Below are 57009 nucleotides of genomic sequence, written 5' to 3'. Positions count from 1 at the left end.
CGAGCGCAGTTTCGCCGCGATCGTCGTGCCGTACGTGTACGCCTTGTCCTTGTGCACGATCGCGCTGAACGCGTCGACCGGCTCGCCGTGCAGCAGGATGTCGACCTTGACCAGGTCGGACGCCTGCTCGCCGGAGGGCTCGTAGTCCAGCGAGGCGTAACCCTTGGTGCGGCTCTTGAGCTGGTCGAAGAAGTCGAAGATGATCTCGGCCAGCGGCAGCGTGTAGCGCAGCTCCACCCGGTCGGCGGAGAGGTAGTCCATGCCGAGCAGGCTGCCCCGGCGGCCCTGGCACAGCTCCATCACCGCGCCGACGTAGTCGTTCGGGGTCAGCACCGTCGCCCGCACGGTCGGCTCGTACACCTCGGCGATCTTGCCGGTCGGGTACTCGCTCGGGTTGGTGACCACGATCTCCTCGCCGTCCTCCTGGATGGCCCGGTAGACCACGTTCGGAGCGGTGGAGATCAGGTCGAGGTTGAACTCCCGCTCCAGCCGCTCCCGGATGATCTCCAAATGCAGCAGGCCGAGGAAGCCGCAGCGGAAGCCGAAGCCCAGCGCGCCGGAGGTCTCCGGCTCGTACGTGAGCGCCGCGTCGTTGAGCTTGAGCTTGTCCAGCGCCTCGCGCAGGTTCGGGTAGTCCGAGCCGTCGATCGGATAGAGACCCGAGTAGACCATCGGCTTCGGGTCCTTGTAGCCGCCGAGCGCCTCCTTGGCCGGGTTGTTGTTGATGGTGACGGTGTCACCCACCCGGGACTGGCGCACGTCCTTCACACCGGTGATCAGGTAACCCACCTCGCCGACGCCGAGCGCGTCGGCCTTCACCATCTCCGGCGAGATGACGCCGATCTCCAGCAGCTCGTGGACCGCGCCGGTGGACATCATCTTGATCCGGTCCCGGGCCGAGATCCGGCCGTCGATCACCCGGACGTACGTGACCACGCCCCGGTAGACGTCGTACACCGAGTCGAAGATCATCGCGCGGGCCGGAGCCTCGGCGTCGCCCACCGGCGGCACGAACTGGCGGACGATCTCGTCCAGCAGGTAGGGCACGCCCTCGCCGGTCTTGCCGGAGACCTTGATGCAGTCCGCCGGGTCGCCGCCGATCAGGTGGGCCAGCTCCTCGGCGTACTTCTCCGGCTGGGCCGCCGGCAGATCGATCTTGTTGAGCACCGGGATGATGTGCAGGTCGTTCTCGAGCGCCAGGTAGAGGTTGGCCAGCGTCTGCGCCTCGATGCCCTGCGCGGCGTCGACGAGCAGGATCGCGCCCTCGCAGGCGGCCAGCGAACGGGACACCTCGTAGGTGAAGTCCACGTGGCCCGGGGTGTCGATCATGTTGAGCACAGCGGTCTCGCCGGCCCGGTCGCCCTCGCGGATCGTCCACGGCATCCGCACGGCCTGGCTCTTGATGGTGATGCCGCGCTCGCGCTCGATGTCCATCCGGTCCAGGTACTGCGCGCGCATCTGCCGCGGGTCGACCACACCGGTGAGCTGCAACATCCGGTCGGCCAGGGTCGACTTCCCGTGGTCGATGTGGGCGATGATGCAGAAGTTCCGGATGCGCGCCGGGTCGGTGGCACCAGGAGCGTTCGCGCCGGGATCGAGCGTCGGTGGCACAGCGGTCCGTTCTGGTCGGCTGACGTGAGCGGCCGGCGCGCCGCCGGCCCCCTCCATGGTCCCACGTCGCCCGGGGCGCGCCCGGACTCCCCCTTCACTCCACCGCTATTCCACGGGTGGCTCCGCTATTCCACGGGTGGCTCGACGAACAGGGCGGCCAGCCTCGGCAGGCGGCGGCGGGCCTCCTCCTCGTCGTCGAAGTCCCAGAAGTCGTTCAGGTCGGGCACCGGAACCGGGTCACGCTCGGCCGGCAGGTCGGACGCGGTGGCCTTCCGGTACGCGTCCCACGGCACCGCCAGCATCTCCTCGCACTCGAACTCCTCGCCGCTGAGCGCCGCGGCACGCACCTGCGGCAGCTCGGCCAGCGCGTCGGGGTCGCCGACCGCCCGCGCGAACACCGCCCGCCCCTGGGTCATCAGCCAGCCCCGGAAGTATTCGAAGCCGTCGTCCGAGGCGCCCCCGTTGATCAGGTAGGCCGCGCCCCAGAGGTCGACCTTGTAGGAGGCGGCGAGCACCCGCCGCTGGTGGTGGGCGTACCCGACGATCTCCTCCGGGTCGCGCTCGGCCAGCAGCGCGACCGCCCGGGCGGCCACCGCGTCGGGCTCTCCCCCGGCACCCGCGCGGGCGTCGTCGATCAACTGCCAGAACTCCTCGGTCCTCATGACGGGCAGTCTGGCAGAGCCCACCGACGCGCCGGTTCGCCGCGCGCCGCCGGTGCGGCAGCATGGAGCGGTGCGCTCGATCTCCCTACCGCCGGTTCCGTACGGGTCGACAGCCGTCCGGCCCGGCTGGGCCGACCTGCCGGCCGGGCTGCGGGACGCGCTGGCCGCCCGGATCGGCGGCGAACCGGCGGCGGTCCGGGTGACGGCCGGCGGGTTCACCAGCGGCTTCGCCGCCGTGCTGACCGGCCTTACCGGCGAGCGCGTGTTCGTCAAGGCGGCGGCACTGCACGGGCAACGGCACCTGGTCGACTGGTACGCCCACGAGGCGGCGATCCTTTCCCGGCTCCCGGCGGGCCTGCCGGTGCCCCGGCCGCGCTGGGCGCTCACCGAGTCCGGCTGGTACGCGCTCGCGCTCGACGCGATCGACGGGCACACCCCCCGGCTGCCCTGGGAGCCGGCCGAGCTGCACGCCGCCCTCGCCACGTACGCCGATGTCGCCGCCGCGCTCGCCGAACCGCCCGCGGAGCTGGCCGCGCTCCGGCTTCCCCGCCTCGCGGACCTGGCCCGCGACGACATCCTCTGGTGGGGCGAGGTTGCCGCCGGACGCGAGCCGCTGCCCGAGCCGGCGGCCGGTGCGCCGCTGGCCGAGCTGGTCGCGCTGGAGTCGCGCCTGCCCACGTACGCCGACGCCGCACCCGGGCTGGCCCACGGCGACCTGCGGATGGACAACCTCCTGATCGACTCCGGCGGACGGGCCTGGCTGTGCGACTGGCCCTGGCTCTGCCACGGGCCGGCTTGGTTCGACCTGGCCGGGCTGCTGCTCACCGCGTACGCCGGCGGCCTGGACGCGGACGCCGCGTTCGCCGCCCACCCGGCGGCGGCCGGGGCGCCCGCCGACGCGCTGGACGTGACGCTCGCCGCGCTGGCCGGGTACTTCCTGACCGGCGCCGAGGCCGGGCCGTCCAACGCCTCCCCGCACCTGCGCGCCCACCAGCGCTGGAGCGGGGAGCAGGCACTCGGCTGGCTGGCCGAGCGCCAGGGCTGGTCCTGGGCACGCCCCACCCCTTCCTCTTGTTCCCCTTGATCCACACCAGTTCGGCGAGATGGCGGCATCCCACGGGCCCTGACCCCGCCACCTCCCCGAAGTGGCGCGCCGCTCGGGGAGGTGGTGGGGTCAGACGGGCCGGGCGGAGGCGTTTTGGCTCGTACGGGGCCGACCTGGTAGCCTGGCTTTTCGCGCGGCGATGACGCATGCTCGTCGTGCGCGAAAGCAGACCAACCCGAGCTATCAAGACGAGGCTGTCGCGTGGCGAACATCAAGTCCCAGATCAAGCGCAACCGGCAGAACGAGAAGCGCCGGCTGCGTAACAAGTCGGTCAAGTCGTCGCTGAAGACCGCCATCCGGAAGTTCCACGAGGCTGCCGAGGCGGGCGACACCGAGAAGGCCACCGTGCTCATGCGTGAGGCCACCCGCAAGCTGGACAAGGCTGCCAGCAAGGGTGTCATCCACTCGAACCAGGCGGCCAACCGGAAGTCGGCGATCGCCAAGCGCGTCGCCTCGTTCTCTGCCTGACCAGCGCTACAGATCCCACCGGAAGCCCCGGGGCCATTGTGCCCGCGGGGCTTCCGCCTGTCCGCACTCCCCCGCAGCGCGGCGCGCTGAGGGACGCTTGAAGATCCCGGAGGGTTCTGGCCCGATGGGGCCATACCCGACCCACGGCGCCGCGCAGGCGCGGGATGCCGCGCGGCCTCGGAGGCAGCGCGCGGAGATCTTGGAGGATTTCGGCCCCTATAAGGGCCCTTTCGTACCAAGATCTGCGGCGTGATCGGTGCCGCCGATGACCGCTGCAGCCCGGACTCGGTGCAGGTGCGGTCGACGGGCCGGTGATCACGTCGGCGGGAGGATGCGGACCTCGGGAGGCGCTGCGAGCGGCTCCGGTGTGCGGCTGCCCGCCGCGGCCGAGGTGAGCCGGGGGGCGGCGCACACCGGGGACGCCGTGGTCACCGCTCGCCGGGGCGGTCGAACGTCGAGCGTCGCGGATGGTGGTAGCGGATGCCCCGGGGGTCGGCGACCGCCGTCGGACCGTCCGGAAACGACCGCCCGCTCGCCGGCGTCGCGCCGCCTGACAACGCGCGGGCGCTCGCCGATGTCGGTGCGCCCGGCAGTGCGCGGGCGCCGGTGGGCACCCGGGCCCGCCCGATCACCGGCTCCATCTGCCGACGGAAGCGGTCCCGCTCCTGCTCGGGCACCTGCGCGGCGGTGCGGACGACCATCTCGGCCACCACGTCGTTGAGCTTGACCATCGCGGCCACCGCGACCGGCAGCACGAGCACCGCCCACCAGCTCACCAGTTCGGCGAGCGCGAGCAGCACGGCCAGCGCCACCGCGCCCTCGAAGAAGAGGAAGCAGAGCACCCCACCCGGGTTGACGAAGCGCAGTCCCAGCACCCGGGCGTAGAGCGGGCGGTACCGCTCCTCGTCCGTGGCCACCGTCGACCACGCTCGGGTCACCGGGCGCCGCCCTGCCGGGCCGCTGCCACCGAGAACACGGCCCGCTCCAGCGCGTACGCCCGGTCGTCGGCGCCGCCCTTGACGGCCGCGTTGCACTCGGCGGCCACCCGCATCGCCTCGACCAGGCCCTCGGGCGTCCAGCCCCGGGCACGCACCTGGGCCTTCTCGATCTTCCAGGCCGGCATGCCGAGCGTCTTGGCCAGCTGGAACGCGCTGCCCCGGCCGGCGGCGGCGACCCGGGCCACGGTCCGTACGCCGTCGGCCAGCGCGTCGGCGATCGGCACCGGGTCGACGCCGACGTGCAGCGCCCACCGCAGCGCCTCCAGCGCGCCGGGCACGTCACCGACCATCGTCGCGTCGGCGACGGTGAAGCCGGTCACCTCGGCCCGTCCCCGGTAGTACCGGGCGACCGTGTCCGCGCCGATCCGCCCGTCCGTGTCGGCGACCAGCTGCGAGCAGGCGGCGGCCAGCTCACGCATGTCGTTGCCGACGGCCGCGACCAGGGCGTCGGCCGCGTCGGGCGTGCACTTGCCGCCGATGCGGCGGATCTCGTCCCGCACGAACGCGGCCCGCTCCCGGTCGCCCTTGAGCTTCACCGCCGGCACCACAGTGGCGCCGGCCGCCCGCAGGCCGTCGGCGAACGCCTTGCCCTTGGCCCCGCCCAGGTGCAGCACGACGAGCTGCACGTCCGGGTCGGGATTCTTCGCGTACGCGAGCAGCGCGGTCGACAGGTCCTTACGGGCGTCCTGACCGGAGCGGAGCACGAGCACCCGGCGACCGCCGAACAGCGACGGGCTCAGCATCTCGGCGATCTCGCCGACGGTGAGCGTGCCGGCCTGGTATTCCCGCACGTCCACGTCGGGGTCGACCTCGCGGGCCCGGGCGACGGCTTCGGTGACCGCTCGCGTGGCGAGCAGCTCCTCGTCGCCGAGGACGAGCACAATAGGAGGCAGGTCGGCGGGGGTCACGTCGCCCATACTCGCACGCCCTCCGACCCGGCCGGGCCTGCTCATCGGGGACTGTGACGGCGCAGCCCGCACACAGCGCAAATCCAGACATTTGCCTTGATCCCCCATCTACTGCGACGAGATCCCCCAGTTATCGAGCCGGCCCCGACTCGGCCCCACGTCTCACCACCGCGAGACCGGCGCCCGCCCGGACCGCCGCCACGTCCCCGTCGGTGTCGGTACGCAGCACCCGCGCACCGCCCCGGGTCAGCCGGTCCAGCAGCCCGGCGTTGGGATGCCCGTAGTCGTTGTCGACCCCCACGCACACCAGCGCCACCGCCGGGCGCACCGCGGCCAGGAACTCCGGCGCCTGATACGCCGACCCGTGGTGGGCCACCTTCAGCACGTCGGCCCGGATCTGGGCGGCCGGCGTCGTCTCCAGCATCGTCCGCTGCTCCTCCGTCTCGGCGTCCCCGGTGAGCAGGATCCGTACCCCGCCCACAGTGGCGGCCAGCACCAGCGAGTTGTTGTTCGGATCGGACCGGCTGCCCCGCAGCGGGTACGGCGGCCCGACGGCGACCAGGTCCACCGCGCCCGCCCGCCACCGCCACCCCGCCTGCACCGGAGCGACCGGCGCACCGGCCCGGCGGGCCGCATCGCGTACCTGGGCTGCGCCGTAGGGCGGCTCGGACCAGGACGGACCCACCACCGCACCCACCCGACGGCCGCGGAACACCCCGGCCACGCCGCCGACGTGGTCGACGTGAAAGTGGCTGACCACCAGCAACGGCACCTCGCGTACGCGAAGACGGCGCAGGCAGGCGTCCACGCCGGACGGCTCCGGGCCGGCGTCGACCACCACGGCCCGGCCGGCGGCGACCGGCAGCACCACCGCGTCCCCCTGCCCCACCGCGCACGCCACCACCACCCAGCCGCGCGGCGGCCAGCCGGAGGCGAGCAGCCGGACCGGCACCGCGCCCAGCACCACCGCCACCGCGACGACAGCGATCAGCCGGCGCGCCCGGCGTCGGCGGAACGCGAGCAGCAGCGCCACGCTCACCGCCGCCAGCAGGAGGGCGCCGGCCACCCCGCCCGCCCAGGGCAGGTTCCCGGCAGGCAGGTCCGCCCCGTACGCGGCCACCGCCACCAGCCAGCGCGCCGGCCAACTCGCCAGCCAGGCCAGGAACTCCGCGCCGCCCGGCCACACCGGCGACAGCACCGCCGCCAGCACTCCGAGCACAGTGGCGGGCGCGACGGCCGGCACCGCCAGCAGGTTCGCCGGCACGGCCACCAGGCTGACCGTGGCGGACAGTCCGGCGATCACCGGGCCGCAGGCCAGCTGCGCGGCGGCCGGCACCGCCAGCGCCTCGGCCAGCCCGCTTGGTACGCCCCGCCGCCGCAGCGCGTCCCGCCAGCCCGGCGCGAGCAGCAGCAGTCCCCCGGTGGCACACACCGACAACGCGAAACCCGGGTCGCCCGCGAGGTCCGGGTCGTACAGGACCAGTCCGGTGACCGCCGCGGCGAGCGCGGGCAGCGCCGATCGGGACCGCCCGGCGGCGAGCGCGGCGAGCCCGATCGCGCCCATCGCCGCGGCGCGCACCACGCTCGGCGAAGGCCGGACCAGGATGACGAACCCGACGAGCGCGAGTACGCAGAGCGTGGCGGCGGTACGCGGACCGGCGCGCGCCCAGCGGGCCAGCAGCAGCACCGCCCCGACGACGATCGCCACGTTGGAGCCGGACACCGCGTTGAGGTGCGTCATCCCGGTGGCCCGGAAGTCCTCCTCCACCTCCGGAAGCAGCCGGCTGGTGTCACCCACCACGAGCCCCGGCAGCAGCCCGCCCGGCGCGTCGGGCAGCGGCTCGCAGGCCCGTTGCAGCCCGGCGCGCAGCACGCCTGCCGCCCGTTGCGGCCACGACGCGTCGCCGCGCAGCGTGGGCGGGTCGGCGGTGGAGAGCACGGCGGCGGTGAGGTCGCCGCCACGCGGGGCGGACAGCCGTCCCCGGCTGGTGACCCGCTGCCCGGGCAGCAGTGGACGCCAGGCCGGATCGGTGGCGAGCACAAGCGCGCGGACGGGACCGGTGACGCGAGCGCCGTCGGGTCCGGTGAGCCGGATCAGATCCACGCGGACCAGCAGCATCGGTGGACGGCCGGGCGCACCGCGTACCGGACGGGGGTCGTCGCGGAGCACCAGCTCGGCGGTGACCGGGACACGATCGGTGACGAGCGCGCGGACCGGGGCGGCGTCGCGGACCGCGACCCGGGCGCCGGTGGCGGCCGCGCCGCAGAGCACGCCGAGCAGTACGGCGACCGCGATCCAGCCGTAGCGGCGGACCGTTGCACCCGGCCGGCCCAGCACGCCGCACAGGTACAGGCCCGTGACCAGGGCGAGAGCGGCGGCGACGGCGGCCATCCACACCGTCACCCGGACCGTGAGGTGCAGCCCGGCCAGCGCGGCGAGCCAGGCCGCAACCGCCAACCCGGCCAGCCGCAGATCGGGCACGTCGCGGTCGGCCGCGTCACCATCGAGGGGGCGTCGGCCATTCACACCGTCACCAGTTCCTTGAGCTGCTCGTACCGGGCGTCGCCGATGCCGTCGACCTGGCGCAGATCGGACACGGACCGGAACCCGCCGTTGCGGTCCCGGTGGTCGAGGATCCGCTGGGCGAGGACCGGCCCGACGCCCGGCAGCGCGTCGAGCTGGGCCAGCGTCGCGGTGTTGAGGTTGACCGGGCCGGCGGGCGCCGCCGAGCCGCCCGGCGCACCGCCGCCCGCTGCGGCGGGTCCGGCCTGCCCCGGCGGGGCGGTGACGCCGATCAGGATCAGCTCCCCGTCGGTGACCTTGCGAGCCGGGTTGAGCAGCGCCACGTCGACGCCGGGCAGCGCGCCGCCCGCCGCCTCGATCGCGTCGGCCACCCGCGCGCCGGCCGGGAGGCGGACGAGGCCGGGACGCCGGACCTTGCCGGCCAGCGCGACGACCACCTGACCGGGTGAGCCGGCCGGCGCGGGCACCCCGGGAACGGCTTCGGTCGCCGCGCTCACCGGCGCCTCGGCGGACGCCGCTGCCGGCTGGACGGGCTCGGCGCTGGGACGTGAGCGCCACGCCCAGACGGCGGCCACCACGACCACCACTGCCGCCACCGCCGCGAGCGCCCGCACACCCCGCCGGCCGGGGTCGAACGCCCCGGGACCGGGCAGCCGGGACACCAGACCGCGCACAGACGCCGACGGACGGTCCATCTCGGCGTCCGTCGCAACGGACGGCGGATCCCCGAATGGCTGCTCCCACACGCCGTCACGCTCCGGGAGAGCTGGTCGCGGCCCGTAGCCCGGCTCGCCCGCACCTGTCACACGCCCGGAACCCGAACCGGGCCGATCCTCCGAGCCCAGCCCACCGCCGGATCCCGAACCAGGCCGAGCCCTGGATTCCGGCCCGGCCCCAACAGGCCCGCGCGCAGAGCCGGACCGCTCCTCGGAGTCCGGCCCGAACGCACCAGGGCCCCGCCCAGAGGCCGGATCCAGCCCGGTCCCACCTGACCCAGGTTCGAGACCCGGCTCGAAGGACCGCCAGGGCTCGGGCGGAGACAGCGCCTGCGGCATCATCGCGCCGATGGGCCGGCGCGGACGACCGACAAGAGCCGGCGGGGCGGCACCTGCCGCATCAGCGCCCCCGAACAGCCGGGCGAGCCGCCGCCGTACCGTCGTCTCGTCGTCGTCTGGCACGGCTCGGGACGCTACGGCGACGGCTCGTCAACCGTCGGCCGGGGAGCTCTCACCTGTGGACGACGGGAGCACTGTGGACAGTAACCCGATCAAACCCTGACTGTGCTAGCGCGGCCGGGAGGCGAAGCTCAGCGCGACTCCGGGTCCAGGCCCAGCGCGGCCCGTCCCCCGTCGACCGGCACCGTCGCGCCGTTGACGAACGAGGCGCGTTCGGAGAGCAGGAACGCGACCACCTCGGCCACCTCGTCGGTACGCCCGATCCGGCCGAGCGGGTGCAGCCGGGCCATCTCCGCGTCGACGTGCGCCACCCCGGCCGGGTCGAGTCCGGCCAGGTAGGCGGCGTGCCGTTCGGTGTGGATCGAGCCGAGCGCGACGGCGTTGGCGCGGATGCCGCGCGGACCGTAGTCGACGGCGAGCGCCCGGGTCAGCCCCTCCAACGCGGCCTTCGCGGTGGCGTACGGCAGCGCACCGGGCACCGCCCGGCGGGCCTGGTGGGAGGAGACGTTGACGATCGCGCCGCCGGTGCGCGCGGCCAGGAACCGGCGTACGGCGGTGCCGGCTCCCGCGACGGCGGGGCGCAGGTTGAGCGCGATCAGGTCGACGACCTCGCTCGCGGGCGCGCGGTGCAGGTCGGCGTCGCGGAAGACGGCGGCGTTGTTGACCCAGCCGGCCAGCGGCGCGTACGCCTCGGCGCGGTCGGCGGCCCGGCCGGTGACCGCCTCGTCACCGGCGTCGCCGGTCACAGCGTGCAGCCGGCCGGCGAGTGGATGCCGGGCCAGCCAGTCCAGCGCACCGGTGTCCCGCTCGACCACGACCACGGTGCCACCATCGGCGGCCAGCCGTTCGACGATGGCCCGTCCGACGCCGCGCCCGCCGCCGGTGACGACGTACGACAGTGGGCTCATCCGGCCACCCTAGGGTGTGCGGCGGTGCACCACCACGCATGCCAGCCCGGGTCCGGCGTGCGCGGCGACCACCGCTCCGGCCTCGGTGACGTACGTGTCGTGCAGGCGGTCGCCCAGCCGCTCGGTCAGCGCCGCCAGCAGTTGCTCGGCCCGTTGCGGCGCGGCGAGGTGGTGCACGGCCAGGTCCACCTCGGCGTCGTCCGCTGCCTCGACTGCCAGGTCGATCAGGCGTGCCACGCCCCGGCTGGCGGTACGGACCTTGTCCTTGACCACGATCGCGCCGTCCGGCATGTGCATGATCGGCTTGACCGAGAGGGCGGTGCCGAGCAGCGCCTCGGCCGCGTTGATCCGGCCGCCCCGGCGCAGGAACTCCAGCGTGTCGACGTAGAAGTAGATGGTGGTACGGGCGACCGCGTCCAGCGCCGCGTCGCGTACCCCGGTCAGGTCTGCTCCCTGCGCGGCGGCCGCGGCGGCGGCGAGCGCCGGGAAGCCGAGGCCCATGCCGGTGGATCGGCTGTCGACCACCGTGACCCGGTCGTCGCCGACCTCGGCGGCGGCCAGCCGGGCGGCCTCGACGGTGCCGGACAGTTCGGCGGACAGGTGCACCGACACGACCCCGTCGGCGCCCTCGGCGAGCAGCGCGCGGTAGACCTGCGCGAACTGTTCCGGCGCGGGCCGGGACGTGCTCACCGATACCCGCCGGCCGCTCAGCGCGCGGGTGGCGTCGGCCGGGGAGGTCTCGACGCCCTCCAGCCCTTCCGCGCCGTTGAGGACGACTGTGAGCGGGACGACTGTGAGTCCGCGTGCGCGGACCAGGTCGGGCGGCAGGTAGGCGGTGGAGTCGGTGACGACCGCGACGGGCATGACCGGCACGCTAGCCGATGGCGCTGTGACGTGCCGGGGCCGGAGGTGTCAGACCGCGTCGGTGAGCGCCGGCTGGGTGATCAGGCCGACGTTGTGCGCGCGCAGGTGCCAGCCCCGGACGTCGTCGTGGCGCAGTTCGGTCCAGTGGCAGTTGGCCAGCGAGCCGAGGCTGCGCAGCACCGTGTGGTCCCAGCCGAGCAGGTGGCCGACGCCCTGCCGGGCGCCACCGCCGTGGGTGGTCACCACGACGGTGCCACCGACGGCCAGGTCGGCCGCGTCCTGGAACCCGGCGCCGAGCCGGGCGCCCAGGTCGCCCAGGGGCTCGATGCCGGCGCCGGGGTCGGGGTCACCGGCTCGCCAGCGGGCGTACTCGTCGGGGTAGCGCTCGGCCACCTCGGTGAGGGTGAGGCCCTGCCAGGTGCCGAAGTGCCGTTCGCGCAGCCGGGCGTCGGAGCGTACCGGCAGCCCGGTCAGCGCCGCGAGCGCGGCAGCGGTGTCGGCGGCCCGGCGCAGGTCACTGGCGACGATCGCGTCCGGGCGCAGCGCGGCCAGCACCGGCGCGGCGGCGCGGGCCTGCTCCCGGCCGAGGTCGTTGAGCGGCACGTCGGTCTGGCCCTGGACCCGGCTCGCGGCGTTCCAGTCGGTGTTGCCGTGCCGCCAGACGATCAGGCGGGTCATTCGGCGGTGGCGGTGCCGGCGGCCGAGTCGGCCAGGTCGCGATCGGTGAACGGGATCTGCGGGCAGTCCTTCCAGAGCCGGTCGAGCGCGTAGAACTCGCGCTCCTCGGTGTGCTGGACGTGGACCACGATGTCGACGTAGTCGAGCAGCACCCAGCGGCCGCCCCGCTCGCCCTCGCGGCGCACCGGCTTGGCCTTCTCCGGCAGTTCCAGCAGGCGCTCCTCGATGGCGTCGACGATGGCGAGCACCTGACGCTCGTTCGGAGCGGCGGCCAGCAGGAACGCGTCGGTGATCGCGAGCTGGTCGCCCACGTCGATGATGACGATGTCCTGTGCCTTCTTGTCGGCCGCGGCCTGGGCGGCGGCCATCGCCAGCTCGTGCGCGCGTTCGGAAACTGTCACCGTTCTCCTTCGATCAACCGTGCGACCCTCCAAGCCTCTCACACCCGGCGGTGTGCCGACTTGTCAGTTCTGGTCGATTTCAGGCATGAACCGGGACGTACGGGGGCGAATCACCGCTGGTAGAGGCGCCGTTTCGCGATGTACTGCACCACACCGTCGGGCACCAGGTACCACACCGGCTCCCCGCGGGCGACGCGCGCGCGGCAGTCCGTCGAGGAGATGGCCATCGCGGGCACCTGCACCAGGCTCACCGAGTCGGCCGGGAGGTGCTTGTCGGTGAGTTCGAAACCGGGCCGGGTCACGCCGATGAAGTGGGCCAGTTCGAGCGCCTCGTCCAGGTCCTTCCAGGAGAGGATGCGCTCCAGGGCGTCCGCGCCGGTGATGAAGAACAGCTGCGCCTTCGGGCCGTACTCGGCGTGCAGGTCGCGCAGCGTGTCGACGGTGTAGGTGGGACCGCCCCGGTCGATGTCGACCCGGCTCACCTGGAAACGCGGGTTGGAGGCGGTGGCGATCACCGTCATGAGGTAGCGGTCCTCGGCCGGGGTGACCGCTTCCTCCGCCTTCTGCCACGGTTGCCCGGTCGGCACGAACACGACCTCGTCCAGACCGAACCGGTCGGCCACCTCGCTCGCCGCCACCAGGTGCCCGTGGTGGATCGGGTCGAACGTGCCGCCCATGATGCCGACCCGCCGGATGTCTTCCTCCACCCAGCGATCGTAGGCCGCGCCCCGCACGGGCCCGGGCGGGGTCGGCCACGCCGGGCGGATGAGCCCGCCCGGCGTGGCTCCGGTCAGGCCGACGCGGCGGCCACCGCCGTCCGGGCCACGAGCGCCCGGCGCATGTCGTCGTCCAGGTCGGTCACCCACCGCCGCAGGCCGGGCGTCAGGTCGTCGCGGGCCAGCAGCGCCGCGGCCGTCTCCCGGGTGGTCTGCGCCACGGCGTAGCGGGGGTACGCGGCGACGGTGACCGCGTCGGCCACCCACGCGGTACGCAGACGCGCCGCCGCCGGCATGTCCGCGAAGTAGCGCTCCACGTAGCCGGCGGTCAGCTCGGCCTGCTCGGGCTGCCAGAAGCCCTCTGCGGTCGCCTCGACCAGGCGGTTGGACAGCTCGGTGCTGCGGGTGACGATCTCCCAGGCGGCGCGCTTCGCGTCGGCGTCGGGCAGCGCGGCCCGGCACGCGGCGGCCTGCTCGGCGCCGGTGGCGCTGCGGTCGGCGTCGGCCTCGGCGTCGATCTCCGGCGTCCCGGCCGCGCCGAGCACCACGAGCCGGCGCAGCACCGCCCAGCGCAGGTCGGCGTCGATCGCCAGCCCCGGTGGAACGCCCTCCCCGGCCAGCCAGCCGGTCAGCATTGCGGTGTCGGTGGTGGCGCCGATCAGACCGCGCGCGGCGGCGAGCTGCAACGAGCCGCCCCCGGGTGCCGAGTCGAGCAGCGCCGCGCAGGCGTTCGCCACCCGCAGCAGCGCCGCGTCACGGGCGAGCGGATCGAGGTAGCGGTCGATCAGCCGGCGGCTGAGCAGCAGCACGTCCTCGACGATCGTCACCTCGGTCTCGGCCGGAAGCGCCGCCCCGATCAGCTCGGCGAGCGCGCCGGCCGGCCGTTCCCCGTCGGTGACCGCGTCCAGCGTCTCGGCCCAGAGCAGCGCCCGGGCCAGCGAATCGTCGATCGCGGGAAGCAGCAGCGGCACCGCGTCCGCCGAGGCCGGATCGAGCCGGATCTTCGCGAACGTCAGGTCACCGGCGTTCGGCAGCACGAGCCCGGTGGCGGGCCGCCCGACCAGCTCGGGCAGGGGCGTACGGCCGCCGTCGGCGTCCGGGTCGAGGTCGACCTCGAACCGGTACGCCGGGCCGTCGGCGGTGTGGTGGGCCACGCCGATGCGGTGCGGCCGCAGCACCGGGTGGCTCGCCGGGGCGGTCTGCACGATCGCCAAGTCGGTCCACCGGCCGTCGGCGTCCACAGCGGTGTCGACCCGCAGCGTGTTCACCTGGGCACGACGCAGCCAGCGTTCCGCCCAGCCGTCCAGGTCGCGACCGCTCGCCGCGCCCAGAGCGGCCAGCAGGTCGGCGAGCGTCGCGTTGCCGAACCGGTGCGCGGCGAAGTGCGCGTTCAGCCCGGCCAGGAACGCCTCGTCGCCGAGCCAGGCGACGAGCTGGCGCAGCACGCTGGCGCCCTTGGCGTACGAGATGCCGTCGAAGTTCAGCAGCGCCTGCGCGGCGTCGGCGACCTCCTCCGGTGCCACCGGATGGGTGGACGGGCGCTGGTCGGCGGTGTAGCCCCACGCCTTGCGACGGCTCGCGAACGTGGTCCACGCCCGGTCGAACCGGGTCGCCTCGGCGGTGACCCGGGTGCCGAGGTATTCGGCGAAGGACTCGTTGAGCCAGAGGTCGTCCCACCAGCTCATGGTGACCAGGTCACCGAACCACATGTGCGCCATCTCGTGGGCGATGGTGGTGGCGCGCAGCTCCCGCTGGGTGTCGGTGACGGCGGAGCGGAAGACGTAGTCGTCGCGGATCGTGACCAGGCCCGGGTTCTCCATCGCGCCGGCGTTGAACTCGGGCACGAACGCCTGGTCGTACTTGCCGAACGGGTAGCGCTCGGCGAAGAGCTGGTGGAAGCGGTCGAGGCACTGCCGGGTGACGGTGAAGATCTCTTCGGCGTCGGCGTCCAGGTGGGCGGCGAGCGAACGCCGGCAGTAGAGGCCGAGCGGGATGCCGTCGTGCTCGGCGCGCAGCACGTGCCAGGGGCCGGCGATCAGCGAGACGAAGTACGTGGCCAGCGGCTCGGTGGGGGCGAACTCCCAGCGCCCGGGTGCGGGCCGGTCGGCGAGTGGCCCGTTGGCGGCGACAGTCCACTCCGGCGGCGCGGTGACGGTCAGCGTCACCGGTGCCTTCAGGTCGGGCTGGTCGAACGCGGCGAAGATGCGCGGCCCGTCGTCCAGGAAGGACATCGCGTAGAGGTACGTCTCGCCGTCGGCCGGGTCGACGAAGCGGTGCAGGCCTTCGCCGGTGTTGGAGTAGGCCATCTCGGCCTCGACGGTGAGCGTGTTGGTCGCGGCCAGGCCGGTCAGCGGGAGCCGGTCGCCGGCCAGCAGGGCCGGGTCGAGGTCGCGGTCGTTGAGGCGGGCGGCGAGGAGTCGGCGCGGCTTGACGTCGACGAAGGTCTCGGCGCCTGGGGTGGCCCGGAACCGGATGGTGACGGCGGAGCGGAACCGCTCGGCGTCGCCGGTCAGGTCGAGGTCCACATCGTAGGACTCGACAGCGATCGACGCGCGGCGCGCGGTCGCCTCTGCACGGGTGAGGCTCGGCATCCGCTTATCCTGCCCGATGAGGTCCGCTCGGGCCTTCTCGTTACGCATGGCGATGGAGGAGCAGCGATGGGTCAGCACCCCAAGGGCGATTTCGACCTCTCCCGGGCGGTTTGGCAGCGGGCAGAGGGCGACACCTCCGAGGGAGCGGTCGAAGTGGCATTCGTCGACGACCTGATCGGCATGCGCAACTCCGCCGAGCCGGACGGGCCGGTGCTGGTCTTCACGCAGGCCGAGTGGGACGCGTTCGTCGCGGGCGCCCAGGACGGCGAGTTCGACCTGGACTGAGCGCGCCTCAGTCACCGTCGCCCCAGCCGAGGCCGCCCGGACCGGGCGCGTGGTGGAAGCCGGGGTGACCGGCCACGTCGGCGCAGCGCTCGCCGTCGGGCCCGACGGCGTCGCAGAACAGCCGCTCGGCGCGGTGCCAGGCGTCCGCCGGGGACAGCGCCGCCGCCCCTAGCGCCAGCTCCGGGCGGAGCAGGCCGAGCGCTTCGGCGTACGCCACGGCGTGCTCCCGCGCGACGGCGGGATCGGCGGCGGCGAAGCCCAGGTGCACGGTGAAGTGGCGCGGCGGGCGGGGTGCGGAGCGCCGGAGCGCCCCGATCAGCGGCCCGTCGCGGCCGTCGCCGCGCAGCCGGGCCGACGCCTCGAAGTGCCGTCGTGCCGCCCTGTCGTCACGCATCCGTGCCCTCCCCCGTCGCCGGTGACGCCCGCCGGACGTCGCGCCGGCGGGTGGCGGACCGGTCGCCGCCGGCCCGCGAACCCGAGCCAACCAGCTTTTCCGCGCCCGGGGAGGGGCCAGCACCCGCCGGCGCGGCCGGCCCCTCCCCCGAAGGGCCGGAGCTGCTGGAATGGAGGGTTCGGCCGCGTCGGCCCGGGTAGGTAGGCAGGGTCGCCGAACCGCGTCAGGAGCAGCCCAGATGAGCACCATGCCGAGCGACCGGAGCCCGGACAGCACGATTGCGTTCCTGCGGGAGGGCTACCGCTTCGTCGGCGACCGCTGCGACCGCCTCGGCACCGACGTCTTCCAGACCCGGCTGCTGCTGGAGCCGACGATCTGCCTGCGCGGCCGGGAGGCCGCCGAGCTGTTCTACGACGAGGAGCGGTTCGTCCGGCGCGGCGCCATGCCGATGCGCGGGCAGCGCACGCTCACCGGCGTCGGCGGCGTGCAGGGCCTCGACGGGCAGGCCCACCTGGTCCGCAAGGCGATGTTCATGTCGATCATGACGCCGGCCGCGATCCGCCGTCTCGGGGAGATCTTCGACGAGCAGTGGCGGGCCCGGATCCCCGACTGGGCCGAGGGCGGCCCGGTGGTGCTCTACGACGAGGTGGGAAAGATCCTGACCCGTACGGTCTGGGCCTGGGCCGGGGTGCCGCTGGCCGAGGCCGACGTGCCGCGCCGCACCGCCGAGATGCACGCGATGATCGAGGCGCCGGCCGCGCTGGGCCCCCGGCACTGGCGCGGACGGCTCGGCCGCCGGCACGCGCAACGCTGGGCCGGCGAGCTGATCGAGCGGGTACGCGCGGGCGCGGTGCCCGCCCCGGAGGGCAGCGCGCTGGCGGTCGTGGCCGGGCACCGGGACGAACGGGGCCTGCCGCTGCCGCGCCGGATCGCCGCCGTGGAACTGCTGAACGTGCTGCGCCCCACCGTCGCCGTGGACCGGTACGTGGTCTTCGCCGCGCTGGCGCTGCACGACCACCCGCACTGGCGGGACCGGCTACCCGGCGACGACGCCGCGACCGAGCAGTTCGTGCAGGAGGTACGCCGCTACTACCCGTTCTTCCCGGTCGCCGCGGCCCGGGTCCGCCGCTCGTTCCAGTGGCGGGGGTACGCGTTCCCGCAGGGCCGGCGCGTGCTGCTCGACCTGTACGGCACGAACCACCACCCCGACGTGTGGCCCGAGCCGGAACGGTTCCGCCCGGAGCGCTTCGCCGGGTGGCGCGACGACCCGTTCGGACTGGTCCCGCAGGGCGGCGGCGACCACTACACCGGCCACCGCTGCGCCGGTGAGTGGATCACGATCGAGCTGATGAAGCGGGCGGTGACGAACCTGACCGGCGCGATGACCTACCGCGTACCGCCGCAGAACCTGGCGCTCGACCTCGGCGCCATGCCGGCGTTGCCGCCCGGCGGGCTGGTGCTCGACGGGGTGCGCCCGGCCGAGGGGGCACGCCGGGCCGCCTGATCAGGACGCGACCACGAGCGCCTGCGGCGCGGCCTGCTTCATCCGGGTGCGCAGCCACTTGAGCTGGATCGCGGTCTCCTGCTCGCACGAGCGCACCACGGCGAGCAGTTCGGTGTCCCGGGCGCCGTACGCCGCCTGGCCCACCACGGTCCAGCAGATGTCGCACTCGGCGGCCATCAGGTAGAGGTCCTGGAGGTCGCGCAGCAGCCCGATCGGCCCGGTACGGGTGCCGGAGAACAGCTCGGAGTGCAGCCGGTCCGGCTCGGCCGGCGCGTCCTCGGCGTACCGGCGGGCGAACGGGGCGAGCGCCGCCGCGTGCGCATGACACCGTTCGGCCAGCCGCTCACAGGTGTGGAAGACGTCCGGCTCGTCCCGGTGCGCGGCGCCGACCTCGGTGAACGCGTCGCCGAGGCGGTCCTGTGCCCGGTGCAGCAACCCCAGGTAGTGCGCGAGCTGCATGTCACTCCTCCCTCGACGACGCCTCGGCGGCGGGACCGCCGACGGTGGCCGGGATGCCGGATCCGGCGGGTGGCGCGGCCGCGCCGACGGTGGGCGCGGGCGCCGGCCGCCCGTCGGAGCCGGCCTCCTTGACCACGCGGACCGCTGCGACCTTGAAGATCGGCTGCTTGGAGACCGCGTCCCACGCGGTGACAGTCAGCTCGTTGGCCGCCCGGTCGTGCCGCCCCTCGCCGGGCGCGGCGCCGTCGCCGGTGTCCCAGTAGCCGTAGTGGAACGGCAGGAACACCACGCCGGGGCGGACCCCGCAGAGCCGGGCGCGGGCACGGACCACGCCGCGCGGCGACTCGATCCGGCACAGGTCGCCCTCGCCGACGCCGAGCCGCTCCGCGTCGGACGGGTTCAGCTCCAGCCACGACTCCGGCGCGGCGTGGTCGAGCTGGGTGGACCGGCCGGTCTTGGTACGGGTGTGGAACTGGTAGACGGTCCGGCCGGTGGTGAGCAGCAGCGGATAGTCGTCGCTGGGCACCTCCGGCGACGGCTGGTACGGCGCGGCGTGCAGGAACGCCCGGCCGTGCGGCTCCTTCGCCCGGTACTCGTCGGCCAGCAGCTCCGCGCCGGTCGTCAGGTCGTGGCCGTACGTCTCGCAGTCGTCCGGGTCGGTGTGGAAGACGCCGTCGGTGTAGAGACGTTCGGTGCCGTCCGGGTGCGCCTCGTCGCACGGCCACTGGATGCCGCCGCCGCGCAGCCGCTCGTACGTGATGCCCGTGTAGTCGCAGGGCCGGCCCCGGCTGCACTCCTTCCACGCCTCGAACACCTCCTCCGGCCCGGTCCACCGGATCAGCGGGTTGCCGTCGCGGTCCCGGAAGTCCATCCGGCGCGCGTAGTCGAGGAAGATGTCCAGGTCGGCGCGCGCCTCGCCGGGCGGCTCGACGGCCTTCTCGGAGATGTGCACGGTGCGGTCCACGCTGGTGAACGTGCCGGTCTTCTCGCCCCAGGTGGCGGCCGGCAGCACCACGTCGGCCAGCTCGGCGGTCTCGGTGCGGAAGATGTCCTGCACCACCACGAACAGGTCCGGCTTGCTCAGGATGCGGCGGATCCGGGCCAGGTCGGGCAGGGACACCGCCGGGTTGGTGGCGGAGATCCAGAGCAGCTTGATCGAGCCCTGCTCGGCGTACCGGAAGATCTGCATGGCGTGTGTCGGCGGCGACCAGTGCGGGATGGTGTCCACGTCGACGTTCCAGAGCCGGGCCAGCTCGGCGATGTGCGCGGGGTTCTCCCAGTTGCGCAGCCCCGGCAGGTCTCCGTCGGCGCCGGTCTCCCGGGTGTTCTGCGCGGTGGGCTGGCCGTTCATCTGGTAGATCCCGGCGCCGGGGCGGCCCAGCATGCCCCGGATCAGGTGCAGGTTGTTCACCTGGCAGGCCGCCGCGGTGGCCTGGTTGGACTGGTAGAAGCCCTGCAGCACGGTGGACACCAGCCGCTCGGACTCCCCGAGCAGCTCGGCGGCCCGCTCGATGTCGGCGGGCCGCAGGTCGCAGAGTTCGGCCACCTTTGCGACCGGGTAGTCCTCGACCACCCGGCACAGCTCGTCGAAGCCGAGCGTGTGCGCGCCGACGTACGCCTCGTCGTACCGGCCGCGGTGGATCAGCTCGCGGAGCAGACCGTTGAGCAGCGCCACGTTCGTGCCGTTGCGCGGGGCCAGGTGCACGTCGGCCTCCCGGGCCACCGGCGTGGCGCGCGGGTCGACCGCGAGCACGGCCGGCGGGTTCGGCCCGCACCGCCGGTCCAGCATCCGCATCCAGAGCACGGTCTGGGTCTCCGCGACGTTGTGTCCCCAGAGCGCGATGGCGTCGCAGTGGTCGACGTCGGTGTACGAGCCGGGCTGCCCGTCGGCGCCGAAGGACGCCTTCAGCGCCGCCGCGGCGGTCGCCGTGCACAGCCGGGTGTTGCCGTCCATGTGCGGCGTGCCGAGCCCGGCCTTGCCAATCACGCCGAGCGCGTAGTACTCCTCCAGGAACAGCTGGCCGCTGGTGTAGAAGCCGAAGTGCCCCCAGCCGCCCGGCCCCTCCCACAGCTCCTTCGACCGGGCCACGACGCGCCCCATCGCGGTGTCCCAGTCCGTCTCGACCAGCCGGTCGCCCTCACGGACCAGCGGCCGGCGCAGCCGGTCCGGGCTGTGGTTGGCCTGCCAGCCGTACAGGTCCTTCGGGTCGACCCGGCCGTGGTTGACCCGGTCCCCGGCGCGCCCGCGTACGCCGACGATCCGGTCGTCGACCACCGCGATGTCGAGCGCGTCGCCGTTGGAGTGCAGGATCGAGGCGCTCGGCACCCAGCGCTGCACGTCCGCCTCGGTGTGCCCGTCGGCGAGGAACGTGTCGACCCGCACCGGCCAGCGCTCCCCCGGCCCGTACGGCGTACGCGGCCCCCACGGGTCGGCTATCCGGTCCACCATCGCTCACTCCATCCCCCGCCGACGGGCGGGCGGTCAGGCGGCCTGCGGGTGCAGCACCGTACGCAGGCAGCCGTCCTCCTTCTTCTCGAAGATCTCGTAGCCCCGGGCGCCCTGCTCCAGCGACATCGGGTGGGTGGCCAGGTAGCCCGGGTCGATCTCGCCGGCCGCGACCCGGTCCAGCAGCATCGGGATGTAGCGCTGGGCGTGCATCTGCCCCATCCGCAGCACCAGGGCCTTGTTCATGGCCGCGCCGAGCGGGAACTTGTCCACCAGGCCGCCGTACACGCCGACGATGCTCACCGTGCCGCCCTTGCGAGCCGCCATGATCGCCTGCCGGACCGAGGTGGGGCGGTCGGTCTGCGCGCGTACCGTCTGCTTGGCCTTGTCGTACGCGTACGCCGGGCCGACGTCGTGCGACTCCATGCCGACGGCCTCGATGCAGGCGTCCGGGCCGCGCCCGGCGGTCATCTCCCGCAGCGCCTCCAGCACGTCGGTCTCGGCGTAGTTGATCGTCTCCACGCCGAGACGCTGCGAAGCGGTGGCGAGCCGCTCCGGCAGCCGGTCGATGACCACGACCCGCTCGGCACCGAGGATCTGCGCGGACCGGGCCGCCATCTGGCCGACACCGCCAGCGCCCCAGACCGCCACCACCTCGCCGCCCTTGAGGTCGCAGAAGTCGGCGGCCATCCAGCCGGTCGGCATGGCGTCGGAGGCGAACACGACCGAGTCGTCCGGCACCCCGTCCGGCACGGTGAACGCGCCGACGTCGCCGAACGGCACCCGGATGTACTCGGCGTGGCTGCCCGAGTAGCCGCCGGCCGCGTGCGAGTAGCCGAGGATGCCCGCGGGCGAGTGGCCCCACAGCTTCTCGGTGAAGACCGGCTGCGGGTTGGAGTTGTCGCACAGCGAGAACTGCTCGGTGCGGCAGTACCAGCACGAGCCGCAGGCCACCACCGACCCGACCACCACCCGGTCGCCGACGGAGATGCGCCGCACGTCCGGGCCGGTCTCGACCACCTCGCCCATGAACTCGTGGCCGAGGATGTCACCCTCGCGCATCGCCGGCAGGTAGCCGTTGATCAGGTGCAGGTCGGAGCCGCAGACGCTGCTCGCGCGGACCTTGACGATGATGTCGCCGCCGGACCTGATGGTCGGCTCCGGCACGTCCCGCACGGCCAGTTTGCCGACGCCCTCCCAGCACAACGCCCTCACGGTCGTCCTCCCGCCATCAGCTTCTCGCGTACCTTGTCCGTCGCCCGTTCCTGCCGCGGACTGCGCCCGGACGGATCGTGCCGGGTGTCGAGCACCTGCCCGGTCTCGATCAGCGACTTGATCCGGCGCAGCGTGGTGCGCAGCCCCAGGTCCGGGTCGCTGCCGCCGACGAGGCCGACCGCCCGCCGGATCGGACCGGAGCGCCACCGCAGCTCGGCCCGGATCTCGGTGCCCCGGTCCTGCGGGGCGGCGGCCAGCTCGATCCGGCCGCGCTGGGCCACCGGCCCGTCGGTGACCCGCCAGCTCAACCGGCCCGGGCCGTCGACGGTGATCTCGGCCCGCCACTCGGTGCCGCCGCCGGCCGGGTCGGCCGCCACGCAGCGCCACCGGTTCGCGTCGAGCTGCTCCAGCGTCGCCCACTCGGCCAGGCCCCGGTCGAGCCGTTCCCGGTCGGTCCAGAAGCCGATGACCTCGTCCACCGGCCGGTTCACGGTGATCCCGCGGCGCACCACGTACCAGCCGTCCTCCCGGTCGGGCTGGTGCCGGTGCCGCCGCCGGGCCACCGTCCGGGTGACCCCGAGCGCGGTCACCGCGGCGGCGCCGGCCAGCGCCCATCTCGTCGCGTTGCTGGGCATCACGTCTCCTCCCGACTCGGACCGTCCGTATCCGGGTGCGCTACCCGGCGCAGCGCGCCCGAAACGGTTTCAGCAGCCGCATTCCGGGCAAGTCGCGTCACCCGACCCGAAGGAGGCGACGTGACCCGACCGACCGCCGCGCAGCCGCGCGACGAGGGCGCCGCGTCCGCGCCGGTCCGGCTGCCGATGGCGTACGTCCTGCCGTTACGCGCCCACGACGACGGCGGCCTGGACGAGCTGACCCGGTACCTGCGCGAGCTGAGCCGCTGGGTCGACGTGGTGGTGGTCGACGGATCGGCGCCGGAGCTGTTCGCCCGGCACGCCGCCGCCTGGCACGCTCTGGTGCGGCACGTACCGCCGGATCCGGCGCTGCGCGGGCGCAACGGCAAGGTGCTCGGCGTGCTCACCGGCGTAGCGCTGGCCCGGCACGAGCACGTGGTGATCGCCGACGACGACGTCCGGTACGACCGGGCGGCCCTGTGCGCCGTGCACCAGATGCTGGACGGCGTGGACCTGGTCCGGCCGCAGAACCACTTCGACCCGCTGCCCTGGCACGCCTGGTGGGACACCGGCCGGACGCTGCTGGCCCGCGTGTTCGGCGGCGACTGGCCGGGCACGCTCGCGGTGCGGCGGAGCACGTTCCTGGCCATGGGCGGCTACGACCCCGACGTGCTCTTCGAGAACCTGGAGCTGGTCCGGACCGTGCGCGCGTACGGCGGCAGCACCGCCACCCCGGCGTGGCTGTACGTGCGGCGGCTGCCGCCGACCGCCGCGCACTTCCTCGGGCAGCGCGTCCGCCAGGCGTACGACGAGACGGCCCGGCCGGTGTGGCTGCTCGCCGCGCTGGCGGTGCTGCCGGCGACGGCGGTCGCGCTCGCCACCCGCCGGCCCGGGCTGCTGCTGCGCGCCGGACTGGCGACCGTGGCAGTGGCGGAGCTGGGCCGGCGACGGGCCGGCGGCACCCGGGTCTTCCCGGCGCACACGAGCCTGGCCGCGCCCGCCTGGGTGCTGGAACGCGGCCTGTGCGCCTGGCTGGCGGTGGGCCGGCGGCTGCGCGGCGGGGTGCCCTACGCGGGCGCCCGGTTGCGGACGGCGGCCAACCCCACCCGCCTCCTGCGCCGGCGGATGACCCGGCGCCGCCCCGACGATCTGGTGCTGTGGGTGGAGACCGGCGCGGCACCCCCACCGCTGCGCGCCGAGCGGGCGGCCCGCTGAACGGTCACCGGCACGGAAAGGGCCCGTCCGATCGCGTCGATCGGACGGGCCCTTTCCGTACACGGGAGCGGACCGTCAGGACCGCACCTCGTCGCGCGCCTGCTCGGCGCTGTGCCGGACGTCCTGGGCGGCGGCGCGGCCGTCGTCCTTGACCGTGTGCGCGGCGTCCTGCGCGGTGGCCTTCACCGACTCGGCGGCGTGCTGCGCCGGCTCGCGCAGCTCCTCCTTCAGCTCGGTGGCGACCTCGCCCAGCTTCTCCTTGACGACGCCGCCGTGCTCGGCGGCCTTCTCCTTGACCTGCGCGGCGACCTGCTGCTCGCGGCGGGTGGCCGGGATCAGCGAGGAGACCAGCATGCCGACGCCGAAGGCGATCACGCCGGCGGCGATCGGGTTGCCCTCGGACTTCTGCCGCACCACCTGCGGCGCCCGGTGGGCGGCGTCGCTCACCGTGGCGGCGGCGGACTGCGCCTTGTCGCCCACCGTGGAGGCCATCGAGGAGGCGTGGTCGCCCACCGAGTGGGCGGCGTGGCCGGTGCTGTGGCCGAGGTCCGATGCGGTTCCCATCACCTTGTCCTTCACGTTCGTCAGCGCGCTGCGGACGCGCTGCTTGCGGTCGTCGACGATGCGGCTCGGGCTGACCTTGTACGCCAGGGCGTCCACGTCCGAGCTGAGGTTGTTGCGGGTGGCTTCGATCTCGCGGCGGATCTGCTCGGGATCGGTGCTCATCGGGTGACTCCCTCCGGGTGCGGCTTGAGCGCGTCGGGGATGCGCTGCACGCTGTCGTTGGTCTGCTTCAGGCCGCGGATCCGCTCGGCGTTCTTCTTGCCCATCGAGTACAGGGCCGCGGCGACCGCGGCCCAGATGACGGCCACGATCAGCGCGGCCAGCCCGGAGTCCATGACGTTGTCGAGGAACTGCCAGATCGCGATCGAGACGAAGAGCGCCACCATGTAGCCGCCGAAGCCGGCGCCGCCGAACAGGCCGGCGGCCTTGCCCGCCTTCTTGCCCTCCTGGCGGATCTCGGCCTTGGCCAGCTCGACCTCCTGGCGCATCAGCGTCGACAGGTCCGTGGTGACCTGGCGCATCAGGTCGCCGATCGAGCTGCTGCGCACCTCGTCGGCGTGGGGCGGGGCGCCCGCCGCCTGATAGCCGGGGTCCTGCGTGGGTACGGTCATGCCGTCGCCTCCCTTCTGCCGGTGCGGCCGGTCACGGGCGGGGAGCGCCGGTCGACGGGACACCCGGCAGCGGGTCGGTGCGCTCCGGCGGCGGCAGCGGCTGGCCGGTGCCACCGGCCGGGTCGGCCCAGGTGTTCGGGGCGCCGCCGGTCGGGTAGGTCGCACCCGGCGCGGAGTAGCCCGGGTCCGGTTCGGCGTAGCTGCCCGGCGTCGGGTCGAGGTAGCCGCCCGGCGGCACCTGGTCCGGCACCTCGCGCGCGGTCGGGATGACGGCGGTGCGGTCCGGGTCGTACGCCGGCCGCGCCGTGCTGTCGTCGCCGAGCGCGGTGATGTTGCGGGTGAGCCGCCCGGCGACCACGCCGAGCAGGGCCGCGCCGACGAGGAACGTGCCCGGGTTGCGGCGGGCGTAGCTCTTCACCTCGTTGAGCAGGTCGCCCGGCTCGCGCTGCTCCAGCCAGCCGGCCACGCCGTGCACCCGCTCGGCCGCCTGGTGGGCCAGCTCGGTGACCGGCCCGGAGCCGCCGCCCTGCTGCGCCATGGTGCGCATCTCGTCGGCGAGCGAGCGCAGTCCGCTGGCGGCGCGCTGCTGCTGCTGACCGGCCTGCGCGGTGACCTGGCCGCGGGCCTCGCCGTAGAGGTCGCGGGCCTGCCGCTTGGCCTCGCCCACCACCTCCCGGCCCTGCTCCTTGGCGGTGTGCGCGACCGCGCCGCCCGCGCTTGCGGCGTCGGAGCCGACCTGGCGGGCCTGGTCGCGTACACCGCCGTCACCGTTCGTCGACTGGTACGTGGCCGAACTGGGGGAAAGATCCTGAGTCATGGTGTCCCTTCCGCTCGTGTCTTCCCAGCGGTTGTCTTCGGGGGGTACGCGGATTTGTTTCCGCGTGACAATCGCCCTACCCCAGGTCGACGGGTCCATGCCTGTTTCCTGATTTCTCTGCCGGAGCGGCCCGCCCCGGTCAGACAATGGAATGCCTGCCCGCCCGGGCGGCGGCGAGTCCCACGGGGGTGACAGGGATGGCACGTGACCTGCGCGAACACGCGTCCGCCCGGCCTGCGGTGCAGAAGGTCGCGCTCGCGGCGGCAGCCCTCTTCGCGCTGATCGGCGTGCTCGGTTTCGTGCCCGGCATCACCACCCACTACGGCGACATGACGTTCGCCGGGCACCACTCCGAGGCGAAACTGCTCGGGGTGTTCCAGGTGTCGGTGCTGCACAACCTGCTGCACCTGTCGTTCGGGCTGGTCGGTCTGCTGATGGCCCGGCGGCTGGGCGGCGCGCGGGTGTTCCTCGCCGGTGGCGGCGCGCTCTACCTGGTGCTGTGGCTGTACGGCTTCGCCATCGACCGGGACACCGCGGTGAACTTCGTGCCGATGAACGACGCCGACAACTGGCTGCACCTGGCCCTCGGCTTCGGCATGCTCGCCGCCGGCCTGCTGCTCAACAACAACCTCGGCACCGGCAGCCGGGTGCAGGCACCCTTCGACCGCCCCTGACCAGGCGCGACACGCCGAGCGGGTGTTTGCCCCGGCCCGGCGCCGGGCAGGAGGGCAACCGCGAACGGGTCGAGGAGGTCCGGCGATGCCACGGTGGTTGCGCGACAACATGCTCTCGATAGCCATGCTCGGCGCGTTCCTGGTCTTCCTGCTGCTGCAGAGCGTCTTCGGCTGGCAGGTGCACAACGAGGAGCTGAGCCAGTACGGCGCCGAGCCGCTGAGCTGGTGGGCCTACCTCGGCACCGGGCACTTCGCCGAGGCGGTGTTCGAGAACTGGGAGTCGGAGTTCCTCCAGATGGGCGGCTACGTGCTGCTCACCGCGTACCTGGTGCAGAAGGGCTCGGCCGAGTCGAAGCCGGAGGACCAGACGGACCGGCCGGAGGACAACCGCGACCACGCCCGCCCCGATTCGCCGTGGCCGGTACGCGTCGGCGGGCTGCCGCTCGTGGTCTACCGCAACAGCCTCGCCATCGCACTCCTGATGATCTTCGGGGGCGCGTTCCTGGGGCACCTGTTCGGCGGCGTGGCCGCCTACAACCAGGAGCAGGCTCTGGAGAGCGGCGCCGCCCCGATCAGCGCGTGGCAGTTCCTCGGCACCAGCGACTTCTGGTTCCAGTCCATGCAGAACTGGCAGAGCGAGTTCCTCGCCGTGGGCGTGCTGATCCTGCTCAGCATCGTGCTGCGCCAGCACGCCAGCCCGGAGTCCAAGCCGGTCACCGCGCCGCACGCGCAGACCAGCGCCTGAGCGTCCGGCCGCTGATCAGGCCGCGACCGGCAGCCGCTTGGCGAAGCAGACGCTGTACGGGTTGTCCACGTACTCGCCGTAGACCGGGATCGGCTCGTACCCGCTGGACCGGTAGAGCCCGATCGCGGCCGGCAGGTAGGTGCCGGTCTCCAGGCACACCGTGCGGTGCCCCTGCCGGAACGCCAGCTCCTCCAGCGCCACGAGCAACTGCCGGGCGATGCCCCGACCCCGGTACGCCGGCCGCACGTACATCCGCTTCAACTCGCCGGTGTCCGCGTCGAGCGCCTGGAGCCCGCCGCAGCCGACCGCCCGGCCGCCGATCACGACCGCCAGGTAGCGGATGTCGGTGTGCACGACAGTGACCTGCCCGTCCAGCCCGCCGTCCGCGTCACGCAGCTCACGCTGCTGGGCGACGACGAGCGCGGCGATCTCCGGATCGGTGGCGGGACGGGACTCGATCAACATGCTCGTACGCTAGATCGGCCGGATTTCGCGCAGGTTTCCCGCCACCGACCCGGAAACGGCTACTCGGCGTCCGCTTCCGCCGCGGGCGCGGCCTCGACCTCGTCCTCCGGCCGGACCCGGCGGGCCTTGCGGGCCGCGAGCCGGTCCGACGCCGACGGACGGTTCGACTTCTCCTCCAGCCGCACGTCGGTGCCCCGGTTGCCGGGCACGAAGTCGACGCCGGCGTAGAGCGTCGGCTGCCAGTCGAACTCCCGGTCGCCGATGCGCACCAGGTCACCGGCCTGCGCGCCGGCCTTGGCGAGCTTCTCCTCGACGCCGAGGCGGGCCAGCCGGTCGGCCAGGTAGCCCACTGCCTCGTCGTTGTCGAAGTTGGTCTGCTTGACCCAGCGCTCCGGCCGGCTGCCGCGCACCGTGTACGAGCCGTCCGGCTCGGCCTCGATGGTGAAGCCGGCGTCGTCGACCGCCTTCGGGCGGATCACGATCCGGGTCGGCTCGGCCGGCGGGGCGGCGCGGCGGCCCTGGTCGACCAGCTCCGCCATCGCGTACGTCAGCTCGCGCAGACCCTCGCGGGTGGCGGTCGAGATGTCGAAGACGCGCAGGCCGCGGGCCTCCAGGTCGGGGCGGACGATGTCGGCCAGGTCCTTGCCGTCCGGCACGTCGACCTTGTTGAGCGCGACCAGCCGGGGCCGGTCGGTCAGGCCGCCGTACTGGGACAACTCCGACTCGATGGCGTCGATGTCGGCGAGCGGGTCGCGGCCGGGCTCCAGCGTCGCGGTGTCGATCACGTGCACCAGCACGGCGCAGCGCTCGACGTGGCGGAGGAACTCCAGGCCCAGGCCCTTGCCGCTGGCCGCACCCGGGATCAGGCCCGGCACGTCGGCGACGGTGAAGGTGTGGTTGTCCACCCGGACCACGCCCAGGTTCGGCACCAGCGTGGTGAACGGGTAGTCGGCGATCTTCGGCTTGGCCGCGGAGATCACCGAGATCAGCGACGACTTGCCGGCCGACGGGAAGCCGACCAGGCCCACGTCGGCGACGCTCTTGAGCTCCAGCACCACGTCGAGCCGGTCGCCGGGCTCACCCAGCTCCGCGAAGCCGGGCGCCTTGCGGCGGGCGTTCGCCAGCGAGGCGTTGCCGCGCCCGCCCCGGCCGCCCCGGGCCGCCTCGAACGTGGTGCCGACGCCGACCAGGTCGGCCAGCACCTCACCGTCGAGGCTCTGCACCACTGTGCCGTTCGGCACCTTGATGACCAGGTCACGGCCGTTGGCGCCGTCCCGGTTCGAGCCGGCGCCGCCCTTGCCGTTCTCGGCCTTCAGGTGCGGCCGGAAGTGGAAGTCGAGCAGCGTGGTGACCTGCGCGTCGACCACCAGGGACACGCTGCCGCCGTGGCCGCCGTTGCCGCCGTCCGGCCCGCCGAACGGCTTGAACTTCTCCCGGTGGATCGAGACACAGCCGTGCCCGCCGTCGCCGGCCTGCATGTGCAGGACGACCCGGTCAACGAACGTCGTCACGACGCCAATCCTTCCAGCGGGGTCCGCCCCGCGCGTGAAAAGGCGAAGCGGGCCGGGACTCAGAGGTCCGCGGCCCGCTTCGCCAGAAAACTACTGCTGCGGCACGATGCTGACGGTCTTGCGACCGCGCTTGGTGCCGAACTGCACCGAACCGGCGGCCAGCGCGAACAGCGTGTCGTCGCCGCCACGGCCGACCAGGTCACCGGGGTGGAACTTGGTGCCACGCTGACGGATGAGGATCTCACCCGCGCTGACGACCTGACCACCGAAGCGCTTCACGCCGAGTCGCTGGGCCGCGGAGTCACGGCCGTTACGCGAGCTGGACGCACCCTTTTTGTGAGCCATTGGAGGACGACCTACTTCCCGCTGGAGATGCCGGTCACCTTGACCTGGGTCAGCGGCTGGCGGTGACCCTGGCGCTTGTGGTAGCCGGTCTTGTTCTTGAACTTGTGGATCCGGATCTTCGGGCCCTTGGTGTGCGCGGCGATCTCGCCGGACACCGCGACCTTGGCGAGCTTCGCCGCGTCGGTCACCAGGTCGTCACCGTCGACGAGGAGCACCGCGGTGAGCTTCACCGCGTCGCCGGGGGCACCGGCGAGCTTCTCGACCTCGATCACGTCGCCCTCGGCGACCTTGTACTGCTTGCCGCCGGTCTTGACGATCGCGTACATCGGAGGCGGACTCCCTGTCGTTGAGGCTGCTGGCGTCTATTGCACCGTTGCCGGCTGTCACACCGTCGACGGTCGTTCCCACGGCGTCTCGCCGGGAGCCGTGACACCGGCGGCGCGGGCACGCGGGAACTCGGCACACCAAAGTGCGCCACAGGCAAGCCTACGCCATACCCGGGCCGCCGCCCAAACCGGGCTGCCGGTCGGCGCCTCTCCGCCCGGCCCGGCGGGCACGACAGGGCCCCCGCCCCGCCTTCTCCCGGCGGATCGGGGGCCCTGTTCGCGCAGGTCAGCGCCGTAAGGCCTTACGGCCGGGTACGCCGCCGGGCGCCACCACGACGCGCCCGCCGGCGCGGGGCGCCGCTGTCGTCGTCGCTGTCCCCGTCACCGATCGCGTCCGGGTCGTCGGCGGCGGCCAGCCGGGCCGAGTCGCCCTCCTGGCTGTCCGCGACCGCCGGGGCGGCCGGCGTGTCCGTCTCGAACCGGGACAGGTCGTAGCCCTGGGTGTCGTAGTAGTCGTCGTCGTTCTCGACCACCTCGGCGACGGTCCGCTCCGGCGCGACCGGTGCGGCCGGCGGCTCGGCGGCGGCCTGCGCGGCCGGCTGCTCCGGCGCGGCCTCCACCGCGGGCTTCTCCGCGGCGGCCTTGCGGCCCCGGCGGCGGCCCTTCTCCTCGGCTGGCGCGGCGACCGCCGAGGCGACCGCCTTGACCTTCTCCCCCGCCCCGCCGCGCGGCTTCTCCGGCACCGGCTCGGTGTGGATGATCACGCCCCGGCCCTTGCAGCACTCGCAGGTCTCGCTGAACGCCTCCAGCAGGCCCGCGCCGATGCGCTTGCGGGTCATCTGCACCAGGCCGAGCGAGGTGATCTCGGTGACCTGGTGCTTCGTCCGGTCCCGGCCGAGGCACTCGGTGAGCCGGCGCAGCACCAGCTCCCGGTTCGACTCCAGCACCATGTCGATGAAGTCGATCACCACGATGCCGCCGAGGTCGCGCAGCCGGAGCTGGCGCACGATCTCCTCGGCCGCCTCCAGGTTGTTGCGGGTGACCGTCTCCTCCAGGTTGCCCCCGGAGCCGGTGTACTTGCCGGTGTTGACGTCGATGACCGTCATCGCCTCGGTGCGGTCGATCACCAGCGAGCCACCCGACGGGAGGAAGACCTTCCGGTCCAGCCCCTTGAGGATCTGCTCGTCGATCCGGTACTCGGCGAACACGTCCGCCACCCCGGCGTGCCGGCGCAGCCGCGCCACCAGGTCCGGGGACACGTGCGACAGGTACGACTCGACCTCGCCGTACGCGGACTCGCCCTCGATGACCAGCTCGCGGAAGTCCTCGTTGAAGAGATCCCGGACCACGCGGATGACCAGGTCCGGCTCCTCGTAGAGCAGCACCGGGGCGCCACCCTCGGTCGACTTGGCCTGGATGTCCTCCCACTGCGCCTGGAGCCGCTTGACGTCGCGCGCCAGCTCGTCCTCGCTGGCGCCCTCGGCCGCGGTCCGGACGATCACCCCGGCGCCGTCCGGCACCAGCTTCTTCAGCACGTCCCGCAGGCGCTTGCGCTCGGTGTCGGGCAGCTTGCGGCTGATCCCGGAGGCGTTACCGTTCGGCACGTAGACCAGGTGCCGGCCGGAGAGCGCGATGTGGCTGGTCAGCCGCGCGCCCTTGTGCCCGATCGGGTCCTTGGTCACCTGCACCAGCACCGAGTCGCCGGAGCGCAGCGCCTGCTCGATCGAGCGGGCCCGGCCCTCCAGGCCGGTGGCGTCCCAGTTGACCTCACCGGCGTACAGGACCGCGTTGCGCCCGCGCCCGATGTCGACGAAGGCCGCCTCCATGCTCGGCAGCACGTTCTGGACCTTGCCCAGGTAGACGTTGCCGGCCATGGTGCCGGACGAGTTCCGCGTGACGTAGTGCTCCACGAGCACGCCATCCTCGAGCACGGCGATCTGGGTGCGGTCGCCGCGCTGGCGGACCACCATCACCCGGTCCACCGCCTCGCGACGGGCCAGGAACTCCGACTCGCTCAGGATCGGCGGCCGCGTACGCCGCTGCTCGCGGCCGTCCCGCCGGCGCTGCCGCTTGGCCTCCAGCCGGGTCGAGCCGGAGACACCCTGCACCTCGTCGACCGGCTTGCGCGGCTCACGGATCTTGACGACGGTCGGCACGCCGTCCTCGGCGGCGGTGTCCGCCTCGCCGGCGCCCCGGCGGCGACGACGGCGACGGCGGCGGGTCATCCCCTCGCCCTCGGCCTCCTCGTCCTCCGCGGACTCCTCGGCCTCGCCCTCGGCGGTCTCGGCCGCGCCGGACTCGTCGATGTCCTCGTCGTCGGCGTCGTCCGCGCCGCCCTTGCCCCGGCCACGACCCCGGCGGCCCCGGCGGCGGCGACGCCGGCCCGCGGCCGTCTCGTCGTCCTCGTCCGCCTCGGCTGCCTCCTCGGCCTCGGCGGCCGGCTCCTCCTCGGCTACCTCCGGCTCGACCTCGGCCTCGACCGGCTCGACCTCACGGCGGCCGCGACGGCGGCGCCGGCCGGGCTCGACGGCTTCCTCGATCGGCTCCTCCGCCGCCGGGTACGTCACCTGGACGGCCGGCGCCTCGTCGGGCTGCGGCGCCATGAACAGGACGGTCGGCGCGGAGAGCGCGGCACGACGCCGGCGGCCGGTGGCCGGCGGCGTCTCGGCCGGCTCCTCGGCCGCGCGCGGCACGGCGGCGCCCGTCGACACCACGCCCGTCGCGTCCGCCGGGCCGCCGCTGCGGGCCAGGTTGACCTCTTCGGCACGCGCAGCCGCGGCGCTCGCGTCCGCAACGCTCTCGGCTTCGGCGTCCTCGTCCTCGACGTCCTCGCCGGCGGTCTCACCGATGCCGGCCGTGCCGCCGGTGACCGCCGCGCCGCCCGTGCTCACCTTGCCGCCGCGCGTGGCCTTGTTTTCGCTGGTGGCAGCCTCGTCTCCGGTGGCGGCCTGGTCGCCGGTAGCGGTCTGGTCGCCGGTGGCGGTCCGGTTGCCCCTGGCGGTGCGCCGGCCGGCGGTGCGCTCGCCGGTGGGGGCCTGCCCTGCGGTCTCCCCGGTGGCGGCTCCGCCCGTGACGGCTCCACCCGTGGTGGTCTCGCCCGTCGTGGTCTCGCCGCCGTCGATGTCGGCGCGTCCCTCGGCGATCAGGTCGCCCCCGGGCGCGGAGACCGGCCCGTCGATCACCCCGTCCGCGGGGGCCTGCCCTGCGGCGGTCTCGTCCGGCGCGACCGTCTCGGCAGCCGGCGGCGTGGCCTTGCGGCGACGGGTCCGGGTCACCTTGACCGGCGGCACGACCTCCTCCGAGGCGGCCTCCACCCCGGCCGCGGCCACCGGCTCCTCGACCGCCTTCGCCGGCGTCGCCTTACGACGCCGCCGGGTGGTCTTCGGCGCGGTGTCCAACTCGCCGGCCACCGGCGCGAGCACCTCGGCCTGCGGCGACTCGCCGCTGCCGGTCACCGTCGTGGACGCCTCGACCGGCGCGTCGGTCTGCTCCGGCTGGTTCAGCGGAGCGGCCTTGCGGCGGCTGGCCCGCTTACGGGCCGGCGGCTTGGTCTCGGCGACACCTTCCGCGGTGGTGCCGCCTTCCACGGTGGCGCCAGCTTCCCCGGTGGCGACACCTTCCGCGGTGGCGCCGTCGGCGCTGCCGGAGGAGGCACCCTCCGCGCGGGCAGAGACGGTTGTGTCAGCGCTGCCGGAGGCGGTGGCGGCGCTGTCGGCGGTCGTCCCGGCCGGCTCTGCGCCGGTCCGTTCGCCGCCCTCGGGCTCGTTCTCGAGCATGGACGTTCTCCAGTTCTGGCCGCCCCGGGCGCGGGTGAGCGCTGCCACGCAGGGTTGCCGCAAAGGTGTTTCCGCCGGGCACGCAAACGCGCGACCGCCGAAGTCTGCCTGCCAGAGCGTTGACCGACGGTCAGCGCTCTCCGATGGTTGCCCCGTCGCGATCCGCGTCCAACGGATCGACGATCTCGCCCTGCGCGGTCAGCGTGCCCTGCGCCAGCCGGATCACCTTCGGGGTGACCGGCGGCTCCAAGGCGGCCACCGCGCGGAGGCCGGACAGGACGTCATCGGGCCGAACGGACGGGGTGACCTGCCGCACGACCAGTTCGAGTATCGCACACGGTACGGCCGCCGCCCCGGAAGGCGTCTCAGCCGGAGCCATGGCATCGATCGATACCACTGCCGCTCGGGCGTCGAACGTACGCCGCCCCTGCTTGGTCATCCGCTCGACCTGGATCTCCTCGGCGGCGGTGAAGGCGGCCACCGCCTCCGCGAGCACCTTCGGATCGACCTCGGGCAGCTCGATCCGCCAGTACGACGCCTCGATCCGGTCCGCCAGGCTGCCGCCGGCGGCCTCCACCGCCTCGAGCACGTCGAGCCCGGGCGAGAGCGCGGCGTCGAGCGACTCACGCAGCCGCGCCGGGTCGACCGGCTCACGGAGCCCGATCTCCAGGTACTCGGCCTCGCTCGCCACACCCGTCGGCGCGGCCGAGGCGTACGAGATCTTCGGGTGCGGAGTGAACCCCTGGGAGAAGGCGATCGGTACGCCCGCCCGGCGCAGCGCACGCTCGAAGGCCCGGGCGAAGTCCCGGTGCGAGGTGAACCGCAGCGGCCCACGCTTGGCGTACCGGATACGGATCCGCTGGACGACGGGGGCCTGGCCGCCCTCGGGTTGAGGCTTTCTGGCGATCGTGAGCTCCTCGGCTGTGCCTGCGTATCGGTCTCATCCTGACGCAGCGCCCACCACGCCCCACACCCGGGGCCACCCCACCCACCCCAAACCCACCCAAACCCCAGCCCTTCCCGGCAACCGGCGAGGCTCCCCGCCCCGTGATCAAGGACTTGACGTCCAGATCCGCCGCACCTAAGCCCACAAACCCCTTGATCACCGGGCACAGCCGGACGGTCGGGACAGGCCGGGTGGGGTGGGTGGGGTGGGTGGGGTTGGCCTGGTGGGTGGGGGGTGGGTGGTCAGGGGCGGGGGTCGTGGGGTGGGGTGGGCTGCTGGGGTGGGGGTGGGTAGGCGCCCCCGCCGGGCTGGGGGTAGCCGCCTGGGCCGGGCTGGGGGTAGGCGCCGCCCGGTGTGGGGCCGGTGCCTGCGCCGGGCTGGGGGTGTCCGCCCGGGTGGGCGTACCCGCCCGGGTGGGCGTAGGCGCCGGGTGCCGGGTGGCTGCCGGGAGGGCCGTAGCCGGAAGGCGGAGCGGCGGCATAGCCGGCCGGGACCGGCGGGCCCTGCCCGTTGCCGTCCATCCGATCCAGCGCCTCGTCCGGGATCGAGCCGGCCCGGGCCAGTTCGCGCCGGTGACGGCGGCGGTTCCAGATCAGGAACACCACGAGCGCCAGCAGCACCACGAGCGCCACCGCGATGCCGATGCCGATGACCATCACCTGCTGGTCGGAGGGGCCGCCACGGTCGCCGTACTTGGTCACGTCGAAGTTGTCGTCCTCGGCGGCGGCCGGTGGCGCGGACGCGCTCGGCGCGGCGGCCCCGAGCAGCGGGTTCGCCGACACCGACGGCACGTCGGCGGTGAGTGCCGCCACCGGGTCGATCCGGCCGAAGCCGAACCGCGGGTCCCGGCCGGGCGGGCCGGCGTCCCGGGCGGTACGGATGATCCGGTTGATCACGTCGGACGCGGAGAGCTTCGGGTACTTCGACCGGATCAGCGCCGCGACGCCGGAGACGACGGCGGCGGCGTCGGAGGTGCCGTCGCCCCAGCCGTAGCCCCGGTCCGGGCCGATGTTGTAGACCTCGTCGCCGGGCGCGGCGATGACCGCTTCCGGCCCCTGGGCCGAGCCGGACCAGAAGCCCCCGCCCCGGACCGTGCCGGTCACCGCGATCACGCCGGGGATCTTGGCGGGTGAGACGACGTCCGGGCCGGCCGAACGGACGTTGCCGGCGGCGGCGACCACGACCACGTCGCGCTCCAGCGCGTACCGGATCGCGGCCGCCTCGCTCTCGTCCACGGCCCCGGCACCGCCGTACGACAGGTTGAGCACCTTCGCCCCGCCGTCGACGGCCATCCGGATGCCGGTCGCGGAGTCGTCCTTGGTGGCCGCCGCGCCGACGGGCTTCCGGACGGGCAGGATCCGGGCGTCGGGCGCGATGCCGACCACCCCGGTGCCGTTGGCCGCGATGATCCCGGCCATGTGGGTGCCGTGGCCGTCCGGGTCGCGCCGGCCGTCGCCGGAGTCGCGGGTGCTCCCACCGGCCAGGACCTGGCCCCGCATGTCGGGGTGCCCGGCGTCGACGCCGGTGTCCAGTACGCCGACGACGACGCCCCGCCCGGTGGAGATCTGATGCGCCCGGTCGATCCGCAGCTCGTCCAGATACCACTGCTCGGCGCGGCGCGGAGCGGCGACCGCCGGCTGGGCGGCCCCCAGCAGCATCAGTCCGGCAAGCAGACCGGCCGCCACCGGCCGGAGCGCGCCGACGTGCACCTTCATCCGTCCGTCCTCATCGCAGGATGCCCGGGGACGCACCGTCACCGGTGCCCCACGGATCGTCGTCCTCAGTCAACCATGACGAGTGCTCCGCAGCGCCGCCGCCGTGCCCGGCGCCGCCGTGACCACCCATCATTCCGCCGCCCATCATCCCGGCGCCGGCCATCCCGCCGCGCATGCCGCCCGCACCGCCCGGTCCCGCCGCGGACGCGGCCTTCAGCGCGCTGGCCGCGCTGGTCAGTGGCGGAACCTTGCCGTTACCGCCGCCGACCATGCCGGGCAGGCCGCCCATGGCCATGCCGCCGGCCGCGCCGATCCCGCCACCGCCGATCCCGCCGGCCGAGCCCAGGCCGGCACCACCGCCGCCGAAGCCGCCGCCACCGGCGCTCAGTCCGCCCGCGCCACCGCCGCCGCCCAGACCGAGCGTGCCCGGTCCACCCGCGGTGATCGTGCCGGGCCCGCCCGCGCCGGCCAGACCGCTGCCGTACTCCGGGCTGCCCGAGCCGGGCGCGCCGCCGAGCTCGGGGATCCCCCCGGTGCCCGGCGGGGTGTAGGAGCCGCCGCCGGGGATGCCGCCGCCGGGCACGCCGGTGCCCGGCGGCGTGAACGAACTGCCACCGGGCGTGCCGCCACCGGGGATGCCGGTGCTGCCCAGGGACGGCATCGGGCCGCCGCCGGGCATTCCACCGCCGGGCATGCCGCCGCCGGGCGCGCCGCCACCCGGCAGGCCGCCGCCGGGCACACCCGACGGGGGGACCCGCGGGTCGCCGCGGTAGCCGTCACCCAGCTCACTGTCGGTAGGGCGGGGTACGACCAGCTTGGGGCGCTCGGCCTCGACCGCGGCCGGCAACGGCGACATTGCCTTGTTGGCCGCCTGCTGGTTGTCGCGGTACCAGTTGTCCAGGTGCGACTTGGTGTCCCACCAGCCGCCCCGCTTCTGGTCGCTGGCGTTGCCGTCGATCTTCATGGTGGCTTCGAGGTCGTCGGCCTTGTCGCGGAACGCGCCGTCGGCATAGAGCGCCTGATTGCCCTGGTAGTCACTGCGCAGCGCGGCCAGGAAGCCGGACTGGCTCTCGCCGTCGCGGGCGTCGTCCAGCTCGGTGCCGCCGGGCAGGCTCCACTCGTTCCAGCCGAAGTTGTCCATCAGCGGGATCGGGATGCTCGCCACCGCCGTACGGATGTCACCCTCGATCCGCGTCAGCGCGCCACTGACGTTGCTGGCGTGCGTGATGAGCTCCTCGATCTCCTTGCCGATGTCGCCGAGGTGCTCGCGGTACGCGTCGCCGCCGCTGCCCTTCCAGCCGGCGAGCATCCCGGGCAGGCCGCCGGTGTGCGGGCGCTCCTGCCCGGCCGCGATCGGGCCGACGAACGAGCGACCGACGAGCGAGTCGCGCAGGTGGCCGAGCGCGGTGGAGAGGTTCTTCCAGCCCGCGCCGACCGATCCGACGGTTTCCGGGTCCGCCGAGAGCGTCACCTCACGGACGCAACGCTCCCAGGTGCCTCCTGCCATGACCGTCTCCCCCTCAGGCCGTGTACGGGTAGGTGGGCTGCTGCCCGGCGTCCGGCGGCGGGGCCGCGGACTCCAGCAGCCGCTCGATGTCCTTGCCGTTGGCCGCGTTGCGGGCCTCGGCGTCGCGGAACGCCTTGGCGATGTCCTGTGTGCCCTGCTTCAGGCCGGCCAGCTTCATGGAGATGGCCTTGAGGTGGGCCTCCATGCTGGCCGTGGACGTGGTCAGCGCCTGCCACTGCATCCGGGCGTCCTCGTACGCGCCGAACGGGGTGCCGTTGGGCACCGTCTGCGCGTTGCCGCTGTCGCCCTTCATCCGCTCCTTGATGCGTTCCATCTCCCAGCCGATGGTGTCGTCGACGTACTGCTTGAGACGCTCGACGTACTCCGCTGCGGCGTCCAGATCCTCGACGCTGACGTGCAGATCGCCGGTGTCCGGCGGATTGATGCCCATCCTGACTGTCCTCCCCGCTGCCGGCCCCGGCCGGTCCACTACGGACGCAGCGTATCGAGGAAGGACCAGTCGGGGCACCCCCGCCCCACGTATCGCGACGGTCACCGGGAAAAGACGACGGAGCGCGGGAACCCGGTCGGGTTCCCGCGCTCCGGTGCGTGCCGGTGGCCTCAGCCCTGCGCGGCGGCGGGCAGCTTCAGGCCGTTGACCGGGGTGAGCGGCAGCAGCTTGCGGCCGGTCGGGCCGATCTGGATCTCGGTGTCCATGGACGGGCAGACGCCGCAGTCGAAGCAGGGCGTCCAGCGGCAGTCGTCCTGCTCGTACTCCGACAGGGAGTCCTGCCAGTCCTGCCAGAGCCAGTCCTTGTCGAGGCCGGAGTCGAGGTGGTCCCAGGGCAGGACCTCCAGCTCCTCGCGCTCGCGGGTGGTGTACCAGTCGAGGTCCACCCCGTACGCCGGCAGCACCTCCGCGGCGGCGTCCACCCACCGCCGGTACGAGAAGTGCTCGCTCCAGCCGTCGAACCGGCCGCCGTTCTCCCAGACCTTGCGGATCACCGCGCCGACCCGGCGGTCGCCCCGGGACAGCAGGCCCTCGATCAGCGACGGCTCGCCGTCGTGGTAGCGGAAGCCGATCGCCCGGCCCAGCGAGCGGTCGCTGTTGATGGCCTGCTTGAGCAGCTTGAGCCGGCCGTCGATGACCTCCGGCCGCTCCATCGAGGCCCACTGGAACGGGGTGTGCGGCTTCGGCACGAACCCGCCGATGGAGACCGTGCAGCGGATGTCCTTGGATCCGGTGGCCGCGCGGCCGGCCCGGATCACCTCGTGCGCCATGTCGGCGATCTCCAGGACGTCCTCGTCGGTCTCGGTGGGCAGGCCGCACATGAAGTAGAGCTTCACCTGCCGCCAGCCGTTGGAGTAGGCGGTGACCACCGTACGGATGAGGTCTTCCTTCGACACCATCTTGTTGATCACCTTGCGGATCCGCTCCGACCCGCCCTCGGGGGCGAAGGTCAGACCGGTCCGGCGCCCGTTGCGGGACAGCTCCTGGGCCAGGTCGATGTTGAACGCGTCCACCCGGGTCGACGGCAGCGACAGCGAGACGTTGGTGCCCGCGTACTGCTCGGCCAGGCCGGAGCACATGTCGCCGATCTCGGAGTGGTCGGCCGACGACAGCGACAGCAGGCCCACCTCGTGGAAGCCGGAGAACTCCAGCCCCTGCTGCACCATCTGGCCGACGGTGGTGATCGAACGCTCCCGCACCGGGCGGGTGATCATGCCGGCCTGGCAGAAGCGGCAGCCACGGGTGCAGCCTCGGAAGATCTCCACCGCGTACCGCTCGTGCACCGTCTCGGCGAGCGGGACCAGGGGCTTCTTCGGGTACGGCCAGGCGTCCAGGTCCATCGTCGTGCGCTTGTGCACGCGGAACGGCACGTCCGGGCGGTTCGGCACGACCCGCTGGATCCGGCCGTCGGGCAGGTAGTCGACGTCGTAGAAGCGCGGCACGTAGACGCTCTCGGTCCGGGCCAGCCGCAGCAGCAGCTCGTCCCGGCCGCCCGGGGAGCCCTCCGCCTTCCACTCCCGGACGATGGCGGTGATCTCCAGCACCGCCTCCTCGCCGTCGCCGAGCACCGCGGCGTCGACGAAGTCGGCGATCGGCTCCGGGTTGAACGCGGCGTGCCCGCCGGCCACGATCACCGGGTCGGCGTCGGTGCGGTCGGCGGCGAGCAGCGGGATGCCGGCCAGGTCGATCGCGGTGAGCAGGTTGGTGTAGCCCAGCTCGGTGGAGAACGAGACGCCGAACACGTCGAAGTCGCGCACCGGGCGGTGGGCGTCGACGGTGAACTGCGGCACGCCGTGGGCGCGCATCAGCTTCTCCAGGTCGGGCCAGACCGCGTACGTCCGCTCGGCCAGCACGTCGGGCAGCTCGTTGAGCACCTCGTACAGGATCTGCACGCCCTGGTTGGGCAGGCCCACCTCGTAGGCGTCCGGATACATCAGCGCCCACCGGACGGTCGCGGCGTCCCAGTCCTTGACCACGGCTCCCAGCTCTCCACCCACGTACTGGATGGGCTTGGTCACCTGCGGCAGCAACGGCTCCAGCCGGGGCCAGACCGAGTTGGCGGCGGCGGGACGCGGGGTCGTGGACGGGGCACTCATGATGCCCAAGCGTACGCGGTGTCCCCGCCCTGTCCCGCGCCCGCGCCCGTGTCCGCCGCGTTGATCAAGGAGTTTGCGGACTCCCCCGAGCTCCCACCGGACACGAACTCCTTGATCACCGGAGTGAGGGCGGGAGCGGGGCGGGATTCGTCCCGGGTGGCGGGGCGGTACTAACCTCGCAACGGGCCGAGAGGAGACAGCCGCGATGCCGCAGCCGCAGCCGGGGGCGGACCGGCCGGCCGACGGGGCCGAGATGCCGTCCGTCACCGAGCCGGCGACCGCCGTCGACACCGAGGACGCCACCGGCGCCTCGGCTCCGGCGTCCCCGTCCGGCACGCCGGAGGCCACCGACGACCGGGCCTCCGACGGGGTGTCGGCCGACCAGCCGTCCGACGCCGCCGACGGCAGACCGCACGACGGTACGCCCCACCGCCGGCCGTCCGCCGCCGCGCCCGACGAGCAGCCGCACCGCACCGAGCCCGGTGACCGGTCATCCGACGACGAGGTGCAGGACCTGCCGCCCGACGCCCCGGCCGCGCAGAGCCCGGCGGCCTCGACCTCCGACGCGCAGCCAACGTCCGCACCGGCCGACCCGGCAGGACAGGCCGCACCGGCCGACCAGGGCGAACCGGCGGACGCAGCGACCGGCGACGCCGAATCGCCCAGCCGGGCCGCACCGACGACCGACGCCGCCGGCAACACCGGAGCGACGGCCGCCGACACCGAGGCGCCGACCGCCGACGCCGGGACGCCGGCCGGCACCGACGCCACCCCGCCCGTACCGGTCACCCGGGCCCGCGGTTCGGCGGCGGTTCCCGGCCGCACCACGCCCGTCCCCACTCCGCGGACCGGGCGACGGCCGGATCCGACCCGCATCGACCTCGCGCCACAGCCGCACCAGGCCACGGCCACCCCCGATCCCACTCGCGTGGAGAGCACACCCGACCCGACCCGGGTCGAGGCGCCCGCGCCCCGCTGGAGCGGTTCCGCAGCCGTCCCGCCACCGCCGCCGCGCCGCCCCGCCTGGGGCGAGTCCGCCGAGCCCACCCCGGTGCCACCGCTCGCGTCACCGGAACACGCGACGCCGGTCGACCCGTGGGCAGGGGTGGACACCACCGGCTGGGAGCTGCACGCACCGGAACTGCCGCCGCCCACGCCGACGCTGCCGTACACCGCGCCCTGGGCCGTGCCGGACAACCCCCACCCGGCCCCACCGGCGGCCCACCCCGCCCACCAACCGGTGCCACCGGCTCATCCCGCGCCGCCCGCGGCCCGGCCGGTCTCGCCGCCGCCGCACAGCCCGCCGTACCCCGGACCGGCCCGGCCGGTCTCACCGCCGCACCACCCCGGCCCGCCGGCCGCCCGCCCGCTGCCGCCGCCGGCGCCCGTCGCGCCGCCGGCGAAGCCAGGCCGGCCGCCGAAGCAGCGCCGGGGCAAGGCCGGGCCGCCTGCCGCGCCGCCGGGCTGGCAGCAGCCGCCCAAGCGGACCCGCCGCCGGCGCCGCTGGCCCTGGGTGCTGCTGCTCTCCGTGGCCTGCTGCTGCGGCCTCCCGCTCTGGTGGTTCCAGCCGATCTCCAGCCAGTACCCGGCCAGCGCCACCCTCCCGGACCAGATCGACTCGATGCGGCTGCGCCAGGACGACAGCAGCAGGGCCGCCGCCGAGGAGCTGAAGTCCCGGGTACGGGAGACCAACCTGCTCGCCGAGGACACGTTCGCCGGCATCTACAGCACGAGCGACGGCAAGCGGGTGACGTTGTTCGGCAGCACCGGCCTGCGGTTCAGCCCGGAGTCGGACGCCAAGTCGGAGATCGAGCGCCTCGCCGGGGACTACGCCCTGCAGGAGTCGGTGGTGGTGGACACCGGCGTACGGGGTCGCCACGAGCGATGCGCCGTCGGCCGGGCGGACGGCGATTCGGTGGTGGTCTGCGTGTCGGCCGACCACGGCAGCCTCACCACCGGCGTGTTCACCCGGCTGTCGGTGGACGACAGCGGGCGGCTGCTCAACGACCTGCGTCAGCGCGTGGTGGTGCCGAAGTCCTGACCGCTCAGGCGGTCGGCTCGCCGCCGGTCTGGTCGCCGGTGGCCGCCTGGTCGGCGCGCTTCGGGGCGTAGCGCGGGACGTACTCCTGGCCGCTGAGCTTCTGGATCTCGGCCATCATCTCGTCGGTCATGGCGCGCAGCGAGGTGCGGTCGTCGGGACGGCCGGTGAAGTCCAGCGGCTTGCCGAACTTGATGGTGATCTTGGCGCGGCCCGGTCGCGGGATCCGCGTGCCGATCGGCTGGGCCTTGTCGGTGCCGGTCACGCCGACCGGGATGATCGGCACGCCGGCGGCGATCGCCAGCCGGACGGTGCCGGTACGCCCGCGGTAGAGCCGCCCGTCCGGGGAGCGGGTGCCCTCCGGGTAGACGGCGACCAGGTCACCGGCCTTGAGCACCGGGATCGCCGCGTCGAACGCGGTGAGCGCGGCCCGGCCGCCGGCCCGCTCGACCGGGATCGCGCCCAGGCCGGTGAGCACGAACTTGGAGAAGCCGCCCTTGAGCCCGGTGCCCTTGAAGTACTCCGACTTGGCCCAGAACGCCAGGTGCCGCGGCACCACGGTGCCGAGGAGCAGTTCGTCGGCGACGGAGAGGTGGTTGCTGGCGAAGATCGCGCCGCCGGTCGCCGGGATGTGCTCCAAACCCTCCACGTGCGGACGGAAGGCCAACCGGAGCGTGGGCGCCACGGTGAGCTTGCCGATGGTGTAGAGCAGGGGCACGGGTCCTCCGGCGGTCGTACGTGAAACAGGCGCTGTCACGGTAGCCGACGCGGCCGTCCGCCACCGAGCGGGTGGCTCGCAGTCCACTCGCTGGGGCCGGGCCCTCCTCCACCCGAGGGGGTGCAGGAGGGCCCGGTCCGCTCACACCTTGCGGACCGTCACGGTCACGCGCTCGCCCTCGCCGGCCTCGCCGGTGAAGCCGTCGAGCCCTTCGGCGAAGTCGATGCTGTCGGCCAGCACCTCCCGGGCCACGAACCCGGTGTACGCGGCGACCGCCGCGCGTACCTCCTCGGAGGCGGAGACGGCCACCGTGATCCGGTCGGAGACGTCGAGGTCGGCGTCGCGGCGGGCCTGCTGCACGACCCGGACCACGTCCCGGGCCAGCCCTTCGGCGGCGAGTTCCGGCGTGACCTCGGTGTCCAGCACGACCACTCCCTCACCGCCGGGCAGCGGCGCGGAGTGCTCGGCGTCGGCGGCGACCAGGCGCAGCTCGTACTCGCCCTCGGCGAGCGTGACCCCGGCGGCGACCGGGGCACCGTCGCGCAGCTCCCACTCCCCCGCCTTGACCGCCTTGATCACCTGCTGGACGGCCTTGCCGACGCGCGGGCCGAGCGCCCGCGGCACCACGGTGAGGACCTGCTGGCAGTACGCGGACACCTCGCCGGTGAGCACGACCTCCTTGACGTTCACCTCGTCGGCGACCAGGTCGGCGAAGGGCCGCAGCTGGTCGGCGACGGGCGAGGCCACTGTCAGCTTCGCCAGCGGCAGCCGTACCCGCAGGCCCTTGGCCTTGCGCAGCGACAGCGCCGCCGAGGCGACCGCCCGGACGTTGTCCATCGCGGAGACCAGCTCGTGGTCGGCCGGGAACTCCTCCGCCTGCGGCCAGTCGGTCAGGTGCACCGACCGCTCGCCGGTCAGCCCGCGCCAGATCTCCTCGGCGGTCAGCGGCGCCAGCGGCGCCACCACCCGGCACAGCGTCTCCAGCACGGTCCACAGCGTGTCGAACGCGTCCGCGTCGCCGGCCCAGAAGCGGTCCCGGGACCGGCGCACGTACCAGTTGGTCAGCGCGTCCAGGTAGGACCGCACCGTCGCGCACGCACCGGAGATGTCGTACGCGTCCATCTGCGCGCCGACGGTCGCCACCAGCTCGTTCGTCTTCGCCAGCACGTACCGGTCGAGCACGTTCGCCGAGTCGGTACGGCGACGCGCGGTGTGGCCGTCGGCGTTGGCGTACAGCGAGAAGAAGTACCAGACGTTCCACAGCGGCAGCAGCACCTGGCGCACCGCGTCCCGGATGCCCGACTCGGTGACCGCCATGTCGCCGCCGCGCAGCACCGGCGAGGACATCAGCATCCACCGCATCGCGTCCGACCCGTAGGAGTCGAACACGTGGTAGACGTCCGGGTAGTTGCGCAGGCTCTTGGACATCTTGCGCCCGTCCGAGCCGAGCAGGATGCCGTGGCTCAGGCAGTTGCGGAACGCCGGCCGGTCGAACAGCGCGGTGGCCAGCACGTGCATGGTGTAGAACCAGCCGCGCGTCTGCCCGATGTACTCGACGATGAAGTCACCCGGGTAGTGGTGCTCGAACCACTCACGGTTCTCGAACGGGTAGTGCACCTGGGCGAACGGCATCGAGCCGGACTCGAACCAGCAGTCCAGCACCTCCGGCACCCGGCGCATCATCGACTTGCCCGTCGGGTCGTCCGGGTTGGGGCGGACCAGGTCGTCCACCGCCGGCCGGTGCAGGTCGGTCAGGCGTACGCCGAAGTCCCGCTCGATGTCGGCCAGCGAGCCGTAGACGTCCACCCGCGGGTAGTTCGGGTCGTCGGAGCGCCAGACCGGGATCGGCGAGCCCCAGAACCGGTTGCGGCTGATCGACCAGTCCCGGGCGTTCGCCAGCCACTTGCCGAACGAGCCGTCCTTGATGTGCCCGGGGGTCCAGTTGATCTGCTGGTTCAGCTCGACCATGCGGTCCTTGAACTTCGTCACCGCGACGAACCACGACGACACCGCCTTGTAGACCAGCGGGGTGTCGCAGCGCCAGCAGTGCGGGTACGAGTGGGTGTAGGTGTCCTGCCGCAGCACCACCCCCCGCTCCTTCAGTTCCCGGATCACCGGCTTGTTCACGTCGAAGACCTGCTCGCCCTGGTACGGCGGCACCAGCGCGGTGAACCGGGTGTGGTCGTCCACGGTCACGACGGTGGGGATGCCGGCGGCGTTGCAGGTGTTCTGGTCGTCCTCACCGAAGGCGGGGGCCAGGTGGACGATCCCGGTGCCGTCCTCGGTGGTGACGAAGTCCGCGCCGAGCACCTGGTAGGCGTTCGGGCCGGCCGGCTCGACCAGGAAGTCGTAGAGCGGCGTGTAGCGGCGTCCGACCAGGTCGCGGCCGTACACGGTGCCGACCTGCTCGTACCCCTCCAGTTCCTTGGCGTACGCGCCGAGGCGCGCGGCGCCGACGACGTAGCGCTCACCGTCGCGTTCCAGCAGCGCGTACTCGATGTCGGGGCCGACGGCGAGCGCCAGGTTCGACGGCAGCGTCCACGGCGTGGTGGTCCAGACGCCCACCTTGACCGGCCCGCGCAGCGGCTCCGGCGCGTTCTCGTCGGCGGTCAGCTCGAACCAGACGGTGAGCGTCGGGTCGTGCCGGTCCCGGTAGACGTCGTCCATCCGGGTCTCGGTGTTCGACAGCGGCGTCTCGCACCGCCAGCAGTACGCGAGCACCCGGAAGCCCTCGTAGACCAGGCCCTTGTCGTGCAGGGTCTTGAAGGCCCACATGACGCTTTCCATGTAGTCCAGGTCGAGCGTCTTGTAGTCGTTGGCGAAGTCGACCCAGCGGGCCTGCCGGGTGACGTACCGCTCCCAGTCGTGGGTGAACTCCAGCACCGACGTGCGGCAGGCGTCGTTGAACCGGGCCACGCCGAGGTCGAGGATCTCCGCCTTGCTGGTGATGCCGAGCTGCTTCTCGGCCACCACCTCGGCGGGCAGGCCGTGGCAGTCCCAGCCGAACCGGCGCTCGACGTGCTTGCCGCGCATGGTCTGGTAGCGCGGCACCACGTCCTTGACGTAGCCGGTGAACAGGTGGCCGTAGTGCGGCAGGCCGTTGGCGAACGGCGGGCCGTCGTAGAAGACGTACTCGTTCTCGCCGTTCCGGCCGGCGTCGCGGGCCTCGACGGACGCCTCGAAGGTCTTGTCGGCCGTCCAGTGCTCCAGCACCCGGCGCTCGACCGCGGGCAGGTCCGGGCTCGCCGGGACACCGGCGCCGGTCGGGTCGTGCAACGGATAGGCCATCGCCTGTCGCTCTCCCTCAGCAGCTCACTCGTCTGTGGTCTGCGAGGACGAGCCGAATCCGGTGCGCCGTTACCGGCGTCCCGGGTGTGGCCCGCGGTACCACCCCGCTTGGCGGCCGAGGTGCGACCGCCCGCTCGTTGGCCGGCTGTGACGGGCCGTCCCGTCCGGTTCTACTGGGCCGGTGACCCGGCCGTTCTTCCGGAGGCTCACCGGTGATGGCCGGGTCGTCGCCTGTGCGTTCAAGCGTACTCGACCCCCACCCGCCGCGCCGCCGAGTATCCCGCCATCCCGGCCTACCCCACCCGGCCCTCGCCCAGCCCCGTCGATCATGAGGTTGACGGCGATGTCGATCTCCGGTTTCGCCGCCAACCTCATGATCGACGCAGTCTCCGGGAGGGGGAGGCGGGCGCGGGGCACGGCATGACCACCGTCACACCGCCGTGCCGTCACACCGCACCCGCCGTTTCCCGTCCTGTCCGCGTACCCGAACCTCAAGGAGGCGGCGATGAGCCGGATGGACATGGCGGCGGTGGCACCCGAGGCGTACCAGGCCGTGCTGGGCCTGGAGAAGTACGTCCGGGCGAACGTGGACCACACCGTGCTGGAGCTGGTGAAGCTGCGGGCGTCGATGCGCAACGGCTGCGCGTTCTGCGTGGACATGCACAGCCGCGAGGCGCTGGCGGCCGGTGAGGACAGCCGGCGGCTGTTCGCGGTCGCGGCGTGGCGCGAGGCCCCGTTCTTCGACGAGCGGGAGCGGGCCGCGCTGGCCCTCACCGACGCGGTGACCCGGCTCGGCGAGCACGGCGTGCCGGACGCCGTCTGGGACGCCGCGGCGAAGGTGTGGTCGGAGAAGGAGCTGGCGGACCTGGTGATGGCGATCGCCACCATCAACGTGTGGAACCGGGTCGCGGTGACCTGCCAGACGCAGCCGCCGGCATCGGTCTGACGGCTGACGCACGACGGCCCCGGTCCCGCCAGGAGCGGGCCGGGGCCGTCGGCGTGTCGTCAGGCCAGCTCGGGGAACCAGAGCGCGATCTCGCGCTTGGCGCTGTCCGCCGAGTCGGAGGCGTGCACCAGGTTCTCCCGGTTCGACAGCGACAGGTCACCGCGGATGGTGCCGGCGGCGGCCTTGCGGCCGTCGGTGCTGCCGATCATCGCGCGCACCACCTCGATCACCTGGTCGCCGGAGAGCACGAGCGCGACCAGCGGGCCGCTGGTCATGAACGTCTTCAGCGGCGGGTAGAACGGCTTGTCGACGTGCTCGGCGTAGTGCTGGTCGGCGAAGCCGCCGTCCATGGTCCGGCTCACCATCGCGTCGATCCGCAGGCCCTTGCGCTCGAAACGGGACAGGATCTCGCCCACCAGACCGCGGCGCACCGCGTCGGGCTTGATCAGTACGAGCGTCCGCTCGTCCGGGCTGCTGCTGGACACGCTGGTTTCCTCCTGCGCACTCAAACGGGGTTCGGCTGGGTACGGTCAGCGTAGCGACCCGGTCCCGGCGCCGGCGCGGCGGCTGCGTCTTCCCTGGCCCGCCGCGGCGGCCTAGCCTGGCCCTGGAACCCCTGGGAGGTCCACTGTGGCGAATGGCGGGAACCGCACGATCGCGCCGGTACGCAAACTGATCGGGGCGGTGCTGGGCACCGTCGCCACCTTCGTGACCGTGTTCGGGCTCGGCATGACCAGCTGGGCCATCGTGGCGCTCGGGGTCGCGCTGCTGGTGCTGGCGATCGCCCTGGCCACGGTACGCGGGGGCGGCCGCACCTGGGTGATCGGCCTGGGGCACGTGCACAGCGCCTCCGAACCACCCACCCAGTACGCGTTCGGCCGGTGCGAGCTGCAACTGGTCATCGACGCGCCCGGCCTGCCGCCCCGCTCCAAGAAGATCATCGAGCCTCGGGTGCCGGTCGCGAAGTGGCCCTCGCTGGGCCAGGCGCTGCCGGTCCGGGTGGCGCTCGACGACCAGCGGCACGTCCGCGTGCTCTGGGACGAGGTGCCCACACACGCGGAGAGCGCCGCCGCGGTCGCCGACCTGCCGCCCGAGTACGCCGCCGAGCCGGATCCGCTGGACGAGCCGCTGATCGCGCAGGAGGCGCCGCCGTGGGCCGGGCGCGCGCCGGAGGACGACTTCCGCGACGACTACCCGCCCGCGCCGGACCCGTACCTGGACGACGTGCCACCCCGCGCCGAGGACCGCGAGCCGGTGGTGCTGCACCAGAGCCCCGGCGGCCCGGTGGTGCTGGAGGGGCAGCTCGTCGAACGGGCCGACCGCGCGGCCGGCCCCGGCCCGCTCCCCCGCCGCGCCCCGGCACCCCGTTCGCCGGCCGAGGAGCCGCCCGACACGGTGCCGGTCGAGACCGTGCTCGTCGACAGCGGGCCGACCGACACCCGGCCGACCGACGCCGGGCCCGACCCGATCGACCTGCCGCTGGACGACCCCGCGGACGCGCCGCGGCGCTCCGACGCGCCGCCGACCGCCGAGGAGCTGGACGAGGCGATCTTCGGCCCGGCCGGCACGGCCGAACCGGACGAGCTGGCCAGCCCGATCAGCGGCGTCGGCATCACGCTGCTCGTCGCCGACCTGGACCGGTCCCTCGACTTCTACCGGGAACTCGGCTTCGACGAGCTGGACCGGGGCGAGGGCAACGCCGTGCTCTCCTCCGGCCCGACCCGGCTGGTGCTGCGCCGGGTGACCGGCGCCGCCCCGATCAGCCGCCGCCTGGTGCACGTCAACCTGGAGGTGGACGACATCCAGGGCGCGTACGAGCGGCTGCGCGACTCCGGCGTCCGGTTCACGTACGCCCCGCGCGTGGTCAACCGGGGCACCAAGCTGGAGGTGTGGGCGGCGGCCTTCCGCGACCCCGACGGCCACGGCGTCGCGCTGACGCAGTGGCGCACGCTCGCCGACGCCTGAGCCGTACGCGGCGGGCCGTCCTCAGCCGAGGATGACCCGCCGCACGTGCAGCGCGTACGCCCACACCAGCGCGAACATCACCCCGAGCGCGAACAGCGACCAGTGCAGCAGCCCGGAGAGCAGCAGCAGGCCCTGGATCACGGTGCCGGCGTGCCACGCCCAGGGGCGGCGCATCATGCCGGCGAGCACCACACAGGCGACCGCCAGCGCCACGATCACGCCGATCGCCGCGCCGCTCAGGTCACCGCCGACCACCCGGATCGGCTGGATGGCCAGCAGCAGCACCAGCGCCTCCAGCGACATGGTGCCGGCGCCGAGCCCGCGTACCGCCTTGTCCGGGTTCCGCAGCCCGGACCGGCGGACGCCGTCGGGCTGCTCCGGGCCGGTCGCCTGCGGCCCGGCATCCGGGTGCGGGTCCGGGCCGGCCGGCTGCTCCGGGCCGGCCGGGCGCTGCGGGCCGGTCGGGCGCCGCGGGCCGGTCATCGCTTGAGCAGCCGGCGGGCGTCGGCCACTGTCACCACCGATCCGGTGACCAGCACGCCCACCCCGGACAGCTCGCCCGGCACGTCCGACTCGGCCTCGGCCACCGCCGCCTCGATGGCGTCGGGCATCTCCCGGGCCACCTGCACCCGCTCCGGCCCGAAGATCTCCCGCGCCAGCGCGGCCAGCTCGTCCACCGGCATCGCCCGGGCCGAGCTGTTCTCCGCGACCACGATCGAGTCGAGTACCGGTTCGAGCAGTTCGAGCAGGCTCGCCGCGTCCTTGTCGCCGAGCACCGCCAGCACGCCGACGAGCTTGCTGAACGCGAACTCCTCCTGCACGGCGGCGACGGTGGCGGCCATCCCGTGCGGGTTGTGCGCGCCGTCGAGCAGCACCGTCGGGGCGCTACGCACCCGCTCCAGCCGGCCCGGCGAACTCGTCGCGGCGAAGCCCTCGCGGACCGCCTCGATGTCGAGCTGCCGCCGGGCCCCGGCGCCGAGGAACGTCTCCACGGCGGCCAGCGCCACCGCAGCGTTCTGCGCCTGGTGCGCGCCGTGCAGCGGGATGAAGATCTCCTCGTACACCCCGCCCAGGCCCTGGATGCTCAGCACCTGGCCGCCGACCGCGACCGCGCGGCGCAGCACGCCGAACTCGGCGCCCTCGCGCGCGACGGTGGCGTTGACCTCGGCGCAGCGTTCCAGGATCGGGCGGGCCGCGTCCTCCTCCTGCGCCGCCGCGATCACCGTGGCGCCGGGGTGGATGATGCCCGCCTTGTGCAGCGCGATGTCCTCGATCGTGTCGCCGAGCCACTCGGTGTGGTCCAGCCCGATCGGGGTGATCACGGCGACGCCGGCCTGGATCACGTTCGTCGCGTCCTCCGCGCCGCCGAGCCCGACCTCCACCACCGCCACGTCCACCGGGGCGTCGGCGAACGTGGCGAACGCCAGCGCCGTGGTCATGTCGAAGTACGTCAGCGGCTCCGCGAACCGCTGGTCGACGAGTTCGGCCAACGGCGCGATCTCGCGGTACGTGGACACGAACCGGTCCTCGCTCACCGGCTCGCCGTCCAGGCTGATCCGCTCCCGCACGGTCTCCAGGTGCGGGCTGGTGTAGCGGCCCGTGTGCAGCCCGAACGCCCGCAGCAGCGAGTCGATCATCCGGGCCGTCGAGGTCTTGCCGTTGGTGCCGGTCAGGTGGATCGACGGGTACGCGCGCTGCGGGCTGCCCAGCAGGTCGAGCAGGGTCTCGATCTTCTCCAGCTCGAAGTGCATCCGGGTGAAGCCGCGCGCGTTGAGCGCGGCCTCCACCTCGGCGAACGCGGTGCGGTCGGTGCGGTCACTCATGCGGAGCCATCTTTCGTTCGTGACTGCGGGGCTCGCAACCCCGGCTCACTCCTCGCGCTCACGAGGGCAGCGCCTCCAGGGCGGCGTCGATCCGGACCAGGTCCGCCTCGGCCACCGCCAGCCGCTCGCGGATCTTCGCCACCACCGGCTCGGGCGCCTTGCCGACGAACGCCGGATTGTCCAGCTTCGCCCGCGCCTGGGTGGCCTCCTTCTCGGCCGCCGCCCGGTCCTTGGTGAGCCGGGCGCGCTCGGCGGCCACGTCGATCGAGCCGCGCGTGTCGAGCGCGACGCTCACCGCGCCGGGCATCGCCAGCGTGGCGCTCGCCTGGAAGTCGTCGCCGGGCGCGTCCAGCCGGGCCAGCGAGCGGACCAGCGGTTCGTGCGCCGCGATGCCCGCGCCGGCCAGGCCGTCGAGCCGGGCGGCGACCCGCTGGGTCGGCCGCAGCCCCTGGTCCGAGCGGAACCGCCGGACCTCGGTCACCACCCGCTGCAGGGTGCCGACCTCGCCCTCCGCGGCGTCGTCGATCAGGGTACGGTCGGCGACCGGCCAGGACGCCGTCAGCACGGTCTCGCCGCCGCTGAGCGCGGCCCACAGCTCGTCGGTGACGAACGGGATGACCGGGTGCAGCAGCCGCAGGAGCTGGTCCAGCACGTGCCCGAGCACCCGGCGGGTGGCGTCGGCGGCGGAGCCACCCTCGGCCAGCACCGGCTTGCTCAGCTCCACGTACCAGTCGCAGACGTCGTCCCACGCGAAGTGGTAGAGCAGGTCGCAGACCTTCGCGAACTCGTACGCCTCGAACTGCTCGTCGACCTCGGCGGTGACGTGCGCCAGCCGGGACAGGATCCACCTGTCGACGGTGGAGAGGTCACCGGCGTCCGGCAGCGGGCCGTCGGTGTGCGCGCCGTTGAGCAACGCGAACCGGGTGGCGTTCCAGAGCTTGTTGCAGAAGTTGCGGGAGCCCTGGCACCACTCCTCGCTGACCGGCACGTCCTGGCCGGGGTTGGCGCCCCGGGCCAGCGTGAACCGGGTGGCGTCGGCGCCGAAGCGGTCGATCCAGTCCAGCGGGTCCACCACGTTGCCGAACGACTTCGACATCTTCTTGCCGTGCTCGTCGCGGACCATGCCGTGCAGCGCCACCACGTCGAACGGCTGCACGCCGTCCATCGCGTACAGGCCGAACATCATCATCCGGGCGACCCAGAAGAACAGGATGTCGTAGCCGGTGACCAGCACGCTGGTCGGGTAGAACTTCGCCAGGTCCGGGGGCTGCTCCGGCCAGCCGAGCGTGGAGAACGGCCACAGGCCGCTGGAGAACCAGGTGTCCAGCACGTCCTCGTCCTGCCGCCAGCCCTCGCCGGTCGGCGGCTCCTCGTCCGGGCCGACGCAGACGATCTCGCCGTCCGGGCCGTACCAGACGGGGATGCGGTGACCCCACCAGAGCTGGCGGGAGATGCACCAGTCGTGCATGTTGTCGACCCAGGCGAAGTAGCGCTTGGCCAGCTCGGCCGGCTCGATCTTCACCCGGCCGTCGCGCACCGCGTCACCGGCGGCCTTGGCCAGCGGCGCGGTGTTGACGAACCACTGCAACGACAGCCGCGGCTCGACCGTCGTCTTGCACCGCGAGCAGTGCCCCACGGCGTGCAGGTACGGCCGCTTCTCGGCCACGATCCGGCCCTGCTCACGCAGCGCCGCGACGATCGCCGGGCGGGCCTCGTACCGGTCCAGGCCCTCGAACGGGCCGGGCGCGGTGATGACGCCGCGTTCGTCCATGATCGTCAGCGAGGGCAGGTCGTGCCGCTGGCCGATCTCGAAGTCGTTCGGGTCGTGCGCCGGGGTCACCTTGACCATGCCGGTGCCGAAACTCGGATCGACGTGCTCGTCGGCGACGATCGGGATCCGCCGGTCGGTGAGCGGCAGCTCCACCTCGGTGCCGATCAGATGCCGGTAGCGCTCGTCGTCCGGGTGCACCGCCACCGCGGTGTCGCCGAGCATGGTCTCCGCGCGGGTGGTCGCCACCACGACCTCGTCGCCGTAGCGGATCGAGACCAGCTCACCCTCGTCGTCGGTGTGCTCCACCTCGATGTCGGACAGCGCGGTGAGGCAGCGCGGGCACCAGTTGATGATCCGGTTGGCCCGGTAGATGAGCCCGTCGTCGAAGAGCTTCTTGAACATGGTCTGCACGGCCCGGGACAGGCCCTCGTCCATGGTGAACCGCTCGCGGTCCCAGTCGACCGCGTCGCCGAGGCGGCGCATCTGGCCGAGGATCGCGCCGCCGGACTCGGCCTTCCACTGCCAGACCCGCTCGACGAACTTCTCCCGCCCGAGGTCGTGGCGGGACAGCCCCTCACCGGCGAGCTGCCGCTCGACCAGGTTCTGGGTGGCGATGCCGGCGTGGTCCATGCCCGGCAGCCAGAGCGCCTCGTACCCCTGCATCTTCTTGCGCCGGGTGAGCGCGTCCATGAGGGTGTGCTCGAAGGCGTGGCCCATGTGCAGCGAGCCGGTGACGTTGGGCGGCGGGATGACGATGGTGAACGGCGGCTTCTCGCTGTCCGCCGACGCCCGGAAGTGCCCGCCGGCTACCCACTGCTCGTACCGTCGCTGCTCTACCTCGCCGGGCTGGTACTGGCCGGCGAGGGTCGGGGCGTCGGGGCGTCGGGCATCCAGTCTCTCGGTCACCCTGAAAGTCTACGGAGCGCTTTCGGGGACCCGACGTGCACCACCTGTGATTCGCGTACGGTGGCGGTCATGTCCGACGCGCATCTCACCGAGCGCCCGGTCGACGGGGGTTCCGATCCGGTCGAGCTGACCGAAGAGCCGATCGAGCTGAGCCGCCGCGATCCCGCGCAGGAGCCCGAACGCCGTCCCGTCTCGCGGCGCCGGAAGATCGTCCTGGCCGCGCTGCTCGCGGCGGGCCTGGCCGGCGCCGGTGCGCTCGGGCTGGGCGGCTGGCGGGTGCTCCAGCAGAAGGACACCACTCTCGACCAGCCGGCCGAGGTGGCCGGGCTGGTCCGGGACGACAGCGAGCGGGCCCGCAGCACCGCCGACTACCTGCGCGACGGGCTGGCCGCCGACATCGAGCTGGACCACGGCTTCGGCGCCGTCTACTCCGACCGCGGGGACGCCAAGCGTTCGGTGCTGCTGTTCGGCGGGACCACGCTGCTCTGGCAGCCCGAACGCGACCTGGACACCCTGTTCGGCCTGATGGCCGACGAGACCGGCCGGGTCGCCGGGCTGCGGGAGGTGGACGCGGGCCGCCTGGGTGGCGTGATGAAGTGCGGTACGACCAGCGGCGACGGCGGCGACTTCGCGGTGTGCGGGTGGGCCGACCACGGCAGCGTGGTGATGGGCATGTTCCCGGGCCGCCGGGTCGACGACGCGGCAGCGCTGTTCCGCGACATCCGCGAGTCCGTCCAGAGCCGCTGACCCGCGACCTTTGCCACTACTTCGGGGAAGTGGTGGGCCGGCACACCAGTTCGGGGAAGTGGCTGGGTCCGGGGTACTTCGTTGCCGCCACTTCGGGGAAATGGTGGGCGACCATCACTCACACGCGTCCGGGGCCGGCTTTGTGGCCGGTCTGGCGGGGGAGGACGCAATTCAGGGCCACCCCGTGCGGGGGTGGCCCTGAATTGGAAGATTGTCCGGCGGTGTCCTACTCTCCCACACCCTCCCGAGTGCAGTACCATCGGCGCTGGAGGGCTTAGCTTCCGGGTTCGGAATGTTGCCGGGCGTTTCCCCTCCGCCATGACCGCCGTAACTCTATGAACATGTCAACCAACCCAGATGGGTGGTGGTTTGTTCAGAGTTGCACAGTGGACGCGTAGCAGCTTGGTAGTCAAGTCCTCGGCCTATTAGTACCGGTCAACTGAACCCGTTACCGGGCTTACATTTCCGGCCTATCAACCCAGTCGTCTAGCTGGGGGCCTTACCCCACAATGTGGGTGGGATACCTCATCTTGAAGCGAGCTTCCCGCTTAGATGCTTTCAGCGGTTATCCCTTCCGAACGTAGCTAACCAGCCGTGCCCCTGGCGGGACAACTGGCACACCAGAGGTTCGTCCGTCCCGGTCCTCTCGTACTAGGGACAGCCCTTCTCAAGTATCCTACGCGCACGGCGGATAGGGACCGAACTGTCTCACGACGTTCTAAACCCAGCTCGCGTACCGCTTTAATGGGCGAACAGCCCAACCCTTGGGACCTGCTACAGCCCCAGGATGCGACGAGCCGACATCGAGGTGCCAAACCATCCCGTCGATATGGACTCTTGGGGAAGATCAGCCTGTTATCCCCGGGGTACCTTTTATCCGTTGAGCGACACCGCTTCCACATGCCAGTGCCGGATCACTAGTCCCGACTTTCGTCCCTGCTCGACCTGTCAGTCTCACAGTCAAGCTCCCTTGTGCACTTGCACTCAACACCTGATTGCCAACCAGGCTGAGGGAACCTTTGGGCGCCTCCGTTACCCTTTAGGAGGCAACCGCCCCAGTTAAACTACCCACCAGACACTGTCCCTGAACCGGATAACGGTCCGAAGTTAGATACCCAAATCAACCAGAGTGGTATTTCAAGATTGCCTCCACCCATACTGGCGTATGGACTTCACCGGCTCCCACCTATCCTACACAAGCTAATTCAGATACCAATGTCAAGCTATAGTAAAGGTCCCGGGGTCTTTCCGTCCTGCCGCGCGTAACGAGCATCTTTACTCGTAATGCAATTTCGCCGGGCCTGTGGTTGAGACAGTGGGGAAGTCGTTACGCCATTCGTGCAGGTCGGAACTTACCCGACAAGGAATTTCGCTACCTTAGGATGGTTATAGTTACCACCGCCGTTTACTGGCGCTTAAGTTCTCCGCTTCGCCCCGAAGAGCTAACAGGTCCCCTTAACGTTCCAGCACCGGGCAGGCGTCAGTCCATATACATCGAATTACTTCTTCGCATGGACCTGTGTTTTTAGTAAACAGTCGCTTCCCCCTGCTCTCTGCGGCCATACAACGCTCCACCCGCGCGGGGCTTCACGTCTCCGGCCCCCCTTCTCCCTAAGTTACGGGGGCAATTTGCCGAGTTCCTTAACCACAGTTCGCCCGATCGCCTCGGTATTCTCTACCTGACCACCTGTGTCGGTTTGGGGTACGGGCCGCTAAGAACTCGCTAGAGGCTTTTCTCGGCAGCATAGGATCACTGACTTCACCTGAATCGGCTCGGCATCACGTCTCAGCCTCATGGTGTGCGGATTTGCCTACACACCGGCCTACACGCTTACCCCGGCACAACCACCGGCCGGGCTCAGCTACCTTCCTGCGTCACCCCATCGCTTGACTACTACCCGCCAGGTTCCCACGCTCCCCACCATTGGTCCGAAGACCGCCGGCAGTTCGGGTGGTTAGCACAACGAGGTTCGTCAGGGTCGCTCTTTCGCGGGTACGGGAATATCAACCCGTTGTCCATCGACTACGCCTCTCGGCCTCGCCTTAGGTCCCGACTCACCCAGGGCGGATTAGCCTGGCCCTGGAACCCTTGGTCATCCGGCGGAAGGGTTTCTCACCCTTCTTTCGCTACTCATGCCTGCATTCTCACTCGTGCCGCGTCCACAACTGGGTCACCCCGCTGCTTCACCCCCGGCACGACGCTCCCCTACCCATCCACACACCTGCATATCCCATCAAGGAGATACGAAGTTATTATGTGAATGCCACAGCTTCGGCGGTGTGCTTGAGCCCCGCTACATTGTCGGCGCGGAACCACTTGACCAGTGAGCTATTACGCACTCTTTAAAGGGTGGCTGCTTCTAAGCCAACCTCCTGGTTGTCTATGCGACCCCACATCCTTTTCCACTTAGCACACGCTTAGGGGCCTTAGCTGGT

Annotated in this window: 47 protein-coding genes and 2 rRNA genes (2 of these 49 running past the window's edge); 11 read left to right on the top strand and 38 right to left on the bottom strand. The window is 72.9% G+C overall.

Annotated features, from left to right (window positions below; genetic code table 11):
• A protein-coding gene (gene lepA, locus ACN27C_RS15635; protein ID WP_120568500.1) for a translation elongation factor 4 crosses the window boundary here: on the bottom strand, positions 1–1611 show its 5' portion. It extends 267 nt beyond the left edge of the window; 1611 of the gene's 1878 nt are visible here — the first part of the coding sequence; it begins with the start codon at positions 1609–1611; its stop codon lies off the left edge, out of view.
• A 125-nt stretch (positions 1612–1736) separates the two neighbouring features.
• A complete protein-coding gene (locus ACN27C_RS15630; protein ID WP_120568499.1) occupies positions 1737–2273 on the bottom strand; it encodes a DUF4240 domain-containing protein in 537 nt (178 codons plus the stop codon).
• Between ACN27C_RS15630 and ACN27C_RS15625 the strand changes: the two genes are divergently transcribed.
• Both ACN27C_RS15625 and rpsT read left to right on the top strand, forming a co-directional pair.
• Entirely contained in the window at positions 2272–3357 is a 1086-nt protein-coding gene (locus ACN27C_RS15625) for a phosphotransferase family protein (RefSeq protein ID WP_422751471.1), read from the top strand. The two genes, ACN27C_RS15630 and ACN27C_RS15625, sit on opposite strands and share 2 nt — an antisense overlap.
• A gap of 222 nt (positions 3358–3579) precedes the next feature.
• Positions 3580–3846 carry a 30S ribosomal protein S20 gene (rpsT, locus tag ACN27C_RS15620; RefSeq protein ID WP_013287988.1) on the top strand — a complete coding sequence of 89 codons (267 nt, stop codon included), beginning with the start codon at positions 3580–3582 and terminating at the stop codon, positions 3844–3846.
• Positions 3847–4274: 428 nt separating this feature from the next.
• Here rpsT and ACN27C_RS15615 read toward each other — a convergent pair whose 3' ends face one another.
• The 10 genes from ACN27C_RS15615 to pepN all read right to left on the bottom strand — a co-directional run bounded on the left by ACN27C_RS15615 (position 4275) and on the right by pepN (position 15609).
• Positions 4275–4784 (bottom strand): hypothetical protein, encoded by a 510-nt coding sequence (locus tag ACN27C_RS15615; RefSeq protein WP_422751470.1) that lies wholly within the window; start codon positions 4782–4784, stop codon positions 4275–4277.
• Positions 4781–5761 carry a DNA polymerase III subunit delta gene (gene holA, locus ACN27C_RS15610; protein ID WP_013287990.1) on the bottom strand — a complete coding sequence of 327 codons (981 nt, stop codon included), beginning with the start codon at positions 5759–5761 and terminating at the stop codon, positions 4781–4783. Before holA ends, ACN27C_RS15615 begins: the two co-directional genes overlap by 4 nt.
• Positions 5762–5882: 121 nt before the next feature.
• Positions 5883–8279 (bottom strand): ComEC/Rec2 family competence protein, encoded by a 2397-nt coding sequence (locus ACN27C_RS15605; protein ID WP_422751469.1) that lies wholly within the window; start codon positions 8277–8279, stop codon positions 5883–5885.
• Positions 8276–9121 (bottom strand): helix-hairpin-helix domain-containing protein, encoded by an 846-nt coding sequence (locus ACN27C_RS15600; protein ID WP_422751630.1) that lies wholly within the window; start codon positions 9119–9121, stop codon positions 8276–8278. Before ACN27C_RS15600 ends, ACN27C_RS15605 begins: the two co-directional genes overlap by 4 nt.
• A gap of 461 nt (positions 9122–9582) precedes the next feature.
• Positions 9583–10359: an SDR family NAD(P)-dependent oxidoreductase gene (locus tag ACN27C_RS15595; RefSeq protein ID WP_422751468.1), complete on the bottom strand. Its 777-nt coding sequence runs from the start codon at positions 10357–10359 to the stop codon at positions 9583–9585.
• A 9-nt stretch (positions 10360–10368) separates the two neighbouring features.
• A complete protein-coding gene (locus ACN27C_RS15590) occupies positions 10369–11223 on the bottom strand; it encodes a DegV family protein (protein ID WP_357900418.1) in 855 nt (284 codons plus the stop codon).
• A 48-nt stretch (positions 11224–11271) separates the two neighbouring features.
• Positions 11272–11901, bottom strand: a complete 630-nt coding sequence (locus ACN27C_RS15585; protein WP_121683461.1) for a histidine phosphatase family protein — start codon at positions 11899–11901, stop codon at positions 11272–11274.
• Positions 11898–12302 (bottom strand): ribosome silencing factor, encoded by a 405-nt coding sequence (gene rsfS, locus ACN27C_RS15580; protein ID WP_013287996.1) that lies wholly within the window; start codon positions 12300–12302, stop codon positions 11898–11900. Before rsfS ends, ACN27C_RS15585 begins: the two co-directional genes overlap by 4 nt.
• A gap of 110 nt (positions 12303–12412) precedes the next feature.
• A complete protein-coding gene (nadD, locus tag ACN27C_RS15575; protein WP_013475510.1) occupies positions 12413–13009 on the bottom strand; it encodes a nicotinate-nucleotide adenylyltransferase in 597 nt (198 codons plus the stop codon).
• A gap of 83 nt (positions 13010–13092) precedes the next feature.
• On the bottom strand, positions 13093–15609 hold the full coding sequence (gene pepN, locus ACN27C_RS15570; protein ID WP_422751467.1) for an aminopeptidase N: 2517 nt from the start codon (positions 15607–15609) through the stop codon (positions 13093–13095).
• 66 nt (positions 15610–15675) lie between these two features.
• Here pepN and ACN27C_RS15565 point away from each other — a divergent pair, with 66 nt between their 5' ends.
• On the top strand, positions 15676–15894 hold the full coding sequence (locus ACN27C_RS15565) for a DUF397 domain-containing protein (protein ID WP_013287999.1): 219 nt from the start codon (positions 15676–15678) through the stop codon (positions 15892–15894).
• Between the two features lie 7 nt (positions 15895–15901).
• Here the strand turns inward: ACN27C_RS15565 and ACN27C_RS15560 are convergent, their stop codons facing one another.
• Positions 15902–16288 carry a hypothetical protein gene (locus ACN27C_RS15560; RefSeq protein WP_121683459.1) on the bottom strand — a complete coding sequence of 129 codons (387 nt, stop codon included), beginning with the start codon at positions 16286–16288 and terminating at the stop codon, positions 15902–15904.
• A 238-nt stretch (positions 16289–16526) separates the two neighbouring features.
• Here ACN27C_RS15560 and ACN27C_RS15555 point away from each other — a divergent pair, with 238 nt between their 5' ends.
• Positions 16527–17792 carry a cytochrome P450 gene (locus tag ACN27C_RS15555; protein ID WP_422751466.1) on the top strand — a complete coding sequence of 422 codons (1266 nt, stop codon included), beginning with the start codon at positions 16527–16529 and terminating at the stop codon, positions 17790–17792.
• Here ACN27C_RS15555 and ACN27C_RS15550 read toward each other — a convergent pair whose 3' ends face one another.
• Genes ACN27C_RS15550 through ACN27C_RS15535 form a run of 4 tightly spaced genes read right to left on the bottom strand, consistent with a single transcriptional unit; the run spans position 17793 to position 22547 of the window.
• Complete coding sequence (locus tag ACN27C_RS15550; RefSeq protein WP_120568490.1) at positions 17793–18251, bottom strand: hypothetical protein; 459 nt, start codon at positions 18249–18251, stop codon at positions 17793–17795. It abuts the gene before it with no gap.
• 1 nt (position 18252) lies between these two features.
• Positions 18253–20700 carry a molybdopterin oxidoreductase family protein gene (locus ACN27C_RS15545; RefSeq protein ID WP_422751465.1) on the bottom strand — a complete coding sequence of 816 codons (2448 nt, stop codon included), beginning with the start codon at positions 20698–20700 and terminating at the stop codon, positions 18253–18255.
• Between the two features lie 33 nt (positions 20701–20733).
• A complete protein-coding gene (locus tag ACN27C_RS15540; protein ID WP_120568488.1) occupies positions 20734–21912 on the bottom strand; it encodes a zinc-dependent alcohol dehydrogenase in 1179 nt (392 codons plus the stop codon).
• The gene (locus tag ACN27C_RS15535; RefSeq protein ID WP_121683456.1) at positions 21909–22547 is read right to left on the bottom strand and encodes a cyclase; all 639 of its coding nucleotides are present in this window, start codon (positions 22545–22547) and stop codon (positions 21909–21911) included. The genes ACN27C_RS15540 and ACN27C_RS15535 overlap by 4 nt, the downstream gene beginning before the upstream one ends.
• Before the next feature lie 120 nt (positions 22548–22667).
• On the opposite strand from ACN27C_RS15535, the gene ACN27C_RS15530 reads away from it, so the two are divergent.
• A complete protein-coding gene (locus ACN27C_RS15530; protein ID WP_422751464.1) occupies positions 22668–23762 on the top strand; it encodes a glycosyltransferase in 1095 nt (364 codons plus the stop codon).
• Between the two features lie 75 nt (positions 23763–23837).
• On the opposite strand, the gene ACN27C_RS15525 is transcribed toward ACN27C_RS15530, so the two are convergent.
• The 3 genes from ACN27C_RS15525 to ACN27C_RS15515 are packed head-to-tail and all read right to left on the bottom strand — an operon-like array spanning position 23838 to position 25754.
• Positions 23838–24488, bottom strand: a complete 651-nt coding sequence (locus ACN27C_RS15525) for a DUF3618 domain-containing protein (protein WP_120568485.1) — start codon at positions 24486–24488, stop codon at positions 23838–23840.
• Positions 24485–24937, bottom strand: a complete 453-nt coding sequence (locus ACN27C_RS15520; protein WP_422751463.1) for a phage holin family protein — start codon at positions 24935–24937, stop codon at positions 24485–24487. The genes ACN27C_RS15525 and ACN27C_RS15520 overlap by 4 nt, the downstream gene beginning before the upstream one ends.
• A 31-nt stretch (positions 24938–24968) precedes the next feature.
• Entirely contained in the window at positions 24969–25754 is a 786-nt protein-coding gene (locus ACN27C_RS15515) for a hypothetical protein (RefSeq protein WP_422751462.1), read from the bottom strand.
• A 209-nt stretch (positions 25755–25963) separates the two neighbouring features.
• Between ACN27C_RS15515 and ACN27C_RS15510 the strand changes: the two genes are divergently transcribed.
• Both ACN27C_RS15510 and ACN27C_RS15505 read left to right on the top strand, forming a co-directional pair.
• The gene (locus ACN27C_RS15510; protein WP_205776071.1) at positions 25964–26428 is read left to right on the top strand and encodes a DUF4383 domain-containing protein; all 465 of its coding nucleotides are present in this window, start codon (positions 25964–25966) and stop codon (positions 26426–26428) included.
• An 85-nt stretch (positions 26429–26513) separates the two neighbouring features.
• A complete protein-coding gene (locus ACN27C_RS15505; RefSeq protein WP_091421843.1) occupies positions 26514–27173 on the top strand; it encodes a DUF6766 family protein in 660 nt (219 codons plus the stop codon).
• Positions 27174–27188: 15 nt separating this feature from the next.
• Here ACN27C_RS15505 and ACN27C_RS15500 read toward each other — a convergent pair whose 3' ends face one another.
• The 10 genes from ACN27C_RS15500 to ACN27C_RS15455 form a co-directional block, all read right to left on the bottom strand.
• A complete protein-coding gene (locus ACN27C_RS15500; protein ID WP_120568482.1) occupies positions 27189–27638 on the bottom strand; it encodes a GNAT family N-acetyltransferase in 450 nt (149 codons plus the stop codon).
• 59 nt (positions 27639–27697) lie between these two features.
• Positions 27698–29149 carry a GTPase ObgE gene (gene obgE / locus ACN27C_RS15495; RefSeq protein ID WP_120568481.1) on the bottom strand — a complete coding sequence of 484 codons (1452 nt, stop codon included), beginning with the start codon at positions 29147–29149 and terminating at the stop codon, positions 27698–27700.
• 90 nt (positions 29150–29239) lie between these two features.
• On the bottom strand, positions 29240–29494 hold the full coding sequence (rpmA, locus tag ACN27C_RS15490) for a 50S ribosomal protein L27 (RefSeq protein ID WP_013288010.1): 255 nt from the start codon (positions 29492–29494) through the stop codon (positions 29240–29242).
• Between the two features lie 11 nt (positions 29495–29505).
• Complete coding sequence (gene rplU, locus ACN27C_RS15485) at positions 29506–29820, bottom strand: 50S ribosomal protein L21 (protein ID WP_018787289.1); 315 nt, start codon at positions 29818–29820, stop codon at positions 29506–29508.
• A gap of 302 nt (positions 29821–30122) precedes the next feature.
• Complete coding sequence (locus ACN27C_RS15480; RefSeq protein ID WP_422751461.1) at positions 30123–33596, bottom strand: Rne/Rng family ribonuclease; 3474 nt, start codon at positions 33594–33596, stop codon at positions 30123–30125.
• A gap of 130 nt (positions 33597–33726) precedes the next feature.
• Positions 33727–34446 (bottom strand): TIGR03936 family radical SAM-associated protein, encoded by a 720-nt coding sequence (locus tag ACN27C_RS15475; protein WP_393159668.1) that lies wholly within the window; start codon positions 34444–34446, stop codon positions 33727–33729.
• Positions 34447–34784: 338 nt separating this feature from the next.
• Positions 34785–36257, bottom strand: coding sequence for a type VII secretion-associated serine protease mycosin (gene mycP / locus ACN27C_RS15470; protein ID WP_422751460.1), 1473 nt, complete (start codon positions 36255–36257; stop codon positions 34785–34787).
• A gap of 10 nt (positions 36258–36267) precedes the next feature.
• On the bottom strand, positions 36268–37764 hold the full coding sequence (locus ACN27C_RS15465) for a hypothetical protein (RefSeq protein WP_350817151.1): 1497 nt from the start codon (positions 37762–37764) through the stop codon (positions 36268–36270).
• A 13-nt stretch (positions 37765–37777) separates the two neighbouring features.
• The gene (locus ACN27C_RS15460) at positions 37778–38215 is read right to left on the bottom strand and encodes a hypothetical protein (protein WP_091421868.1); all 438 of its coding nucleotides are present in this window, start codon (positions 38213–38215) and stop codon (positions 37778–37780) included.
• Positions 38216–38385: 170 nt separating this feature from the next.
• The gene (locus ACN27C_RS15455; RefSeq protein WP_121682941.1) at positions 38386–40371 is read right to left on the bottom strand and encodes a TIGR03960 family B12-binding radical SAM protein; all 1986 of its coding nucleotides are present in this window, start codon (positions 40369–40371) and stop codon (positions 38386–38388) included.
• A 205-nt stretch (positions 40372–40576) separates the two neighbouring features.
• Between ACN27C_RS15455 and ACN27C_RS15450 the strand changes: the two genes are divergently transcribed.
• Entirely contained in the window at positions 40577–42412 is a 1836-nt protein-coding gene (locus ACN27C_RS15450) for a hypothetical protein (RefSeq protein WP_422751459.1), read from the top strand.
• 4 nt (positions 42413–42416) lie between these two features.
• On the opposite strand, the gene ACN27C_RS15445 is transcribed toward ACN27C_RS15450, so the two are convergent.
• Both ACN27C_RS15445 and ileS read right to left on the bottom strand, forming a co-directional pair.
• Positions 42417–43127: a lysophospholipid acyltransferase family protein gene (locus ACN27C_RS15445; protein WP_358172202.1), complete on the bottom strand. Its 711-nt coding sequence runs from the start codon at positions 43125–43127 to the stop codon at positions 42417–42419.
• 141 nt (positions 43128–43268) lie between these two features.
• A complete protein-coding gene (gene ileS, locus ACN27C_RS15440) occupies positions 43269–46415 on the bottom strand; it encodes an isoleucine--tRNA ligase (protein ID WP_422751458.1) in 3147 nt (1048 codons plus the stop codon).
• A gap of 505 nt (positions 46416–46920) precedes the next feature.
• Between ileS and ACN27C_RS15435 the strand changes: the two genes are divergently transcribed.
• Positions 46921–47361, top strand: coding sequence for a carboxymuconolactone decarboxylase family protein (locus ACN27C_RS15435; RefSeq protein WP_422751457.1), 441 nt, complete (start codon positions 46921–46923; stop codon positions 47359–47361).
• 59 nt (positions 47362–47420) lie between these two features.
• Here ACN27C_RS15435 and ndk read toward each other — a convergent pair whose 3' ends face one another.
• Positions 47421–47846: a nucleoside-diphosphate kinase gene (gene ndk / locus ACN27C_RS15430; protein ID WP_120573615.1), complete on the bottom strand. Its 426-nt coding sequence runs from the start codon at positions 47844–47846 to the stop codon at positions 47421–47423.
• Positions 47847–47991: 145 nt separating this feature from the next.
• On the opposite strand from ndk, the gene ACN27C_RS15425 reads away from it, so the two are divergent.
• Complete coding sequence (locus tag ACN27C_RS15425; protein ID WP_422751456.1) at positions 47992–49326, top strand: VOC family protein; 1335 nt, start codon at positions 47992–47994, stop codon at positions 49324–49326.
• 21 nt (positions 49327–49347) lie between these two features.
• On the opposite strand, the gene ACN27C_RS15420 is transcribed toward ACN27C_RS15425, so the two are convergent.
• From ACN27C_RS15420 to ACN27C_RS15410, 3 genes are read right to left on the bottom strand one after another with little or no spacing between them, the layout of a single operon-like run.
• Complete coding sequence (locus ACN27C_RS15420) at positions 49348–49809, bottom strand: DUF4233 domain-containing protein (protein WP_422751455.1); 462 nt, start codon at positions 49807–49809, stop codon at positions 49348–49350.
• Positions 49806–51149 carry a bifunctional folylpolyglutamate synthase/dihydrofolate synthase gene (locus tag ACN27C_RS15415; protein WP_422751454.1) on the bottom strand — a complete coding sequence of 448 codons (1344 nt, stop codon included), beginning with the start codon at positions 51147–51149 and terminating at the stop codon, positions 49806–49808. The genes ACN27C_RS15420 and ACN27C_RS15415 overlap by 4 nt, the downstream gene beginning before the upstream one ends.
• 58 nt (positions 51150–51207) lie before the next feature.
• Entirely contained in the window at positions 51208–53826 is a 2619-nt protein-coding gene (locus tag ACN27C_RS15410) for a valine--tRNA ligase (RefSeq protein WP_358193917.1), read from the bottom strand.
• 69 nt (positions 53827–53895) lie between these two features.
• On the opposite strand from ACN27C_RS15410, the gene ACN27C_RS15405 reads away from it, so the two are divergent.
• Complete coding sequence (locus ACN27C_RS15405) at positions 53896–54573, top strand: hypothetical protein (RefSeq protein ID WP_422751453.1); 678 nt, start codon at positions 53896–53898, stop codon at positions 54571–54573.
• A 213-nt stretch (positions 54574–54786) separates the two neighbouring features.
• On the opposite strand, the gene rrf is transcribed toward ACN27C_RS15405, so the two are convergent.
• Both rrf and ACN27C_RS15395 read right to left on the bottom strand, forming a co-directional pair.
• Positions 54787–54903: ribosomal RNA gene (rrf, locus tag ACN27C_RS15400) — 5S ribosomal RNA — on the bottom strand.
• 75 nt (positions 54904–54978) lie between these two features.
• Positions 54979–57009, bottom strand: a 23S ribosomal RNA gene (locus ACN27C_RS15395); it runs 1078 nt beyond the window's last position.

Source organism: Micromonospora sp. WMMD1219, assembly GCF_049315215.1.
In the GTDB taxonomy this organism is placed as follows: domain Bacteria; phylum Actinomycetota; class Actinomycetes; order Mycobacteriales; family Micromonosporaceae; genus Micromonospora; species Micromonospora tulbaghiae.
This window is presented reverse-complemented; position numbering and strand designations above follow the sequence as displayed.

What these genes read in the sequence shown, in the direction of transcription:
- ACN27C_RS15625 (WP_422751471.1), top strand. Translation starts at nt 2,272, where the DNA reads ATGACGGGCAGTCTGGCAGAGCCCACCGACGCGCCGGTTCGCCGCGCG.
- ACN27C_RS15630 (WP_120568499.1), bottom strand. Translation starts at nt 2,273, where the DNA reads ATGAGGACCGAGGAGTTCTGGCAGTTGATCGACGACGCCCGCGCGGGT.
- holA (WP_013287990.1), bottom strand. Translation starts at nt 5,761, where the DNA reads ATGGGCGACGTGACCCCCGCCGACCTGCCTCCTATTGTGCTCGTCCTC.
- ACN27C_RS15595 (WP_422751468.1), bottom strand. Translation starts at nt 10,359, where the DNA reads ATGAGCCCACTGTCGTACGTCGTCACCGGCGGCGGGCGCGGCGTCGGA.
- ACN27C_RS15590 (WP_357900418.1), bottom strand. Translation starts at nt 11,223, where the DNA reads ATGCCCGTCGCGGTCGTCACCGACTCCACCGCCTACCTGCCGCCCGAC.
- ACN27C_RS15585 (WP_121683461.1), bottom strand. Translation starts at nt 11,901, where the DNA reads ATGACCCGCCTGATCGTCTGGCGGCACGGCAACACCGACTGGAACGCC.
- pepN (WP_422751467.1), bottom strand. Translation starts at nt 15,609, where the DNA reads ATGCCGAGCCTCACCCGTGCAGAGGCGACCGCGCGCCGCGCGTCGATC.
- ACN27C_RS15565 (WP_013287999.1), top strand. Translation starts at nt 15,676, where the DNA reads ATGGGTCAGCACCCCAAGGGCGATTTCGACCTCTCCCGGGCGGTTTGG.
- ACN27C_RS15560 (WP_121683459.1), bottom strand. Translation starts at nt 16,288, where the DNA reads ATGCGTGACGACAGGGCGGCACGACGGCACTTCGAGGCGTCGGCCCGG.
- ACN27C_RS15555 (WP_422751466.1), top strand. Translation starts at nt 16,527, where the DNA reads ATGAGCACCATGCCGAGCGACCGGAGCCCGGACAGCACGATTGCGTTC.
- ACN27C_RS15550 (WP_120568490.1), bottom strand. Translation starts at nt 18,251, where the DNA reads ATGCAGCTCGCGCACTACCTGGGGTTGCTGCACCGGGCACAGGACCGC.
- ACN27C_RS15545 (WP_422751465.1), bottom strand. Translation starts at nt 20,700, where the DNA reads ATGGTGGACCGGATAGCCGACCCGTGGGGGCCGCGTACGCCGTACGGG.
- ACN27C_RS15535 (WP_121683456.1), bottom strand. Translation starts at nt 22,547, where the DNA reads ATGCCCAGCAACGCGACGAGATGGGCGCTGGCCGGCGCCGCCGCGGTG.
- ACN27C_RS15525 (WP_120568485.1), bottom strand. Translation starts at nt 24,488, where the DNA reads ATGAGCACCGATCCCGAGCAGATCCGCCGCGAGATCGAAGCCACCCGC.
- ACN27C_RS15520 (WP_422751463.1), bottom strand. Translation starts at nt 24,937, where the DNA reads ATGACCGTACCCACGCAGGACCCCGGCTATCAGGCGGCGGGCGCCCCG.
- ACN27C_RS15515 (WP_422751462.1), bottom strand. Translation starts at nt 25,754, where the DNA reads ATGACTCAGGATCTTTCCCCCAGTTCGGCCACGTACCAGTCGACGAAC.
- ACN27C_RS15505 (WP_091421843.1), top strand. Translation starts at nt 26,514, where the DNA reads ATGCCACGGTGGTTGCGCGACAACATGCTCTCGATAGCCATGCTCGGC.
- ACN27C_RS15500 (WP_120568482.1), bottom strand. Translation starts at nt 27,638, where the DNA reads ATGTTGATCGAGTCCCGTCCCGCCACCGATCCGGAGATCGCCGCGCTC.
- rpmA (WP_013288010.1), bottom strand. Translation starts at nt 29,494, where the DNA reads ATGGCTCACAAAAAGGGTGCGTCCAGCTCGCGTAACGGCCGTGACTCC.
- rplU (WP_018787289.1), bottom strand. Translation starts at nt 29,820, where the DNA reads ATGTACGCGATCGTCAAGACCGGCGGCAAGCAGTACAAGGTCGCCGAG.
- ACN27C_RS15480 (WP_422751461.1), bottom strand. Translation starts at nt 33,596, where the DNA reads ATGCTCGAGAACGAGCCCGAGGGCGGCGAACGGACCGGCGCAGAGCCG.
- mycP (WP_422751460.1), bottom strand. Translation starts at nt 36,257, where the DNA reads ATGAAGGTGCACGTCGGCGCGCTCCGGCCGGTGGCGGCCGGTCTGCTT.
- ACN27C_RS15465 (WP_350817151.1), bottom strand. Translation starts at nt 37,764, where the DNA reads ATGGCAGGAGGCACCTGGGAGCGTTGCGTCCGTGAGGTGACGCTCTCG.
- ACN27C_RS15460 (WP_091421868.1), bottom strand. Translation starts at nt 38,215, where the DNA reads ATGGGCATCAATCCGCCGGACACCGGCGATCTGCACGTCAGCGTCGAG.
- ACN27C_RS15455 (WP_121682941.1), bottom strand. Translation starts at nt 40,371, where the DNA reads ATGAGTGCCCCGTCCACGACCCCGCGTCCCGCCGCCGCCAACTCGGTC.
- ACN27C_RS15450 (WP_422751459.1), top strand. Translation starts at nt 40,577, where the DNA reads ATGCCGCAGCCGCAGCCGGGGGCGGACCGGCCGGCCGACGGGGCCGAG.
- ileS (WP_422751458.1), bottom strand. Translation starts at nt 46,415, where the DNA reads ATGGCCTATCCGTTGCACGACCCGACCGGCGCCGGTGTCCCGGCGAGC.
- ACN27C_RS15435 (WP_422751457.1), top strand. Translation starts at nt 46,921, where the DNA reads ATGAGCCGGATGGACATGGCGGCGGTGGCACCCGAGGCGTACCAGGCC.
- ACN27C_RS15420 (WP_422751455.1), bottom strand. Translation starts at nt 49,809, where the DNA reads ATGACCGGCCCGCGGCGCCCGACCGGCCCGCAGCGCCCGGCCGGCCCG.
- ACN27C_RS15415 (WP_422751454.1), bottom strand. Translation starts at nt 51,149, where the DNA reads ATGAGTGACCGCACCGACCGCACCGCGTTCGCCGAGGTGGAGGCCGCG.
- ACN27C_RS15405 (WP_422751453.1), top strand. Translation starts at nt 53,896, where the DNA reads ATGTCCGACGCGCATCTCACCGAGCGCCCGGTCGACGGGGGTTCCGAT.